Source organism: Bradyrhizobium sp. 190 (genome assembly GCF_023073415.1).
Classification (GTDB): Bacteria; Pseudomonadota; Alphaproteobacteria; order Rhizobiales; family Xanthobacteraceae; genus Bradyrhizobium.
Genome location: NZ_JADPJL010000008.1, coordinates 852,228 through 909,161, shown reverse-complemented (window position 1 = coordinate 909,161; position 56,934 = coordinate 852,228). Strand labels below are relative to the sequence as shown.

The following is a 56,934-nucleotide window of genomic DNA, read 5'->3' as shown; positions in this document are numbered from 1 at the left end:
CTCGGAGCGCTCAGTTCAGCCGCGCCGGCCGCTCGACCTCGGCATCATCAGGGGCGGGCGAAAACGGCGCCGCCGGAGTCGATGGCGCAGCCTCGCCCGTCACGTCCGATTGCACTGTGGCGGCCGCCTTGCGCTCATGGTCGCGATAGGACTTCCACCCCCAGGGCAGGCTCAGGAGATAGAGCACCGAGCCGATCGACAGGATGTGCCAGGGATAGCCGATCAGCAGGGCGACGAAGAACACCACCGAAACGAAGACCGGCAGCACCATTTCCGGCGGCACGCGCATCCGCACCGTCTTGCCGGAAAAGACCGGCAGGCGCGACACCATCAGGAACGCGATGAGAAGTATATAGCCCGCGGTCAGCATGGCCGGCGGCTTCGGGACGCCGAGAAACGCCAGATAGAACGGCAGCATCGCAAGAATGGCGCCGGCCGGCGCCGGCACACCGGTGAAGTAATTCGCCGCAAAGGCAGGCTTGTTCGGATCGTCGATTGAGGCGTTGAAACGCGCCAGCCGCAGGCCGCCCGCGATCGCAAACACCATCGCCGCGATCCAGCCGCCATTGTTCAGCTCTTGCAGCTGCCAGAAATACAGCATCAGGCCGGGCGCGACGCCGAAATTGACGAAATCCGCAAGGCTGTCGAGTTCGGCGCCGAATTTCGACTGGCCCTTGATCATGCGCGCGACACGGCCGTCGACCCCGTCGAGGACGGCTGCGAATACGATGGCGGCGACCGCGAGCTCCATCCGCCCTTCGATCGACAGGCGGATCGCCGTCAGCCCGGCGCAGATCGCGAGCAAGGTGATGACGTTGGGCACCAGCATCCGCACCGGGATCGGGCGAAAACGGCGGCGGCGCAGTTCAGGGTATTTGGGATCGGGGGTCAACATGCCTGCCATTATATAGCAAGCGCCGGTCCGGTTCACCATCGGCGCCGCCCGGCCATTTAGGTGGCCGAGAGGTGGTTAATCGGCCCGAAACGTCCGCCCCTGCTCGCTCGACCCGAAATCAGCCAAAATCGTCTCGCCGGCAACCGCGGTCTGGCCCTCGGAGACCAGCGATTTCGAACCTTCGGGCAAATAAACGTCCAGACGCGAGCCGAAACGGATCAGGCCGAACCGCTCGCCGGCACCGATCGACTGGCCTTCCCGCACGAATGAGACAATCCGCCGCGCCACCAGGCCGGCGATCTGGACCACGCCGATCCGTCCGTTCGTGGTCGAGATGACAAGCGAATTGCGCTCATTGTCTTCGCTGGCCTTGTCGAGTTCGGCGTTGATGAAGGCGCCGGGCCGGTAGGCGATGCGATCGATGCGGCCCGCCACCGGGCTGCGGTTCACGTGGCAGTTGAACACGCTCATGAAGATCGAAATGCGCGGCAGCGGCCGGTCGCCGAGACCTAGTTCGGCCGGCGGCAGCACCTGCGCGATCATGGAGACGCGGCCGTCGGCCGGCGACACCACGATGCCGTCGCGCACCGGCGTGACGCGAACGGGATCGCGGAAGAACAACGCGCACCAGACCGTCAAAAGCGTGCCGATCCAGCCGAGCGGAGTCCAGATCCAGAACAGGATCAGGCTGACCGCCGCAAAAGCGCCGATGAAGGGATAGCCCTCGGGATGGATCGGCGGGATCTGCGCGCGGATGGAATTCGCAATCGACATCGAGGCTCACTGTTATCTGGCCGACTTCCCGTTTCGGAAAGTAGCGCCGTATTTGGATTATTCCGCGGCGGTTGCCAAGGGATCTTTGGGGTTGGGCGGGTCTCTGGGCTGCTCGTTGAGCGGATCATCGACCGGCGGCGGGGCACGGTTCGGCGCCTCGTTGCCGTCGTCGATCTGGGCGAGTTTCTCCCGCGCCTCCTCGGCCTCGCGCTGCCTGTTCCACATGCTGGCATAGAGCCCGCCGGACGCCAAAAGCCTGACATGGGTGCCGCGTTCGGCGATGCGCCCTTGATCCAGCACGATAATTTCGTCGGCGCCGACGATGGTCGACAGCCGGTGCGCGATCACGAGCGACGTGCGGCCACGCGAGACGCGCTCCAGCGCTTCCTGGATTTCATGCTCGGTGTGGCTGTCGAGCGCGGAGGTCGCCTCATCCAGCACCAGGATCGGCGGCGCCTTCAGCACAGTGCGCGCAATCGCCACGCGTTGCTTCTCGCCGCCGGACAATTTCAGGCCGCGTTCGCCGACCTGGGTTTCGTAGCCCTTCGGCGACATCCGGATGAAGCTGTCGATCTGCGCCAGTTGTGCCGCCTGCTCCACCTCGGCATCGCCGGCGTCCCAGCGGCCGTAGCGGATGTTGTAGCGGATGGTGTCGTTGAACAGCACGGTGTCCTGCGGCACCATGCCGATCGAGGCGCGCAGGCTCGCCTGCGTGACGTTCCGGATGTCCTGCCCGTCGATCAGGATTTTTCCGCTGGAGACGTCATAGAGACGAAACAGCAATCGCGAAATCGTCGACTTGCCGGCGCCGGAGGGACCGACGATCGCCACCGTCTTGCCGGCGGGGACTTCGAAACTGAGGCCCTTGAGGATCGGCCGTTCCGGATCATAGGCGAAGCGCACGTCGTCGAAGCGCACATTTCCCGAGCTCACGATCAAGGGCGCAGCGCCCGCGATATCCTTGATCTCGGGATTCCGCTGCAGCACGTTGAACATCTTCTCGATGTCGATGATCGCCTGCTTGATCTCGCGATAGACCATGCCCATGAAATTCAGCGGCTGGTAGAGTTGGATCATCATGGCGTTGACCATGACGAAATCGCCGACCGTATTGGTGCCGTTGCGGACACCGAGCGCGCACATCAGCATGGTCGCGGTGAGGCCGATGGTGAAAATGATCGCCTGCCCGGTGTTGAGCACCGCCAGCGAGGTATAGGTCTTCACGCTGTTGTGCTCGTAGCGCTCCATCGAACGGTCGTAGCGTTCGGCCTCGCGCTGCTCCGAGCTGAAATATTTCACCGTCTCGTAATTGAGCAGCGAGTCGATTGCCTTGGTGTTCGCCTCGGTGTCGGAATCGTTCATCTTGCGGCGGATTTCGATCCGCCATTCGGTGGCGATATAGGTGTAGTACATGTAGATCACGACGGTGATCGCGGTGACCAGCACGTAGCGCCAATCGAACTGCCACAGCAGCACCGCCATCAAGAGCGACACCTCGACGATGGTCGGGATCAACTGCAGGATCACCATCCGCACGATCACTTCGATGCCGGTGCGGCCGCGCTCCAGCACGCGCGTCAAGCCGCCGGTCTTGCGCTCCAGATGGAAGCGCAGCGACAGCTCGTGCATGTGGACGAAGGTGATGTAGGCGAGTTTACGCACCGCATGCATCGCGACGCGCGCGAAGATGCCGTCGCGCCACTGCGTCAATACCGCCATCAGCACGCGCACCGCGCCGTAGCTCGCGGTCATCAGCAAGGGCGAGGCGATCAGCCACAGCATCCAGTTCGACGCTTCGACTGGTGCTGTGCCCGTGCCGTTGAGCGCATCGATCGCCCATTTGAAGGTGAACGGCACCGTCAGCGTCGCGAGCTTCGCCAGAAGCAGCAGCACCATCGACCAGACCACGCGCATCTTCAGGTCCGCGCGGTCGCCGGGCCAGATATAGGGCCACAGATGCACCAGCGTCCCGGTCAGGGTCGCTTTTTCTGGAGAGTCGCTGGCCAGAGGTTGGGCGGCACGGTCAAGCGAATCAGGGTCAGCCATCGATGTCGCGCCCAACGCAAGATGGCGCACCGGCCGCCGTCAGATGGTTTCTCGTGATCTGCATATGTCCGTCATATAGAGCGTTTAACTCCCCCGTACAGCCTTGAAAGATAAATCTTTCCCCCGTTTGGTTTGATTTCGGGCCTATTCGTGCTGCACCACCGAAATCAACCGGACTTGAGCTTTGCCGGGTGCAGTGCCACATCATCTCCATGGATCAAATCAAAACCGATCAAATCAAAACTGTCTGTGTCTATTGCGGCTCCGGCCCCGGTTCCAGCCCAAGCTTTGTCGAAGCTGCCCTCGCTTTGGGAAAAGCTTTTGCCGAAAATAATATCCGGCTTGTCTATGGCGGTGGATCGGTCGGGCTGATGGGCGCGGTCGCCAAATCCACGCTGGATCACGGCGGCCTGGTCACCGGCATCATCCCGGATTTTCTGAAGTCCCGCGAACATGCGCTGTCACGCGTTCAAGAAATGATCGTCACGCCCGACATGCACGAGCGCAAACGGCTGATGTTCGAACACTCCGACGCCTTCGTGGCCCTGCCCGGCGGCATCGGCACGCTGGAGGAACTGGTCGAACAGATGACCTGGCAGCAACTCGGGCGCCACTCCAAGCCGGTGCTGCTCGCCAATATCGACGGATTCTGGGAACCGCTGATCGCGCTGCTGGCGCATATGCGCGAAACCGAATTCATCCGCCCGGCGCTGGACATCGACATCCTCAAGGCTGAACGGGTCGAGGACATCGTGCCGCGCCTGCGCGCCGCCGCCGCCCGCGCGCCGGAAGGCAGCAAGGAAATGGCGCCGGAATTGGCGCGGAAGTTGTAGGCTTCACCCACTGGGAAACGTCACCGCCTCGATGCGATTGCCGTCGGGGTCGATGACGAAGGCGGCGTAATATTTGACGCGATCGTGCGGACGCATGCCCGGCGCGCCGTCGGAACGGCCGCCGGACTTCAGCGCCGCCGCGTGAAACGCATCGACATCATCAGTCGTTTTGGCACGAAGGCAGATGTGCGTTCCGCTCTCGGGCGGCACGGGCGTCATGCCGGCGCGGAGATTGATCCAGAATTCGGGATAGGTTTTTCCGAAACCGATGGTTGCGGGCCGCGTCACCAGACGAGACAAGCCGAGGGCTGCAAGCGTCGCTTCATAGAACCGCGCGGAGCGTTCGAGATTGCTGACGCCGACGGAGATGTGGTCGATCATGGAGTGGGCCCCTGCTCTCTCCCTGCGTCACTTGTAGCCCGGATGGAGCGCAGCGAAATCCGGGGCAGTCAAGCCACGTGCGAGAATCCCGGATTGCGCTGCGCTCCATCCGAGCTACAGGTTCAAACTCACGCCGGTGCGCCTGACTTCACCAGCTTGTAGACCACCGAATCCATCAGCGCCTGGAACGAGGCGGCGATGATATTGGGTGAGACGCCGATGGTGATCCAGCTATCGCCGTTCTCGTCCTCGCTCTCGATCAGGACCCGCGTCACCGCTTCCGTGCCGCCATTGAGGATACGCACGCGATAATCGATCAGCTTCAGGCCCTCGATGTATTTCTGGTACTTGCCGAGGTCCTTGCGCAAGGCGACGTCGAGCGCGTTGACGGGGCCGTTGCCTTCCGCCGCTGAGATCAGCCGTTCGCCGGCGACATCGACCTTCACCACGGCGAGCGCCACCGTGATGCGCTGGCCGTTGGCGTTGTAGCGCTGCTCGACATTGACGTCGAACTGCTCGACCTTGAAATATTCCGGCACCCGGCCGAGCGTGCGCCGCGCCAGAAGGTCGAACGAGGCGTTGGCGGATTCATAGGCGTAGCCCGCCGCTTCCCGCTCCTTCAACTCCTCGACCAGACGCGCCAGCTTCGGGTCGCTCTTCTCGTAGGTGATGCCGGCGCGGTCGAGTTCGGCCATCACGTTGGAGCGGCCGGCCTGATCGGAGACCAGCACCTTGCGGTGATTGCCGACTAATTCCGGCAATACGTGCTCGTAGGTCTGTGGATCCTTCATGACGGCCGAGGCATGAATGCCGGTCTTGGTCACGAAGGCGCTCTCGCCGACGTACGGCGCATGGCGGTTCGGCGCGCGGTTGAGCATGTCGTCCAGCGTTCGCGACACCTTCATCAGCGTCGTCAGCTTCTCGTCCGTGACGCCGATCTCGAACGCGTCGGAGAACTCTTTCTTCAGGCGCAGCGTCGGGATCAGCGAACAGAGATTGGCGTTGCCGCAGCGCTCGCCAAGCCCGTTCAGCGTGCCCTGGATCTGACGCGCGCCGGCGCGCACGGCGGCCAGCGAATTGGCCACCGCCTGCTCGGTGTCGTTATGGGCGTGGATGCCGATATGGCTGCCCGGAATGTGAGTGATGACGGCGCCTACGATGGTCTCGATCTCGTGCGGCATGGTGCCGCCATTGGTGTCGCACAGCACCACCCAGCGCGCGCCGGAATCATAGGCCGCCTTGGCGCAGGCGAGCGCGAAATCAGCGTTCTCCTTGTAGCCGTCGAAGAAGTGCTCGCAATCGACCATCACCTCGCGGCCGGCGGCCTTCGCCGCACTGACACTGTCGCGGATTGAGGCGAGGTTTTCCTCGTTGGTGGTCTCCAGCGCCACCCGCACCTGATAGGCGGAGGATTTCGCGACAAAGCAGATCGCGTCGGCTTTGGCTTCGATGAGTGCCGCAAGACCGGGATCGTTCGAAGCCGAACGGCCCGGACGGCGCGTCATGCCGAACGCCGTGAATTTGGCGCTCTCGAACTTTGGCTTGTCCGAAAAGAATTCAGTGTCGGTCGGGTTGGCGCCGGGATAGCCGCCCTCGACATAGTCGATACCGAGATCGTCCAGCATCTGCGCGATGATCTGCTTGTCATGCAGCGTGAAATCGACGCCGTTGGTCTGCGCGCCGTCGCGCAGCGTGGTGTCGAACAGATAGAGGCGTTCGCGGCTCATGTCGGAACTCCCGGCGCGGCGGTATCGGCCAGCGTCTTCTGCATCGTGGTGTTGGCGAGCCATTCGCCATTGAGGGTGACGGTGTTGCGCTGTTTGGCGGTATAGCCGCGCTTCTTGAAGAACGGTTCCGCGGTGTCGCTGGCATCGACCGTCAGGGATTTCGCACCGCGGGCGCCGGCCAGCTTTTCCAGCGCATCGACCAGCATCGACGCAACGCCCTGTCCGGCCACGCTCGGATGGACATAGAGCATATCGATGTGGTCGGCGCCCTTCAGAGAGGCAAAGCCAACCGGCGCATTCTGGATGGTCGCGATCAGCGTCAACTGCCCGGCGAGTTTCTCGCCGAGCGCTTCCTCGTCCTCGGCAGCCGCAGCCCAGGCTTCCTGCTGCGCCTCGCTGTAATCGTCGCCGGTCAACTCCTCGATGCTGGCAACGAAGATTGCCGCCAGCATCGGAACATCCGCCGGCAAAAACGGCCGCAAGCCAGGTTTGGGCAATGCCTGTCCCATCGCGTCAAAACACTCCGAACAGTCTCAAGGCGAGCACGACCGCACCGACGATCAGCGCCCATTTGATGAAGATGTAATAGCGCCAGTGCTTTGGGAAAGGCGTATCGGGTTCTTCCATCACGCGACCTCCCATGTAGTTACAGGTTTTCCGTCGGCATCCTTGCCGTCCTTGATGGCGACGCCCATCGCGGCCAGTTCGTCGCGGATGCGATCGGACTCATTGAAATCCTTTCGCGCGCGCGCCGCCGCGCGCTCCGCGATCAGGCGATCGACCTGTTGCGGATCGATGCCGCTCGCCTGCTGCTTGCGTCCCTTCCACGCCGCAGCACTGATCGAGAGGAATCCGAGCAGCCGAAGCGAGGCCGCGAACTGGCCGCGTTCGCGCGCGCCGCCAGACGCCGCCGCATTGCGCAGGCCGTGCAGGACAGCCATGGCCTGCGCCGTGTTGAGGTCGTCATAGAGCGCCTCGACCATGGCCTGCGACGGTTGACCACCCTCGGCGTCGGCTGCGACCGCGTACCAATCATCGAGCGTCCTGGCGCTCTCTTCCGCCCCCTTCAGGGTCCAGTCGAGCGGCGAGCGATAATGCGTCTTGAGCATGCCCAGACGCAGCACCTCGCCCGGCCAATCGGCCAGCAGTTCGCGGATCGTGAAGAAGTTGCCGAGCGACTTCGACATCTTCTCGCTTTCGAGCTGCAGGAAGCCGTTGTGCATCCAGACATTCGCCATGCGGTCGGAATGAAAAGCGCAGCAGGTCTGCGCAAGTTCGTTCTCATGGTGCGGAAACACCAGGTCGATGCCGCCGCCATGAATGTCAAATTTTTCGCCGAGATGCTTCCAGGCCATCGCCGAGCATTCGATATGCCAGCCGGGGCGGCCTTCCGCCTTGATCCCCGATGGCGACGGCCACGACGGCTCGCCCGGCTTCGACGGCTTCCACAGCACGAAGTCGGTATTGTCGCGCTTGTAGGGCGCGACGTCCACGCGGGCGCCCGCGATCATCTCGTCGAGCGAGCGTTTCGACAATGCGCCATAGCGCGGCATCACGGAATTGGCTTCGTTCATAGCCTGCGGCGAGAACAGCACATGGTCTTCGGCAACATAGGCAAAGCCGCCGGCCACGAGCTTCTCGATGATCGCCCGCATCTCCGGGATATGTTCGGTCGCGCGCGGCTGGACCGTCGGGGCCAAGCAGCCAAGCGCGGTGACGTCGTCCTGATACTGCCGATAGGTCTCTTCGGTGACCTTGCGGATCGCCTCGTTCAAGGGCACGCCGGGATAATCGCGCGCGGCGCGGACGTTGATCTTGTCGTCGACGTCGGTGATGTTGCGAACGTACTTCACGTGATCAGCGCCATAGCGATGACGCAGCACGCGGAACAGCACGTCGAACACGATTGCCGCGCGGCCGTTGCCGATATGGGCGAAGTCATAGACCGTCGGTCCGCAGGCATACATGCGGACGTTATCGGCAGCGAGCGGCGTGAACGGCCGCTTCTCCTTCGTCAACGTATCGTAGAGTCGCAGTTCCATGGAGAACCCATCCGTTGCGGCCGGGCGTCCAGTGATCTCAGTTTTTGAGAAAAGACGGCCTCAGCCAGCGAATCGCTAGCTAATAATCTCGCGGCAAATGCTGCAGATGGCGAGGAGACCGTTCATGGTTCCACCATTGCGGTATCGGGCGGACGTCGTCAAGGCCTTGCTTGTGCCCGATTTGGGGCCGATCAGGCCGTCGAACCCCGCCATTCGCTGCCGCCATTCGGGCTCATGGTTAATCATTATTAACCTTTTGGGCCTATCTGTGCGGGAGCGATCCCTCGTCCCCTGCCGGTGTCATCCATGCGACTTTCCTCAGCACTCATTGCCAGTACCTTGCTGGCAAGTGCCTTCCTGCTTGCCGCCTCTTCGGTCGCTTCCGCCGACAGTCGCGTCTTCATCGTGGCCAATCAGGCGGACGGTTACGGCGTCGACGAGTGCCTCGCCAGGGGCGACAAATGCGGCGCCCATGCCGCCCGCTCCTACTGTCACTCACGGGATTTTGCGCAAGCCACCGCCTATCGCCGCATCGATCCCGGCGAAGTCACCGGCGCGGTTCCGAGCGGCGGCGGCGATAAATGCTCTGGCCACGGCTGTGTCGAATACGTCGCCATCACCTGCCAGCGCTAGAGACGATTATCCCGAAGAATCAAGGGCCGGTTTGCCACATCTGCGCCCCGGAAACGACGTGACGCTGCCCCGAGAAGCAGGTATTGCATGCGGCCTTGGCCGCAGAACGCTGCCTTGGCCGCGCCATCAGGCTGACAAGCCGCGCGGATCAGCTCTCTCATGGCCGGATATGCTGAAAATTCGCAACGTTCCCCTTTCGCTTCGGATTTTGACCTGCGCCGTCCTGCTCGGTATCGCCAGCCCGGGCGCGCCCGCTTTGGCGCAGACGAACGACGACGCCATGGCGCAGATGAACCAGGACGCCGCGCCTCCGCAGCAGCAGGGCGCGCAGGCCAATCCGATCTGCATCCGGCTCGAAGGACAATTGGCGACCATCGACCGTGGCGCCGGCACCGGCGACCCCGCCAAGGATGAACAGATCCGCCGCTATCAGGAAGCCCAGGCCAAGCAACAGGCCGAACTCGATCGGGTCACGCTACAGGCCAAGCGGATGGGCTGCGAAAGCTCGGGCTTCTTCTCGCTATTCAATGGCCGCTCGGCGCAGTGCGGTCCAGTCAACAACCAGATTCAGCAGATGCGCGCCAATCTCGACCAGATCACCACCAGCCTGGAGCGGCTGCGCAGCGGCGGCATCGGCGGCGCCGACCGCGAAAACCAGCGCCGCTCGGTGCTGACGGCGCTCGGGCAGAACAATTGCGGCCCGCAATATGCCGCCGCCGCGCGCGGCCCCGGCAACTTCATCGACAGTCTGTTCGGCAACAACCAGACGCTGCCGCCGCCCAGTGCCGACCTCGGCGCGCCGTCCGGCACCTTCCGCACCGTCTGCGTCCGCACCTGCGACGGCGGTTATTTCCCGGTGTCGTTCGCCACCTACCAGGCGCGCTTTCAGGACGACGAGAGGACCTGCAAGGCACTTTGCCCGGCGACGGAAGCGACGCTGTTCACCTACCGCAATCCTGGCGAGGACATCAACCAGGCCGTCTCGATCAACGGCCAAGCTTATACGTCGCTGCCCAACGCATTCAAATTCCGCACCGAGTTCAACGCGTCCTGCGCCTGCAAGGCCGCAGGCCAGACCTGGTCGGAAGCGCTGAAGTCGGTCGACGACAGGGCCGGGGTCGAACAAGGCGACATCATCGTCACCGAGGAGAGCGCCAAGCGGATGCAGCAGCGCGCACAGCCGAAGGGCCCGCCCGCTCCCAAGAAAGGCACGGCGCCCGCGCCCTCCACCGCCGCGGCACCGCCGCCTGCCGATACGACCGCGACCGCCGGCGACAAGGACAAGATCCGCACCGTCGGCCCGACCTTCGTCGCGCCGAAGCAATAGACGCCCTGCCCCTCGAACGCTTCCGGCGGTCCTGGGCTCAAATCTCGCGGCTACTTCTAGCGTTCCCGGCTCCACGGGAAGAGATTGGCCGGGAAGTCCGCCGCGTAGCGGTGTCCCTTCCGCAGGCGGGGCTCTTCCTGTGGCGGATTGGGATCCGGCTCCACCACTTTCCGGTACAGATGCCAGGTGGCGTGGCCGAGCACCGGCAGAACGACGGCGAGACCGACGAACAACGGTATCGAACCGATCACCAGCAGCGCCGCGACAATCAGCCCCCACCCGGCCATCGGAATCGGATTCATCATCACAGCCCGCAGCGACGTCCGGATGGCGTCGATCGCCGTGGCATGCCGGTCGAGCATCAACGGAAACGACACGACACTGACGCACAGCGAAACGACCGCGAACAGGAAACCAACGCCGCAACCGATGATGATGAGCAACCATCCGTCCGCCGTCGTCAGGACGCGCGTTGCGAAGTCAGGGATACTCGCGGCCGGAGCGTGGCCAAAGATTTCGACGTAGATAGCGTTCGCTACGCCGATCCAAGCCCCGAACAGAACGAGCAGGAGAACGCCGAGTTCGATCATGCCGCCGAAAGCCGGAGCGCGCAGCACGTGAAGCGCATCCGACACGCTGACCTCCTCGCCGCGCTCGCGGCGGCGGCTGAGCTCATAGAGACCAATCGCGGCAAAGGGTCCAAGCAAGGCAAACCCGGCAGCCAGCGGAAACAGCAGCGGCAGCACCGAATAGCCAAGGACCATCCTGAACAGAGCAATACCGAGAACGGGATAAATCACGCACACGACCACCGCGTGACTTGGCATCGCCTTGAAGTCTTCCCAGCCCAGGCGCAACGCCTCGCCCAGGTCGGATAGTTCGATCTTGCGAATGGGATATGTGGCGGCGTCGCCGAAAACGTGACGTCCAACCTTTGCGATGTTGTCAGAATACGTGGTGGCCATAGACGCAACCTCCCGTGCTCGCAGAAGCGGCGGTCAAAACGACGCCGCAACCCGCGTGTCTCCGCATTGATGTGCGAGAGTCGCGGTCGAGCCGAGTACGGCAAACCCAAATTCATCGAAAAGGTCTTAGCCGGACGAAACCTGTCGCGACCTTGCACAACAAGTTTAGCGCGATTGGCTTCAAATAGCACTCGCGAAATAGCGCTTACGGTTGGGCGAATTGTGCACGCTGCCGGTCATTAGTTGCATTGCGTCATCATCAAACGCCGGCTCGCACTCGCCCGCCTGCTGCATCAGCGCAGCAGCCCGACGCTCAAGTGATCTATTGACGCCAGCCCCGACGCGTACCATCCTGACTTCCGACGCCCGGATCTGGTGAATTGCGGTCGTAACGTGTGCTCCGTGCCACGGTTAGATGTCGCGACCGCGGTCAAATGGGCGAGGCAAGACACATTGCGATGGCGCATGTGAAGTCGGCCATCAAGACAAGGTGTGTGCTCCGCCCTCTGATTCGACTCCGTTGCCTTTAATGGCAAGAAGGAGCGAGGGATGGTTGTCGCTATCGTACTGCTTCTGGTCGCAGTCGGCTCGGTGCTGTTTCACATCTACAGCCCGTGGTGGTGGACGCCGATCGCCACCAACTGGCGCTACATTGACGACACCATCAACATAACCTTCTGGATCACCGGGGCGGTTTTCTTCGCGGTGATCGCGTTCATGGCCTATTGCGTCTTCCGCTTCCATCACAAGGAAGGAAGGCAGGCAGCCTACAATCCCGAAAACAAAAAGCTCGAATGGTGGCTCACCATAGGCACCGCGATCGGCGTTGGCGCCATGTTGGCGCCCGGCCTGGTGGTCTGGCACCAGTACGTCACGGTTCCGGCCGACGCTACCGAGATCGAAGTCATGGGCCAGCAATGGAGCTGGAGCTTCCGCCTCCCCGGCAAGGACGGCCGGATGGGCACAACCGATGTTCGCTACGTCAGCTCCGACAACCCCATGGGCTTGAACCCCGACGATCAGCACGGGCAAGACGACGTTGTCATCGCAAGCGACGACTTGCACCTCCCCATCGGGAAGCCGGTCAAGGTTTTGCTTCGCTCCCTCGATGTCCTGCACGATTTCTATGTGCCCGAGTTCCGCGCCAAGATGGACATGGTCCCGGGCATGGTCACCTATTTCTGGATGACCCCGATCCGAACCGGCACGTTTGATGTTCTCTGCGCTGAGCTGTGCGGCGCGGCGCACGCGCAGATGCGCGCCAAGGTTTTCGTCGACGAAGAGAGCGACTATCGGGCCTGGCTGGAGAAGCAGAAGACGTTTGCGGAATTGTCAGGCCGAAGCGCCGTTAAGAGGGCGACGTACGAATCCGGCGGCAAATAAGAAATGCTGCCGCGAAGATGGATTGGGCGCGCAAGACCCGCTCATCGCGCCCTGATGGAAGAAACGACCGGGAGGTAATTCAATGGTCGATGTCCCGTATGACGCAATCGCGGACGCCCCGCCTGCAGAAGTGCCGGAGGTTGAGCTCTATCACCCCAAAAGCTGGTGGACGCAGTATGTCTTTTCGCAGGACGCCAAAGTCATCGCCATCCAGTACTCGCTGACGGCGACGGCAATCGGGCTGGTGGCCCTGGTGCTGTCGTGGATGATGCGGCTGCAACTGGGATTTCCCGGCACATTCTCCTTCATCGATGCAAATCAATATCTCCAGTTCATCACCATGCACGGCATGATCATGGTGATCTACCTGCTCACGGCATTGTTTCTGGGAGGCTTCGGCAACTACCTGATCCCGCTGATGGTCGGCGCTCGGGACATGGTGTTCCCTTACGTGAACATGCTGAGCTACTGGGTCTACCTGCTCGCAGTTGTGGTGCTGGCGTCGACCTTCTTCGTGCCCGGCGGGCCAACCGGTGCCGGCTGGACGCTATACCCGCCGCAGGCGATTCTCTCCGGCACCCCCGGGCAGGATTGGGGCATCGTTCTGATGCTGGCGTCGCTGATCCTGTTCATCATCGGCTTCACCATGGGCGGGCTGAACTACGTAGTGACCGTGCTGCAGGCGCGCACGCGCGGCATGACGTTGATGCGTTTGCCCCTCACCGTGTGGGGCATTTTCACAGCCACCGTGATGGCGCTGCTGGCTTTCCCGGCGCTGTTCGTCGCCTCTGTCATGATGCTGTTCGACCGCTTGCTGGGAACCAGCTTCTTCATGCCCGCACTCATCGAGATGGGCCAGCAGATGAAGTATGGCGGCGGCAGCCCGATCCTGTTCCAGCACCTGTTCTGGTTCTTCGGCCATCCTGAGGTCTATATCGTCGCCCTGCCCGCCTTCGGCATCGTCTCCGATCTGATCAGCACCCACGCGCGAAAGAACATCTTCGGCTATCGCATGATGGTCTGGGCGATCGTGGGAATCGGCGCGCTCAGTTTCGTCGTATGGGCGCACCACATGTATGTGAGCGGCATGCACCCGCATTTCGGGTTCTTCTTCGCCACGACGACACTCATCATCGCCATCCCAACCGCCATCAAGGTCTACAACTGGGTACTGACCCTGTGGCGCGGCGACATCCATCTCACGGTCCCGATGCTGTTCGCCCTCGGCTTCATCATAACATTCGTGAACGGCGGGCTCACCGGCCTCTTCCTCGGCAACGTCGTCGTCGATGTCCCGCTGTCGGATACCATGTTCGTCGTCGCGCATTTCCACATGGTGATGGGCGTGGCGCCGATCATGGTCGTGCTGGGCGCGATCTATCATTGGTACCCCAAGGTAACGGGGCGGATGCTGGATGACTGGATGGGCAAGTTTCATTTCTGGGTCACGTTCCTCGGCGCCTATCTGATCTTCTTCCCCATGCATTACCTCGGGCTGCAGGGAGTTCCGCGCCGGTATCACGACCTTGGCGAAGCGGCGTTCATCACGCCGAACGTCCATACGCTCAATGCCTTCATCACCGTGGTGGCCTTGATCGTGGGCTTCGCCCAGATGGTGTTCCTTTTCAATCTTGTCTGGAGCCTGTTCAAGGGTAAGGCTTCAGGCGGCAATCCATGGCGGGCGACAACACTGGAGTGGCAGACGCCGGAGACCCCGCCCGGACACGGCAACTGGGGCAAGGAGCTCCCGGTGGTCTATCGATGGGCGTATGACTACAGCGTGCCCGGTGCTGCGCAGGACTTCATTCCGCAGAACCAGCCACGCGCGACGCCGGCCCTTCAGGGAGCTGCGCCGTGAGCGCCATCATCCTGTTCATGGCTGTAATAGCGGTCATCGCCGGATGGTGGCTTTCGCAGCAACGGCTGATGGCCAAGCCCTGGCTGGAAGAAGGCGGGATTGGTGACTTTCCCGGCACCGGCGCGATGACCTGGCCCGCAGCGAAGATCGGGCTGGGAGTGTTTCTCGCTGTCGCCGGCTCGCTGTTCGCACTCTTCACCAGCGCTTACTCCATGCGCATGAACATGGTGGACTGGCGCGCGATGCCCGTGCCTGCGCTGCTGTGGTTCAACACCGGCGTCCTGGTCTTGAGCAGTGTCGCGCTGCAATGGGCGTACGTGGCCACACGCCGAGACAACATGAACGGTGTAATCGTCGGCCTATGCGCAGGGGGAGCATCCGCCGTTACATTCCTGGTGGGGCAATTGTTGGCGTGGCAACAGCTGAGGGCCGCGGGCTATTTCGTCGCGTCCAATCCAGCCAATTCCTTCTTCTACATGATCACCGCGGCGCACGGGCTGCACTTGATGGGCGGCCTGGTGGCGCTCGGCAGAACGACCGCCAAGGTGTGGCGTGGCGCCGAGATGGCCCAGCTGCGCCTGAGCGTGGAGCTCTGCACGATCTACTGGCATTTCCTGCTGTTGGTCTGGCTGGTCTTGCTTGGTCTGTTGACGGGCTGGACAGACGATTTCGTCGACATCTGTCGGCGGTTGCTCAGCTAGGAGAGACCAGATGGCAGAGACTGCGCTGACAAACCCGGAAGAATCGGCCGCGCGAGCTACCGGCTGGCAGGGCATTGCTGACGACTGGTCCTCGGATCAGCGCGCATTCAAGAATGTCTCCTGGGGGAAGGCCATGATGTGGATCTTCCTCCTGAGCGACACCTTTATCTTTAGCTGTTTTCTGCTGTCCTACATGACCGCGCGAATGTCCACGACCGTGCCGTGGCCGAATCCGAGTGAGGTATTCGCTCTCACGATTGGCGGGCATCATATCCCACTCATCCTGATCGCCATCATGACCTTCGTCCTGATCAGCAGCAGCGGGACGATGGCGATGGCCGTCAATTTCGGCTACCGCCGTGATCGCACCAAGACCGCGGTATTGATGCTGGTCACGGCGGCACTTGGTGCAACGTTCGTCGGAATGCAGGCCTTCGAATGGACCAAGCTGATCATGGAAGGCGTGCGGCCTTGGGAAAACCCCTGGGGTGCACCGCAGTTTGGCGCAAGCTTTTTCATGATCACCGGCTTCCACGGCACTCACGTGACGTTCGGCGTGATTTTCCTGGTCGCCATCGCGCGAAAGGTCTGGCGGGGAGACTTCGACGTCGAAAGGCGCGGCTTCTTCACGAGCAGAAAGGGACAGTACGAGATCGTCGAAATCATGGGCCTCTACTGGCACTTCGTCGATCTCGTGTGGGTGTTCATCTTTGCCTTCTTTTATCTTTGGTGAGGTCGGCGCATGACAAACGTGGCGGTACATTTGGAAGCACAACAACCTTCGCTGCAAACGCATGCGCATGATGCAATCGCAACTGGAGCCGTGCACGACAAGGGGCAGCAGCACCCGATCAAGCTCTATCTCGTGGTCTGGGGCTGGTTGTTCGTCCTCAGCGCCTGCTCCTATCTCGTCGACTACTTCCACCTCCAGGGCTATCTCAGATGGTCCCTGATCCTGTTGTTCATGATGTTGAAGGCGGGCCTGATCGTCGCCGTCTTCATGCATATGGCCTGGGAGCGGCTGGCCCTGGTCTACGCCATCCTGTTGCCGCCGGTGCTGGTGATGGTGTTCGTGGCGATCATGGTGTTCGAATCCGACTACACGCACCTCATCCGGGTCTTGTTCTTCGCGCCAGCGACGTAGGAAAAGCCGTCGCCGGGCGAGATCAGGGCGCGATGCCTGTTCGCAATTGATAGCGTTTATCCGTCAAATACGTCCGCCGATGCACGTCCAGCGCGGGCGACCAGTTTCTCGTCAGGCGCGGGCAACGCCCTGCCATTGTCACGGAAGCGGTTAGTGATGGGATAGCGGCGGTCGCGGCCAAAATTCTTTTCCGTGACCTTGACGCCAGGTGCGGCCTGCCGCCGCTTGTATTCGGCGACGTTGAGCAACCGGTCGATCCGCGTCACCACGTCAGCCGGGAAACCGGCCGCGATGATCGAGGCGAGCGGCTCCTCCCGCTCCACCAGCCGCTCCAGGATGGCATCGAGCACCTCATAGGGCGGCAGCGAATCCTGGTCGGTCTGGTTCTCGCGCAACTCCGCCGTCGGCGGCCGCACGATGATGTTGACCGGGATCACCTCGCCCAAAGGTCCCAGCGAGCCGTCCGGCTTCCATTCATTGCGCAGGCTCGACAGGCGGAACACTTCGGTCTTGTAGATGTCCTTGATCGGATTGAAGCCGCCGTTCATGTCGCCATACAGCGTGGCGTAACCGACCGACATTTCCGACTTGTTGCCGGTCGTCACCACCATCGCGCCGGTCTTGTTCGAAATCGCCATCAGCAACGTGCCGCGGGTACGCGCCTGCAAATTCTCCTCGGTGATGTCGCGCGGCAGGCCGGCGAACGGGCCGGACAGGATCTTTTCGAACCCGTTGACGGCGTCGGCGATCGGCAGCACGTCGTAGCGAATGCCGAGCGCTTTCGCGAGTTTTGCCGCATCGTCGAGCGAGACCTGCGCGGTGAACCGGAACGGCAGCATCACGCCGCGAACCTGGTCCGCCCCGAGCGCATCGACCGCGATCGCCGCGCACAGCGCGGAATCGATGCCGCCGGAAACGCCGAGCAATACGCCGGGAAATCCGTTCTTGCGGACATAATCGCGCAGGCCCAGCACGCAGGCGGCGTAATCGGCCTTGTCGCCCTCGACCAGCGGCACCACCGGCGCGGAGCAGCGCCAGCCGTCGACGCTCTTGGTCCAGCGCAGCGTGGTGATGTTCTCCTCGAACGCGGGCAACTGCGCCGCGACCGAAAGATCGGCGTTGAGCGCAAACGAGGCGCCATCGAACACCAGTTCGTCCTGCCCGCCGATCTGGTTGAGATAGACCAGCGGCAAGCCGCTCTCGGTGACGCGGGCGACCGCGATCGACAGCCGCAAATCGTTCTTGTCGCGCGCATAGGGCGAGCCGTTCGGCACGACCAGAATTTCGGCGCCGGTCTCGGCGAGGCATTCGACGATATTCTCGTATTCTTCGGACTCTTCGAGCCAGATGTCCTCGCAGATGGGAACGCCGACCCGGACGCCCTTGACCGTAACCGGCCCCGCGGCCGGACCGCGCGCGAACAGCCGCTTCTCATCGAACACGCCGTAATTCGGCAAGTTGGCCTTGTAACGAAGGGCTGCGATGCGGCCCTGATCGAGCAGCGCGCAGGCATTATAGAGCTTGCCATCCTCGACCCAGGGCGTGCCGATCAGCATCGCGGGGCCGCCGCCCTCGGTCTCGCGCGCCAGCTCTTCGATCGCCGCGCGGCAGGCCGTCTGGAAGGCGGGCTTCAGCACCAGGTCTTCCGGCGGGTAGCCGCAGATGAACAATTCGGGCAGCACCACGAGATCGGCGCCGTCAATTTTTGCCTTGTCGCGCGCGGCGCGCGCCTTGGCGGCGTTTCCTGTGACGTCGCCGACCGTCGGGTTCAACTGCGCCAGCGTGATCGTAAAGGTGGGTTCGGTCATGGGGCGATGGTGCCTCGCACAAGAACAAACTGCAAATGCTTGCTTCATAGCGTTTTCGAGCGAAGTGGATACCGGTTCGCGTGAAGAAAACGCCTTAAAACAATATCTTAGATATGCGGTTCCGACCCAGATCAGTACCGCATATCTAGAACGCGCCTATGCGTTCGGCGATGGCAAACAGCCAGAACGCCCCGGCCATCAACAGCGCGACGCCGACCGCCGCCGACCCCATGTCCTTGACCCGCCCGATCTGCGGATCGTGGTCGGTGGTGAGCCGGTCGGCGAGCTTCTCGATCGCGGTATTGAGGATCTCGACCACCAGAACGAAAGCCACCGCCGCGACCAGTTCAACCCGGCGCATCACGCTCGCGCCGACCAGCCAGGCCAGCGGCACCGACAGCGCAAGCGCGAGAAGTTCCTCGCGGACGGCCTGCTCCGAGCGGATCGCAAAGGCGAGGCCGTTACGGGTGTTGATCGTAGCCCGCCAGAGTCGCAGCAAGTCAAAGCCCCGCTGCGGCCGGCATCGGCTTTTCCTTGCCCGCCCGCTCCTGCTTGAGCAGTTCGGCGATCAGAAAGGCCATGTCGATCGATTGTTCGGCATTGAGACGGGGATCGCAGACCGTGTGATAGCGGTCGTTGAGGTCCTCGTCGGTGATGGCGCGGGCGCCGCCGATGCATTCGGTGACGTCCTGCCCGGTCATTTCCAAATGCACGCCACCGGCATGCGTCCCCTCCGCCGCATGGATGGCGAAGAACGACTTCACCTCCGACAACACGCGGTCGAACGGGCGGGTCTTGTAGCCCGAGTTCGAGGTGATGGTGTTGCCGTGCATGGGATCGCAGGACCAGACCACGACGCGCCCTTCCCGCTGCACGGCGCGGATCAGCGGCGCGAGATGGTCGCCGACCTTGTCGGAGCCGAAGCGGTTGATCAGCGTCAGCCGCCCGGGCTCGTTGTCGGGATTGAGGATGTCGATCAGCTTCAACAGCTCATCCGGCTTCAGCGACGGGCCGCATTTCAGGCCGATCGGGTTCTTGATGCCGCGGAAATACTCGACGTGGCCGTGGTCAAGTTGGCGGGTGCGGTCGCCGATCCAGATCATGTGGCCCGAGGTCGCGTACCAGTCGCCGGTGGTGGAATCGACCCGCGTAAAGGCCTGCTCGTACCCCAAAAGCAGCGCTTCGTGGCTGGTGTAGAAATCGGTGGCGCGCAGTTCGGGATGGCTTTCGAGATCCAGCCCACAGGCGCGCATGAAATTCAGCGCATCCGAGATACGGTCCGCCAGTTCCTTGTAACGGCGCGACTGCGGCGAATCCTTGAGGAAACCGAGCATCCACTGATGCACGCTGCCGAGATTGGCAAAACCGCCGGTCGCGAAGGCGCGGAGCAGATTGAGCGTCGCCGCCGATTGACGGTACGCCATCAATTGGCGCTGCGGATCCGGGATGCGCGACTCCGCCGTGAAGGCGATGTCGTTGATGATGTCGCCGCGATAGCTCGGTAGCTCGACGCCGTTGATCTTCTCGGTATTCGACGAGCGCGGCTTGGCGAATTGTCCGGCGATGCGCCCGACCTTCACGACCGGCAGCGCGCCGGCGTAGGTCAGGACGACCGCCATTTGCAGCAGCACGCGGAAAAAGTCGCGGATGTTGTTGGCGCCATGCTCGGCAAAGCTCTCGGCGCAATCGCCGCCCTGCAGCAGGAAGGCTTCGCCCGCAGCCACCCGGGCCAGCGCTTTCTTCAGGTTGCGGGCTTCGCCGGCAAACACCAGTGGCGGAAACGTGGCGAGCTGCGCCTCGACGTCGGCCAATGCCTTGGCATCGGGATAGTCGGGGACCTGCAGCACCGGCCTGGTGCGCCAGCTATCGGGCGTCCACCGCTCGGACATGACGTTAACTCCTGAGCAAAAACCGCTACTTACAAGCGATTGTGAAGGCCGCGTTATACACAGGCCTTTAGCCGACCGCCAGTTAGATTTCCAGTAATCCTGACAAGCCCTTGCGGCAAAAGCCGATTTCGCTTTTGCTGTGGCCGCTCGCAAAACTGGCAGGAGAACACGGTGGCCGAGCCGGGGCTGGACGACGTATTTAGCGACGATATCACGGTGCCTGCGACGGATGGATATCCCCTTGCCGCGACGCTGTTTCTGCCCCGCGGGGCCAAGCGTCACGCCGTCCTGATCAATTCGGCGACCGCGGTCCCCCGCAAGCTCTACCGGGGCTTTGCCGGCTATCTCGCCAAGCGCGGCTGCGCGGTTTTGACCTACGACTATCGCGGCACCGGCGATTCCAGGCAGCAGGCGCTGACCGGCAACAACCAGCCGAAATCGCTGGTCGGCTTCAAGGCCTCGATGTCGGACTGGGCTGCACAGGATATTACGGCGACGGTCGCCTGGATGCGCGAGCGCTACAAGGCGCTCCCCTTCGCCTATGTCGGACATTCGTTCGGCGGCCAAGCGCTCGGGCTGTTGCCGAACAATTCGGAGATTTCGCACGCGCTGTTCATTGCCGCCCAAGCCGGCTACTGGAAACTGATGACGGCGCCGGAGCGCTACCGCGTCTACGCCCTGCTGAATTTTGTAGGCCTCCCGCTCACCCGCGCGCTCGGCTATATGCCAGGCAAGGCCGGCCTCGGCATGGACCTGCCGAAGGACGCGTTCCTGCAATGGGTCGGCTGGGTGATGAGCCCGCGCTATCTGTTCGACGACGCCAGGCTCGAAGCCTTGCAGAACTTTCCGAACTACAAGGGCGCATTGCGCGCGCTCTGCATGACCGACGATCCCTGGGCGACGCGGCCCGCGGTCGAATTGCTGTGCTCGGGATTTACCTCGATCAAGCCCGAGATCGTCACGGTGACGCCGGCGGATACCGGCGCCGCCAAGATCGGGCATATGGGATTTTTCAGGTCCGAACATCGCGAAACGCTATGGCGCGGCGCGGCGGAGTGGATCGAGGCGGGAGAGTAGCTTCTTCCGATTCAATTTTCGAACAGCGGAAACGGGCGTGCGGTTCCTCCCGACGGGAACTGCAACAGAACCGTGGTTTCCCGGATAGACCACGCCGAATCAAGATTCGATAATGGCTCATTCCTCTCAATCGATCTTATTCCTCTCAATCGATATTATAGCTCGCCCGGCAGTTCGGATCGACTGTCGGGCTTTGCATTGCTGCATGCGGGGCGTCACCGATGCTTGGATCGTGCAGTTTCGTAGGGGCAAAGGCGCTCTGCGCCGTGCCCACATCTCGCGGCCATCGTGACTCTGTATGGTGTGCACGCTTCGCTTTGCCCACCCTACGCGCTCGCTGTATGTCCGCTACACGCGCCTGAATGCAATCGCGCGAGCGATCGATCGGGCTCGCGTGCGAACCGCGCCGCCATCGTTGCCGCTATGAACGATCCACTGGCCGTCAGGTGTTTGCCCGGTAATGATCCCGACGTGATGCGGCCAGACCACCACCACGCCGATTCCGGGGCCGCCGGCATTCATGCCTTCGTTCGCCCAAGAGCGCGCGAGCGCAAGGCGACGATCCGGTTTGCCAAGATATTTGCTTAAGTAACTGCCGCACCAGCCATGCGCCCGGTGACCGTGGTGCCGGTGTTGAGGACGCGCATTCGCTTCAACAGAAAAGACGAACAGGAGAACAGAAGCGACCGCGAAAGGTTTCAACATGGGGTTACTCCACAAACGTTGATGGCTGGAGGGACAAGCGCGCCGCCAACAGCGATCGATCCGGGATGGTTCCGGCATGACTGCCATTCGTCCGCCGCAGAATGAGCGCCACGGCGGCCTTGAGGCGCCATTGAAACCAGTTCTTGCTTACCGAATTAGCCCTTCCAGCAAGGTGAGAGGTCGTCCATGGAAGGCATTCGCGACGCGGCGCATCTGTGCATCGATATGCAGAACATCTTCGCCAAAGGCGGCGTTTGGGAAACGCCATGGATGGAAAGGGTAGTGCCGGTCATTTCGGACCTCTGCGCGCGCTACAGGGAGCGGACGGTATTCACACGCTTCATCACGCCCGAGCGGCCGCAGGACCGGCGCGGTCAATGGCAGGCCTATTTCACGAGATGGCAACGCGCGACGCGCAGCAATCTCGCACCCGGCGCCCTTGATATCGTGCCGGAGCTTGCGCGCTACTCGCCGCCGGCGCTCGTCGTCGACAAGCCCGCCTATTCGGCGTTCTTCGGCTCACGGCTCGGTCATTTGCTGGTGGAGCGGCACGTCGGGACGGTGGTGGTGTCGGGCGCGGAGACCGACGTCTGCGTGCTCTCCACCGTGCTCGGCGCGGTCGATCTCGGCTTCCGCGTCGTCATCGTGCAGGACGCGCTGTGCAGCTCTTCCGACACCGGGCACGATGCGCTGATGACCATGTACCGGACCAGGTTTCACGAACAGATCGATCTCGTCAGCGCTGAGGAGCTGTTCGAGATGTGGCATCCGGATTAGCCGCGCCGACGCCCGCTGGGAACTGCCGCTGTACGTCCGACGTTGACTTCGTTGCAGTCAACGCACGAGAGGATTCAGCCTATGGCGGAGCCGGATGTTCGCAAGGGAATGTCGCCCGTCAAATTGCCGCGCGAGGAATTCGAGAAGCGCTATCGCAGGCGCTTCGTCGATCCGGCCTTCCGTCCGCTGCAGCGCGAACTCGACGCTATCGTCGCGGCCGCGTGGGATGCCTATAGCCATTCGCGAAAGGCCCCGCTGACGCGCAAGGCCGGCCCCGGGTTCGCCGATCCGGAATATGAAATCTCGCTGGACTGGCTCGCCGCGCGTGAGGCCATTCTTGAAGCGCAGCGGCGCCACGACGATGCGGCCGCGCAGCCGCGCATGCTCATCATCAACGGCTCGGCGCGCAGCGAGCATACCTGTCCCGGCGAGATGTCGAAGAGCTGGCGGCTGGTCAAGCTCGCCGAACCGGTGTTGGGCGAAATGGGATTCGCGGTCGACATCCTCGACCTGTCGCGCCTGGCGTCGGAATACGGCCGGCAAATTCATCCCTGCAAATCCTGCGTCTCCACCGCGATGCCGCTCTGCCACTGGCCGTGCAGTTGCTATCCGAACTATTCGCTGAGCCAGACCGACGACTGGATGAACGCGATCTATCCGTTGTGGGTCGCAGCCCACGGCATCCTGATCGTGACGCCGGTGAACTGGTATCACGCGCCGACCGCGCTGAAGGCGATGATCGACCGGCTGGTCTGCGCCGATGGCGGCAATCCCGATCCGACGTCGACGCATGGCAAGCACGCCGACCAGGCCAAGGCGCTCGAACTGAAAGGCTGGCCCTATCCGCGTCACCTGGCCGGCCGACATTTCGGGCTCGTCGTGCACGGCGACAGCGCGGGCGCAGAGACGCTGCGCCGCTCCCTTTCGGACTGGCTGACCGACATGGCGCTGATCTCGGCGGGCAGGACCGGCGAAGCCGACGGCTATATTGGCTACATGGAGCCCTACGCCAATTCGCACCAAGCGCTCGATGAGGATCGGGAGTTTCAGGAGGAGACGATCAACGTCGCCCGCGCGCTCGGCAATGCGGTAACGCTGGCGCGCGCGGGCAAACTGGACAACCCCGCCGAGGGGCTTGTCGATCCCAATCCGAAATGACTGCGTAGGGTGGGCAAAGGCGCACCGCGCCGTGCCCACCATCTATCCACTTGTTACACTGAATGGTGGGCACGCTTCGCTTTGCCCACCCTACTTTCCGCCCCACTCACTTGCCGTAGCTATAAAACCCCTGCCCGGTCTTGCGGCCGAGATGGCCGGCGGCGACCATTTCCTTCAGCAGCGGCGCGGGGCGATATTTCGGATCGTTGAAGCCCTCATAAAAGACTTCCATCACCGACAGCATGGTGTCGAGACCGATCATGTCGGCCAGCGCCAGCGGGCCGATCGGGTGGTTGCAGCCGAGCTTCATGCCGGCGTCGAGGTCTTCCGCCGTGGCGATGCCTTCCTGAAGCGCAAAGATCGCTTCGTTGATCATCGGGCACAGGATGCGGTTGACGGCAAAGCCGGGGCTGTTCTTCGCCGTGATGGATACCTTGCCGATCCGTTTTGCAAAGGCCTCCGCCTTGCCATGCGTATCATCCGACGTCTGCAAGCCACGGATCAATTCCAGCAGCGCCATCAGCGGCACCGGATTGAAGAAGTGCAGGCCGATGAATCGGTCCGGTCGGTCGGTCGCGGCGGCGAGCTTGGTAATCGAGATCGAGGAGGTGTTGGTGGCCAGCAGCGCCCGCGGCTGCAGCTTTGTGCAGAGATCCTTCAGGATCTTGACCTTCAAATCCTCATTCTCGGTCGCCGCCTCGATGACGAGATCGCAGGTGGAAAACTTCGCGGTGTCCGTGCTCGTCGTGATCCGCGCCAGCGCGGCCTGCCGGTCGGCATCGGTCATCTTCTGCTTGTTGACGAGCCGCTCCAGGCTGTTTGAGACAACGGACATGCCGCGCGTCAGCGCAGCATCGGAGATGTCGGTCATGACGACGGGAAGGCCGGCGGCGGCGCACACCTGCGCTATGCCGTTGCCCATGGTTCCTGCGCCTACGATACCGATTTGCTCAATCATAGCGTACCTCTATTCTTGAATACTGGATTACGTCGTTATCAGAACGTGGCGGCTGTCGGTAGACCGCTGCCCGTAGGATGGGTGGAGCGAAGCGATACCCATCTATTGCGCGTCACCGCAGGTGATGGGTTTCGCAAAGAGCTCAACCCGCCCTATGAGCTGGACGTGATTTGATGGGTATCGCTTCGCTCCACCCATCCTACGGCCCCTACTCCGCTGCCTGCCTCACATACCGCGCCGTCGGCGTCCGCATCGTCACCAGCTCTTCGGCGGCTGTCGGATGCAGCGCGATCGTGGCGTCGAAATCGGCTTTGGTCGCCTTCATCTTCACCGCGATGGCAACCGCCTGGACGATTTCGGCGGCGGTGTCGCCGACGATGTGGCAGCCGAGCACGCGATCCGTCGTGCCGTCGACCACGAGCTTCATCAGCACGCGGGTGTCGCGGCCGGACATCGTCGCCTTGATCGGACGGAAATCGGCCTTGTAGATGTCGACATGGCTCACCTGCGCTCGCGCCTGCGCTTCTGTCAGGCCCACGGTGCCAACCTCGGGCTGCGAGAACACGGCCGTCGGGATGGTGGCGTGATCGACCTGGACGGGGCGCTTGCCGAACACGGTATCCGCGAAGGCATGGCCCTCGCGGATCGCCACCGGCGTCAAATTGAGGCGATGGGTGACGTCGCCGATCGCATAGATGCTGTCGACCGAGGTCTTCGACCAGTCATCGACGGCGATGCCGCCATTGGCCGGGTTGATGGCGACACCGGCCTTCTCGAGACCGAGATTGGCGACGTTCGGGTGCCGCCCGATCGCGAACATCACCTTGTCGGAGGCGATGCTCGAACCGCTAGACAAATGGGTGGTGAATTCGCTGCCGTGCTTGTCCACTTTATCGATGGTGCAGCCGGTGATGATCGTGATGCCCTGCTTTTCCATCTCGGCGCGCACGTGCTTGCGGACGTCCTCGTCAAAACCGCGCAAAATGTTGTCGCCGCGATAGATCACGGTCACGTCGGAACCGAAGCCGGCAAAGATGCCGGCGAATTCCAGCGCGATATAGCCGCCGCCCTGGATCACGATGCGCTTCGGCAGTTCGGTGAGATGAAACGCCTCGTTCGAGGAGATGACGTGTTCGATGCCGGGGATTTCGCGGCCGTGGTTGGGTGCGCCGCCGGTCGCGATCAGGATGTATTTCGCGGTGATCTTTTCGCCGGTCATCAGCCGCAGCGTGTGGGCGTCTTCCAGCACCGCGCGGGTCTTTGCGATGCACGCGCCTGATTTCTCGACATTGGCGGCGTAGATGCCTTCGAGCCTCGCGATCTCCTTGTCCTTGTTGGCGACCAGCGTCGGCCAGTCGAAGGAAACCTCGGGAATGGTCCAGCCGAAGCCTTTTGCGTCCTCGACCTCGTGCTTGACGTGCGAGCCGAGCACGAACAGCTTTTTCGGCACGCAGCCGCGGATCACGCAGGTGCCGCCCATCCGGTATTCTTCAGCGACCATGACCCTGGCGCCGTAGCCGGCGGCGATGCGCGCGGCGCGAACGCCGCCCGAACCACCGCCGATGACGAACAGATCGACGTCGAACTCAGCCATATCAACCCCGCCCGAAGCCGCTTCTCGTTTCTCTTTTAGTTTGACGCGTTTTCTTCACGCGAACCGGAAGTCCACCCTCGGATCAAGTCCGAGGGCATGCTTCGCTAAAGATCAGATTTCCTTGCCGCGCTTCCTCATCTCGGCCCGGAACTGGCCGTTGATGGTTTCGGCAAAGGCCTGCGCCCACTGGTTCATGTAGGACATGCTGAACTGGATGGCGCGGGGCTCGCTCGTGAGCAGCTTCTGGCCGAGCGGCGACTTGTAGAACGTCACGAGGTCCTTCAGCTCCTGCTCGGTGAACTCGTTGGCATAGACCTGCGCCATGCCCTCGCCGATTTCCTTCTCGCGGCCGGCGAGATTCTTGGCAACGATGATGGCGACCTCGTTGAGATCTTTCTGGTAGTTCAGATTGCTCTGCAGCAGTGTGTTCTTGGTCTGCTCGACGAGATTGGGAACGGCGTTGGCGTACATCGCCGCCGCGTTCTTCATCGCCAGGATTTCCTTGGCAGCGGCGATCGCCGCCGGCGAACCGGGCTTGAGTTGCGTCGTCGCGGCGGGCGCGTTCTTCTGCTGCGCGTCGGCCGGAACGGCAGCCAGGGCCAGTCCCACTGCAAGGCCGGCCGCCGACAAAATCCGTGAAAGGCTCTTCATTACCAATTCTCCTCGATTACCGGCGTTACCGCCGCTCAACTACGCGAATTCCCTGCGCACCTGCCAGGACGGCGGTGTTGGCCAAGCCAATGAACAACCCGTGTTCGACGACACCCGGGATCAGGCTCAACAGGCCCGCCAGACGCGGCGCATCCGTGATGCGCCCGAGGTGGGCATCGATAATCCAGTGGCCGCCATCGGTGACAAAAACGTGGCCGTCCTTGCCCTTGCGGAGCCCCATTTGCCCGGAAACGCCGCTTTGGGCAAATGCCGTGGCCATGGCCCGCCTGGTGGCGGCCAGCCCGAACGGAATCACCTCTACAGGTAGGGGGAAACGGCCGAGAACATCGACCCATTTGGTGTCGTCGGCAATCACGATCATGCGATCCGAGGCCGCCGCCACGATCTTCTCCCGCAACAGCGCGCCGCCGCCGCCCTTGATCAGGTTGAGCGCCGGGTCGAGCTCGTCAGCGCCATCGACGGTGAGATCGAGCCGGTCGACTTCATCGAGCGTGGTCAGCGGAATTTTGCATGCTTCGGCCTGGGCGCGGGTCGCTTCCGAGGTCGGCACGCCCACCACTTTCATCCCGCCCGCAACCTTCTGGCCGAGCAGCTCGACGAAATGCTTGGCGGTCGAGCCGGTGCCGAGCCCGAGCTTCATGCCGTCGCTGACGTGCTCCAGGGCTTTCGCCGCTGCCTGCCGCTTCAGTTGATCCATATCCACGTGCTGACGATGCCTCTCAAGAACCCGCCGGTGACGTTTCTCTAGCGTCGTTTTGGCCTTGGGAACAGCGCCTAAAGTCTTGCGTGAGAAGGATTATGGGGGTGAAACCCCGTCCATCGCGGCCAGAATCGCGGCAAAGCGCGCCTCAACCTCGGCCCGCATGCCCGGATGGGTGAAAATATAGAGCTCATCTTCCCGGATCGCGGTGAGCACGCGTTCGGCGACCGCGTCGGGCTCAAGCCCTGCGTCGATATTCCGGGCAATCTCGGCCACCATGGCCACCGCCGGACTGGCGGGATCGAGTGGCTGCGACTGGCCGTAGCGCTCGGGCCGGTTGCGCCCGCTCTCGCCGATACGCGTGCGCACGTAACTCGGACATAGAACGCTGACGCCAATGCCGTGCGGCTTGAGCCGAAGGCTAAGCCCCTCCGACATGCTGACAACAGCAAATTTGCTCGCCCCGTAGGGGCTGAATCCCAGGTCGCTCTGCATGCCCGCCATCGACGCGGTGTTGACGATATGGCCGCCTTCGCCGTGGGCGCGGATATGAGGCAGAAAGCTTTTGATGCCGTGGAGCACGCCCATCAGGTTGACATCGATGACCCATCGCCAATTGTCCAGCGAGATGTGGTCGATACCGCCGCCGGCAGCCACGCCTGCATTGTTGCACACGACATGCACGCGCCCGAAAGCATCGAAGGAGGACTTCGCCGCGCGTTCAACGCTTGCGGCGTCGGCGACATCGCAGAGGGTGCCGCTTATGTCGGGGGAGATTTCCTGCAGGCTTTTGACGGCGGCCTGCAGCGCATCCGCCTCGATATCGGCCAGCATCACCTTCATGCCGGATTGAGCAAACGCCCGGCCGAGTGCAAGTCCGATGCCTCCAGCGCCGCCGGTCACAAAAGCTGTCTTGCCGGCGAGGTCCCGCATGGTCTCATCTCCCGAGATTTGCAGTTCCCTACTTGCATGATGCCGCGCCTGCCGCTAGCGAATTCCCATGACCCTTCCCCGCACCGTTGTCTTCGACCTCGACGGCACGCTGGTCGACACCGCGCCCGACCTGATTGCCGCACTCAATTTCGTGCTCGACCGCGAAGGCATGCCGCCGGTCCCGCTGAAATCCGCGCGCAACATGATCGGCGCCGGCGCCCGCAAGCTGATCGAACGTGGCCTCGAGGTAGAAGGCCGCGCGATGAGCGTCGAGGACGTCAACCGCCTCACTAAGGATTTCATCGACTATTACGCCGCCCACATCGCCGACGCCTCGCGGCCGTTCGAGGGGCTGGAAGCCGCGCTCGACGAGCTTGCGGCACAGGGTTGCCGCTTTGCGGTGTGCACCAACAAGCTGGAATGGCTGTCGAAGCGGCTGCTCGACCAATTGGGCCTGAGCGGACGATTTTCTGCCATCTGCGGCGCCGATACGTTCGGCGTCTCCAAGCCCGATCCCGTCATTTTGCAGCAGACGGTGGCGCGGGCCGGCGGCGATCTGGCTACGACCATCATGGTTGGCGACGCCGGCCCCGACGTCGGCGTGGCGAGGCGGGCCGGCGTTCCCGTGATCGGGGTCGAGTTCGGCTACACGGATGTGCCAATCGCCGATTTGAAACCGGACCGGCTGATCGGCCATATGCGCGAGCTGCCGGCGGCGGTGGAAAGCCTCAGCAAGGTTTCGTCCCGGACATAACCATCTGATTTAATTTACGTATTTAAAGCGCTATTGCTCGGCGTTAGCCATTCTTTAACGAATTTTCCCGGCCTGGTTGCAGCTCTATTCTCGCACTCCTATGGTTCGCCAACCATCGCGATTGCCATCACCGGGGCGAGTCTCGCCGGGTGCTCGTCGTTTTCCCTTGATTCCTCCAAGCCGGCGCCGCCGCTGGTGAAGGTTGCGCCGGAATCAGCGCCGCCGGGAGCGGATGCAACGACCTCGCTCGGACCGGCCTGTAAAACCCCCTGCTCGATCGATGTGCCCGCGCCTGATGCCGGCTTCTCCGTCACTTTCGCCAGCCCCAAGTTCCAGCCGGTCACGGTTCCGGTGCAGGTGGTCCGCGATCCCGGCGATTTTGCTTCGCCGCCGATGACCATCATCGACCCGAGCCCGGTGTTCGCGGAACTCACGCCGGCCGTACCGCCGCCGAAGGCGCGCAACCCGATGCGCCCGGAGAACCCAAAGTCCAAGGCCGCCGCAGCGTCGAACCCGGCCCCCGTGCAGCCCGCGGCCCGCTGAATGCCGCCCCCCGCCGGACCTCGCAACTGCGCCCGCAAGCTTGCTGATTGTAGGCGCCTTACAACATGCCTACATTATGCTAGCGAGCTAACACGTGAAGACCCCGGTACAAGGCAGTTGCAAGGCAGCTTGAATGAGCGGATCTCCGTCACCCGATCAGTTGTTTCGTCCGATGGTCGATCCGTTCGGCCGGACCATCCGGTATCTGCGCGTGTCGGTGACCGATCGCTGCGACCTGCGCTGCTTCTACTGCATGTCCGAGGACATGACCTTCCTGCCGAAGAAGGACCTGCTGACGCTGGAAGAACTCGACCGGCTGTGCTCGGCCTTCATCGCCAAGGGCGTGCGCAAGATCCGCCTCACCGGCGGCGAGCCGCTGGTCCGGCGCAACGTGATGTCACTGGTGCGCTCGCTGTCGCGGCATCTTTCAAGCGGCGCGCTCGATGAGCTGACGCTGACCACCAACGCTTCGCAACTGGCGCGCTTCGCCGGCGAATTGCGCGACTGCGGCGTCCGCCGTGTCAACGTCTCGCTCGACACGCTCGATGCGCAGAAGTTCCGCGCCATCACGCGCTGGGGCGATCTCGACAAGGTCTTGACCGGCATCGAGGCCGCGCGCGACGCAGGCCTTGCGGTCAAGATCAACGCGGTGGCGCTGAAGAACATGAACGAGGAAGAAATCCCCTCGCTGATGGAATGGGCGCACGGCAAGGGCATGGCGCTGACGCTGATCGAAGTGATGCCGATGGGCGACATCGGCGAAGGCCGGATCGATCAGTACGTGCCGCTATCGTTGTTACGTGCGCGCCTCGCCCAGCACTACACGCTGACCGACCTCGACGACGATACAGGCGGCCCCGCTCGCTATGTCCGCGTTGCCGAGACCGGCGGCAAGCTCGGCTTCATCACGCCGATGACGCATAATTTCTGCGAGTCCTGTAACCGGGTGCGGATCACCTGCACCGGCACGCTGCACACCTGCCTCGGCCACGAGGATGCCTCCGATTTGCGCAAGCCGTTGCGGGCTTCCTCCGACGACGACCTGCTGTCGGCCGCGATCGATCGCGCCATCGGGCTGAAGCCGAAGGGCCACGACTTCATTATCGACCGCCGGCATAACCGTCCCAGTGTTAGCCGCCACATGAGCGTTACCGGCGGTTGAAATTTTCGGCGCCAGATTAAGGCTTTTCGCGCAACAAATCGATCCTGCGCGCCGATTTTCCATTCTCCCAATTGACGCCGTCCCGCCGCGCTGAAATGGTGCGGCTGCTTTCACGCCAGCACGGTCGCAACAGGCCGCTGCACCTTCAAGGTGCAGTCAAGACGGCGGTGGCACGAGATTGGGGGAGGACTATCGTTGCAATCGCTCCAGCGAATGAGCTGTGAATCGGCGCTTTTTTTTGCGCCGAAACGAACCCGCGCGCTTGCTGCGCGGCAGCAGCTCTGCGCGCCTGGCGCGTAGTGGCAATGCAATATCAATGAAAAATCCGGCGCGTCGATGACGTGTCCGAGGAGAGCATAATGCGCCCGTTGTTGGCACTGAGTAACTCTATCGATTGGCTCAACGAGAAACTAGGCGGCGTCTGCAACTGGCTCGTGCTCGCAGCCTGCGTGGTGAGCGCCGCCAACGCCATGATCCGCTACGCCTTCGGCTACAGCTCCAATGCCTGGCTCGAATTGCAATGGTACATGTTCGCCATCTTCGTAATGTTCGGCGCTTCCTATACGTTCAAGAAGAACGAGCATGTTCGGGTTGAAATCCTCTACCTGATGCTGTCGGAGCGCGGGCAGCTCTGGCTCGACCTGATCGGAACGCTGTGCTTCCTGATCCCGGCCTGCCTGCTGCTCAGCTATCTGTCGTGGCCGTTCTTCATGCAGGCCTACGCGGTCGGCGAGACCTCGAGCAATGCCGGCGGCCTGCTGCGCTGGCCGATCAAGCTCGTCGTTCCCGTTGGCTTCGTTTTCCTGGCGCTGCAAGGCGTCTCCGAGGTGATCAAGCGCATCGCTGCACTGAAGGGTTATGTCGTGATCGATGCGAAGTATGAGAGGCCTACCCAATGATCACGCTGGACATGATGCCGCCGCTGATGTTCGGCGGCTTGATTCTGGCCATGCTGATCGGCTTCCCGGTGGCCTTCACGCTGGCCGCGCTCGGGCTGTCGTTCGGGTTCCTGTCGATCTATCTCGGCTTCTTCGACATGAACTTCCTGCAGGCGATTCCCGGCCGTATTTTCGGCGGTGTGCTTTCCAACGAATTGCTGCTGGCGATTCCCTTCTTCACCTTCATGGGCTCTGTCCTCGAGCGGTGCGGTCTCGCCGAAGACATGCTGGATTCGATGGGTCAGCTGTTCGGCCCGGTCCGCGGCGGCCTCGGCTATTCCGTCATCATCGTCGGCTTCATCCTCGGCGCGATCACCGGCACGGTGGCGGCGCAGGTCATCGCTATGGCGCTGATCTCGATGCCGGTGATGCTCCGCTACGGCTATAACGTGCGCTACATCACCGGCGTGCTCGCCGCATCCGGCACCATCACCCAGTTGGTACCACCCTCGCTGGTGCTGATCGTGATGGCCGACCAGCTCGGCAAGTCGGTCGGCGACATGTATCTCGGCGCCTGGGGGCCGTCGCTCCTGCAGATCGCGCTGTTCGCCGGCTACACATTCGTTCTGAGTATCTTCCTGCCCCATCACGTCCCGGCCGTGCCCAGAGACGCGCTGACGCTGCGGGGCTGGCCGCTCTGGCGCAAATGCCTGATGGGCATCATTCCCTCCGCCGTGCTGATCTTCGTGGTGCTGGGCACCATGATGATGGGCCTGGCGACCCCGACGGAAGCCGGCGCGATGGGTGCCATCGGCGCGATCGTTCTCGCCGCAATCCACCACAAGGATCTGAGCAGCAAGGGGCACAAGATGCTCCTCGTCGGCATCGCCGCCACCGGCGTCGCCGTGATCGTCGGAATTCTCGTCGGCGAAGGCAAGCTGTTGAAACTGACGTTCGCGGTGCTCTATCTCGCCGTCGTCTGGCTCTGCCTCGAAGCCGTCCGCATTCCGGACCTGCGCGACCTGATCAAGCAGGGCTACCAATCGACCATGCGTCTCTCGACCATGGTGGTGTTCATCCTGATCGGCTCGACCTGCTTCTCGGTGGTATTCCTCGGCGTCAATGGCGGGGTCTGGCTCGAGCACCATCTGACTTCGATCCCCGGCGGCGTCTGGGGCTTCCTGATCTTCATCAACCTCTTCATCTTCTTCCTGGCGTTCTTCCTCGACTTCTTCGAGATCGCCTTCATCATTCTGCCGATGGTGGCGCCGATCGCGCAGAAGGTGCTGGCGCCGGTCGTCGGCCCCGATGCCGCGCTGATCTGGTTCGGCGTCATGCTTTGCGTCAATATGCAGACGTCGTTCCTGCATCCACCGTTCGGCTTCGCGCTGTTCTATCTGCGCGGCGTTGCGCCGAAGGAGGTCAAGAGCTCCGACATCTATTGGGGCGCCCTGCCCTGGATCGGCCTGCAGGCGATCATGGTGGCGATCGTGATCGCGTTCCCCGTCACGGTGACGGCTCTGCTCGACAAGCCGCTCGACGTCGATCTCAGCAAGGTAAAAATCGTGGTGCCGGAAATCGAGCTCCCGCCGCTGGATTTCGGCCCTCAAAAGCAATAGCGCAGCCCGGGCCCAGGTTGGCCGGGGCCGGGGGTGGACGACCCCGATCCACAGGGCTGATTCCCTTTCAATATCAACAAACTTCCAATTGACGGCTGCTTCGCCCGCTGGTTTGGTGCGATGGCTTCATGCTAGCCGGGCTGGATAGGCCGCAGTGCCCGACGGGTACCGTCAAGACTGCAGATGCGAATTGGGGAGGATTGCCGTTGCAAGCGCTCTTGAAATTGAGCCGTGGAATCGACGCGTTCACGCGGTGGACGGGTAAGCGCCTGGCGTGGCTGATTCTCGTTGCCGTGGTGATTTCGGCCGTCAACGCCATCATGCGCAAAACGTTCGACATTTCATCCAACTCATGGCTTGAGCTGCAATGGGTGCTCTTCAGCATCGTCTTTCTGCTTTGCTCGCCGTGGACTTTGCTCGACAACGAACACATCCGGATCGACATCGTCAGTAATGCGCTACCGAAGACCGCACGCAACGTGATCGATGTCGTTGGGCACACGCTCTTTCTGATGCCGCTGTGCGTCGTCATGATCATCACCGGCGGCCCGTTTTTTATGCGATCGTTCGAAGTCAACGAGCAATCGGGCAACGCAGGCGGGCTTCCGCAATGGCCCGCCAAATCGCTGGTTATCATCGGATTCGTGTTCTTGCTGGTTCAGGGCATTTCCGAGCTGATCAAGCGCATCGCCGTGATGCGCGGCCTTATTCCAGATCCACACGCATCACAAGTACCCGCGCTCGAGGCCGAGGTCGAACACCTCGTCGAGGCCATCGAAAAACGCTGATCGCGCACGCGGTGGCAGAGGACAAGAGATGACATCCTTCCTTATCGCCAACATGGCGCCGATCATGTTCACGGCGCTGGTGATCATGCTGCTGCTTGGCTATCCGGCGGCGTTTTCGCTCGGTGCGGTCGGCCTGCTTTTCGCTATCGTCGGCATCGAACTTGGAGAGTTCCGGCCGGACTTCCTGCAGGCTCTCCCCGAGCGTGTTTACGGCGTGATGAACAACGACACGCTGCTCGCGATCCCGTTCTTTACGTTCATGGGGTTGGTGCTGGAGCGATCCGGCATGGCCGAGGACTTGCTCGATACCATCGGACAATTGTTCGGCACCATCCGCGGCGGTCTCGCCTATGCCGTCGTGTTCGTTGGCGCCCTGCTCGCTGCTACGACCGGCGTCGTTGCCGCTTCCGTGATCTCGATGGGCCTGATCTCGCTGCCGATCATGTTGCGCTATGGCTACGACCGCCGGATGGCGACGGGAATCATCGCGGCCTCAGGCACGTTGGCGCAAATCATTCCGCCTTCGCTGGTTCTGATCGTGATGGCCGACCAGCTCGGCAAGTCGGTCGGCGACATGTACGAAGGCGCCTTCATCCCGGGCATGGTGCTTGCGGGCCTGTATGCCGGATATGCCTTTCTCGTGACGATGATCTTCCCGAAGGCGGCTCCGGGGCTGCCGGCGGAGGCCATTGGCTTCCGGGAAAAGGACGGCAGCCGCGGCCTGCTTTCGCTCGGCGTGCTCACGCTGGCCAGTGTGGTTTTCGGCTGGTTCATGATGCGGCACTCTGACACCCGCGGCGCCGATTTCGTCGTACTCAGCATGTTCTTCGGTATCCTGTTCGCATTTTTCGTGGCCGTCCTGAACTGGGTGATCGACAAGCTTACCGGGTTTCGCTTCCTGTCCGCGATGGCGCAGCAAACGACCTTCGTCATGGTGCCGCCGCTGTTCCTGATCTTCCTTGTGCTTGGTACGATCTTTATCGGCGTCGCAACCCCTACCGAGGGTGGCGCGATGGGCGCGGCTGGCGCGATCATTCTCGGCGCAGCCAAGCGACGGCTAAGCTGGGACCTGATCCGGCAAGCCACGGAATCGACCGCGAAACTTTCCGCCTTCGTCATATTCATTCTGATTGGTGCGCGGGTGTTCTCGCTGACTTTCTACGGCGTGAACGGCCACGTGTGGGTCGAGCATCTGCTGACTTCCCTCCCCGGCGGCCAAATCGGCTTCCTTATTTTCGTCAACGCGCTTGTCTTCGTTCTTGCCTTCTTCCTCGACTTCTTCGAACTCGCCTTCATCATCATCCCGCTGCTCGGGCCGGTGGCCGAAAAACTCGGCATCGACCTGATCTGGTTCGGCGTGATCCTCGGCGTCAACATGCAGACGTCATTCATGCATCCGCCGTTCGGGTTCGCATTGTTCTATTTACGTTCAGTAGCCCCAAAAGAATCCTACATCGATCGGGTTACAGGCAAGCGTATGGATCCCGTCACGACCGGTCAGATCTATTGGGGCGCCGTGCCGTTCGTGGTGATCCAGGTTATCATGGTGCTGCTGGTGATCGCGTTCCCGCAGATGGTGATGCACTATAAGGGCACGGCATCGACAGTCGACCCGAACACGATCAAGATCGAGGTACCGCAGATCGAGATGCCGCCGTTGGATTTTGGCGGACCGAAACAGTAGCGGCGCAGGCCCCACGTGAAAACCCCGGAGCTTTCGCTCCGGGGTTTTTTCTTTGTCGAGGGAGTTGCGAGGCGATCAACCCTGCGGATTGCGCGCCATAAAGCTGTCGTAACCCAGCTCCGCGACCTGGAACCACTGGTATCCATTGGATGTGAAAGCGTTCATCGATTCCAGCACTTTCTTGAAGTTCGGATTGGCCGCCGAGGTCTCGGCATACAATTCCTTTGTCGCCTTGAGGCTGGCCTGCATGATCGCCGGGGAAAAAGCATGGAGCTTGGTACCGCCGGCGAGCAATTTTTTCATCGCCGGCGGGTTGCCCTGATCGTATTTGGCCATCATCCAGCTATTGGCGGCCTGGCCCGCCTGCTCGATGACGCTTTGATAGTATTTCGGCAGCGAATTCCACTTATCCAAATTAACGAGCCCGAGCAGCATCGGGCCGCCTTCCCACCAGCCGGGATAGTAATAATGCGGCGCGACCTTGTAGAAGCCGAGCTTCTCGTCGTCATAGGGCCCTACCCATTCCGCCGCATCGATCGTGCCCTTTTCAAGCGCGGGATAGATGTCGCCGCCGGCGAGCTGCTGCGGCACGACGCCGAGTTTCTGCATCACGCGGCCGGCAAAGCCGCCGATGCGCATCTTGAGCCCCTTCAGATCGTCGACCGTGTTGATCTCCTTGCGGAACCAGCCGCCCATCTGGCAGCCGGTGTTGCCGGCCAGAAACGACGTGACGTTGTAGCTCTTGTAGAACTGGTTGAGCAGATCTCTGCCGCCGCCCAGCATGTACCAAGCCTGGTTAATGCGCTGGTTGGGCCCGAACGGCACCGCCGTGCCGAACGCAAATGTCGGATCTTTGCCGAAGTAATAGTAGGAGGCCGTATGTCCCATCTCGACGGTGCCGTTCTGCACGGCATCGAGGACCTGCAGCCCCGGCACGATTTCGCCGCCGGCAAAAGCCTGAACTTGAAACTTGTTGTCGGTGGCTTCGGCAACGAGCTTGACCATGTGCTCGACGCCGCCCCACAGCGTGTCGAGTGATTTTGGCCAGCTCGCCGCCAAACGCCATTTGAGTTCCGGCATCGACTGCGCGATGGCGGGAGCCGCCAAGGTTGCCGCGCCCGCGGCGCCAATGCCGGCAACTTTAAGAAAATCTCTTCTTTTCATTGAATCCATCCCTGTTGGTTGCGTGTGTCAGCCTTCTTGGCGAGGCCTTCGCAGCCAGCATGGAACATCCGGTTCCCGATTTCCATCCCGAACTATACGGGCAAACGAAAAAGCCCGGCCTTCTTGCGAAGGTCGGGCTTCCTTCTACGACTTAAGGCCTAATCAGCCGCGGGTACGCGAGCGGATCATGAAGCTGTCATAGGTGTATTCGGCAACCTGCCACCACAGATACTGGTCGGAGCGGTAAGCCTGCATCGCGTCAATCGACTTCTTGAAGTCGGCGTTCTTGCCGGAGATCTCGGCCCACAATTCGTTGGTGGCCTTCAGGCAGGCTTCCAGCACTTCATTGGTGAAGGGACGAAGCTGCGTGCCGCCGGCGACCAGACGCTTCAGCGCAGTCGGATTCTGCATGTCGTAACGCGCATTCATCCAGCTATTGGCGTTGGCGCAGGCATTGGTCAGGATCGCCTGGTAGTTCTTCGGCAACGCGTTCCACTTCTCGAGATTGCAGAAGGAGTGAACCGTCGGGCCGCCTTCCCAGAAACCCGGGTAATAGTAGTACTTCGCGACCTTGGCGAAGCCGAGCTTTTCGTCGTCGTAGGGACCGACCCACTCGGCCGCGTCAATGGTGCCCTTTTCGAGCGCGGGATAGATGTCGCCGCCGGCGAGCTGCTGCGGCACCACGCCGACCTTCTGCAGCACCTGACCGGCAATGCCGCCGATGCGCATCTTGAGGCCCGACAGGTCGGCAACCGTTTTGATCTCCTTGCGGAACCAGCCGCCCATCTGGGTGCCGGTGTTGCCGGTGGGGAAACCGATCACGCCGAACTTCTTGAAGAACTCGTTGCCGAGTGCCTCACCGCCGCCCTGATACCACCACGAGTTATTCTGACGGGCATTGAGGCCGAACGGGACCGAGGCGTAGATCGCAAAGGTCGGGTCCTTGCCGACGTAATAATAGGAGACGGTGTGGCACATCTCGACGGTGCCGTTGGAGGTGGCATCGAGCGCCTGCAGACCCGGTGCGAGTTCGCCGGCCGCGAACACCTGAATCTGGAACTTGTTATCGGTCATTTCGGCGACGTATTTCGACACCTGCTCAGCGCCGCCATAGATGGTGTCGAGCGATTTCGGAAAGCTCGACGTCAGGCGCCATTTGATCTCAGGCGCGGATTGCGCGATCGCCGGCGAGGCAACGGCTGTCGCGGCAGCACCGGCCGCTGAAACCTTCAAAAAATCACGACGCTTCATTCAAGTCTCCTTAAGACGGGGCGTTTCCCATATTCCTCGAGCATGTCCTCCGGCGGGCGAATTCCACGTCATCCGGGGCGCTCTGGCGGGGGCGCTTTAACACGGAAGTTCGCTAACGAAAACGCGACAAAGGCATGACTGCACTGATTAAACCAAAGTCTTAGGAGGGATGGATAAGGGCCTCAGGCCGCGGCGATGACGTCCTGAAGCTGGTCGCGAACCTTGGTCCCGATGGCGCGGTAAATCGCGGCATGTGGACCGTCCGGCTCGCTCGCCACCACCGGGTTACCGTCGTCGGAGGTGGTCCTGATCGACATGTGCAGCGGGATCTCGCCCAGGAACGGGACACCCAGCCGCTCCGCTTCATGCCGCGCACCGCCATGACCGAAAATGTCCGAGCGCGTGCCGCACTCGGGGCACTGGAAGTAGCTCATGTTCTCGACGATGCCGAGCACCGGCACGTTGACCTTCTTGAACATCGCGAGCCCTCGCCGCGCGTCGATCAGCGAGAGATCCTGCGGGGTCGAGATGATCACCGCTCCCTTCAGCGGCACATTCTGCGCCAGCGTCAATTGCGCATCGCCGGTGCCGGGCGGCATGTCGACGACCAGAATGTCGAGCGTGCCCCACGCCACGTCACGCAGCATCTGGGTGATCGCCGACATCACCATCGGCCCGCGCCAGATCATCGCGGTGTCTTCCTCGACCAGGAAGCCGATCGACATGATGGCAAGGCCGAAACGCGGAATCGGAATCATCTTCCGGTTGTCATCGAGTTGCGGCTTCTCATTGATGCCGGTCAGCCGCGGCACCGACGGGCCGTAAATGTCGGCATCGAGCAGGCCGACGCGCAGGCCGAGGTCGCGCAGACCCAGCGCCAGATTGAGCGCGGTGGTCGACTTGCCGACGCCGCCCTTGCCCGAGGCCACCGCGATGACGGCGGCAACGCCCGGGATTTCCGCCTGTTTCGACATCGGCGACGCCGCGCCTTGCGGCGGACGGTGCGCGGAAGCCGGTTGCACGCCGGGAGAATGTGAATGCGCATGCCGATGCGGCGCAGGCGCGGGTGGCGGAGAGCCGGGCTTGCGCTCGGCCGTCAGCGCGATCATCGCAGCAGTGACACCGGGGATCGCGCGCACGGCGGCTTCGGCCTGCGCACGCACGCTTTCCCAGGCGCGAGCTTCCGTGGCATCGACGTTGATGGAGAAGAACACCTTGCCGTCGGTGACCGAGATCTCCGACAGCACGTTGGCATTGATCAGGGGCACGCCACGCGGCGACGCCACCCGGCTGAGACAATCGAGAACCTGTTGCTGCGTAACGCTCACTCGCGCATCTCCTGAAGCCCTTTCGGTTCTGATTGAGAACCGGGCTCTACTCTCTTGTATTGACGCGCTTTCTTGACGCGACCCGATCCGCCTCGGAGCAAATCCGAAAAGCGGGGCCTCGTTGCAAAACGCCATGCCAGTCCGACGCGACCCATAGAGCGGTTCAGCGCAAAAGGCTACCTCGCTCCGACGTCGTCCCGCCGCTCGGCCGGCGCCGCGATACCCTGCTCCTTGGCAGCCTCGTAGTTCAACTCGATCATGACGCCGTTGGGGTCATTGACGAAGATCTGCCAGAGGTCGCCGCCCGGCACCTGCCGGGAGTCGTATGCCATGCCCTTCTGTTCCAGCCGCCGCTTCACGCCGTCAAAGCCGTAGCTCGCAAACGCGACATGGTGGACGACGCCGGAATCGGGCTTCTGGGGTTCCTCGGTCCTGGAGATATCGACGAGGTGCACCACCGCCTTGCCCTCGCTGTACATCCAGGCGCCGGGGAAGGCGAAGTTCGGCCGGGCGCCCTTTTCCAGGCCCAGAACGTCTTCATAGAACCGGACCGTGTCGGCAAGGTTGCGGGTCCGGATGTTGAAATGGTCGAGCACGCCCACGCTGACGCCCATGCGATGTCACTCCCTTTTTTGTAAGGTTCTTGAGGCTTCTATCCTAGCACAAATCCTGGCTTGCCCGCCAAACGAAGGCGTTGCCCTCCCCTGCGCAGTGGGTATGGTGCGGCTCCCTCCAAAACAACGTCCGGCCCGTCCAAGGTCGCCGGCGAACTCTAAGGTATTGCATATGGCTAAAGTCGCTTTTCTCGGTCTCGGCGTAATGGGTTTCCCCATGGCAGGACATCTGGTGAAAAAAGGCGGCCACGAGGTGACCGTGTACAACCGGACCGGCGCCAAGGCGAAGGATTGGGCGGACAAGTTCGGCGGGCGCTCCGCGCCGACGCCGAAGGCCGCGGCCGAGGGCCAGGACTTCGTGATGTGCTGCGTCGGCAACGACAATGATCTGCGCGCGGTCACGATCGGCACTGATGGCGCCTTCGCCGGCATGAAAAAGGGCGCCGTATTCGTCGACCACACTACCGCCTCCGCCGAGGTTGCCCGCGAGCTTGACGCCGCCGCCGCCAAGGCCGGCTTCAAGTTCATCGACGCGCCGGTGTCCGGCGGCCAGGCGGGTGCGGAAAACGGCGTCCTCACCGTGATGTGCGGCGGCAAGGAAGATGCCTATGCCGCGGCCGAGCCGATCATCGCCGGCGCTTACGCGCGGATGTGCAAACTGCTCGGGCCCGCCGGCGCCGGCCAGCTCACCAAGATGGTCAACCAGATCTGCATCGCAGGCCTGGTCCAGGGACTGTCCGAGGGCCTTCATTTCGCAAAGAAGTCGGGACTCGACGTTGCGGCCGTGGTCGAAACCATCTCCAAGGGCGCGGCGCAGTCGTGGCAGATGGAGAACCGCTACAAGGCCATGAACGAGGGCAAGTTCGATTTCGGCTTTGCGGTCGAATGGATGCGCAAGGACCTCTCGATCTGCATCGCCGAGGCCCGCCGCAATGGCGCCAACCTGCCGGTGACCGCCCTCGTCGATCAGTTCTACGCCGAGGTCGAGAAGATGGGCGGCAAGCGCTGGGATACGTCGAGCCTGATGGCCCGGCTGGAGCGGTGAGTTAAAAAAGCCGGTTAAGATCGCAGAACGGGCCCCGCTTCTTGTCTTGTTAGAAGCGGGGTTCCATCTGCCCGACAGGTTAATTTTAACTTCCCGTTAACGATTATTTTTAGCTCTTTAAGTCATCGCTTAATGATTTAGGGCCACAGATAGACAATGCAAAAGCCCGCGCGGTTCGTGGGCAGGATTTGTGTTGTTCGATGAGTAACCCCGCAGAAAAGCCTGAGGTTGTCCAGCTTCCGGCAGAAGCGCCGGTCACAGCGCCGGTCAACACCCGGCGCGTGGCGGCGCAGCGGGTGCGCGAGGCGCGGGACCGGTTAACGTCATCAAGCGGCACCCGCCCGGCGTTCGATACCGAACTGCTTCGGCAATACGCCCAGACCCGGGTATCAGCCTCCTTTGTCGTCATGCTGCTGGTGGTTGCGACCGGCGTGCTGTTCGGCCTCTGGAAGGCCGCCGTGCCGGCCGCGGTCTGGACCGCGGGCATGCTCTGCATCCATGCCGTCATCATTCGCAATTGCAGGCGCTTCCTCGGCGAGCAGCCCACGCTCGCCGCGACGCGCAAATGGCAAACCCGGTTCGTGCTGCTCGACCTGCTCTACGGCCTGTGCTGGACGGCGATCCTGCTGCATCCGGCCGGCGTCGACGTCGTCTCGAACACGATGATGATGTTCCTGATGCTGCTGGTGATCGCGGTGTCGAGCATGCTGGCGGCGCCCCTCCCCATTGCGGCGATGGCGGCGACCGCGCCGGTGACGGCGGCGATCGCGCTCAATTTGGTGATGGGCAGGACTTTCGACAATTACGCGCTCGCGCTGCTTGCGGTCGCCGCCGAAGCCTATTTCGCCCTGCTCGCCCATCAACTGCATTCGACGACGCTGGCGACGCTCGAAGCGCGCGCCGAAAAGGACGCGCTGATCGGCGAGCTCGAACAGGCCAAGGCGATCTCGGACGAAGCGCGGCACCGCGCCGAATCCGCCAACGTCGCCAAGTCGCGCTTTCTGGCGCAGATGAGCCATGAGCTGCGAACGCCGCTCAACGCGATCCTCGGCTTCTCCGAGGTGATGAAGAGCGAAATTTTCGGCGCGCATGCGGTGCCGGTGTACAAGGAATATTCCGCCGACATCCACAATTCGGGCGTTCACCTGCTCAACCTCATCAACGAGATTCTCGATCTGTCGCGGATCGAGGCCGGCCGCTACGAACTGAACGAAGAAGCGGTGTCGCTGGTTCACGTCGTTGCCGACTGCCACCATCTGTTGAAGCTGCGCGCGACCAGCCGCGGCATCACCATCCACGAGGTGTTCGAGCACGGCATGCCCAGGATCTGGGGCGACGAACGCGCCACGCGCCAGATCGTGCTCAATTTGTTGTCCAACTCGATCAAGTTCACACCGCAGGGCGGCGATATCTGGCTCAAGGTCGGCTGGACCGCTTCCGGCGGGCAATATCTCAGCGTCAAGGACACCGGCTCCGGCATTGCCGAGGATGAAATCCCGATCGTGCTGGCTTCCTTCGGCCAGGGCTCCAACTCGATCAAGTCGGCCGAACAGGGCGCGGGGCTGGGCCTTCCGATCGCAAAGAGCCTGATCGACATGCATGGCGGCACCTTCACGCTGAAATCGAAATTGCGCATCGGCACCGAAGTCATCGTCACCTTCCCGCCGGAGCGCGTGATGAGCGCGCTGGCGCCGATGGCCGAGGAGGCCCCGCCCCTGCAGCCGGACCCCACCGTCACAGCGATCGCCGACGACAAGCGGCGGGCGCGTCACAAACCGATCATGAGTGCAGGAACCGGCTTGTGACCGGGTTGTAGCTGGAGCGCTTGCGCAAGGGACGCAAACCATTTCACTATCGCTAAATGAGCAAAGAAACACCGTGTATCGCAGTCTGTATGATGGACCCCAAAACCAAACTCTGCTTCGGCTGCGGACGAACGTTGCCGGAGATCGCGCGCTGGCACCGCATGGAGACAGCGGAGCGATTGGCCGTGATGGAAGGGCTCGCTGCGCGCATGGCGGAGGCCGGCCTCGTGCAGATGCCGCCGCGCACCGAGCACGGCTGATCACCGAACGAACCGACGGAGGCGCGCTGTGATCCGCATCATGCTCGTTCTGGCGATGCTCGCCGCCACTGCCGGCGCCGTCGTCGCCTACGGCGATCCGGACCAGATCGCGCGCGCCAGCAACTCGGTGACGAAAATGCTGCGACAACGCAGTCTGGAGCCGGCACCCGCCGTGCAGATCGCGCGCGGCAAGGCCGGCGAATTCGCGCTGCATGCCAAGATCAACGGCGTCAAGGCGCCGATGGTGATCGACACCGGCGCGACTTCGGTGGTGCTGACCTGGGAGACGGCGAAGGCGATCGGCCTGCCGATCGAGATGCTCGAATACAATGTCGACGTCGAAACCGTCGGCGGCCACACCAAGGCGGCGCGGCTGACGCTCGATCGCCTCGCGGTAGGTCAGCTCGTCGAGAAATCGGTCCCGGCGCTGGTCGTACCGCGCGGGCAGATGAAGACCAACCTGCTCGGCATGAGCTTTCTGGATCGCCTGGAAAGCTGGGGCGTGCAAGCCGACAAAGTGATGCTGCACGGTTATCCCGACGTCGCAGGCCGGAGCAAGCGCCGCACGGCGGCGAACTAGAGCATCGTCGGTTCTGATCGAATCAGAACCGACAATGCTCTAGATTCTTATCTTGACGCGTTTTCTTCGTTGCTCGGATCGGTCAACGCACTTCGAAGATCATGTTGAACGGCGTCTCGGTCGCGCGGCGGAAGCGCTTGAAGCCCGCTTCAGTCGCCACCTGACGCAATCTGCTTTCACCCGCCTGGGCTCCGAGCCCCAAGCCCACTTCCTGAGAGAGTGATGCCGGCGTACAAATAAATGTCGAGGCGTGATAGAAGATGCATCCGACCGGGTTGAGATTGTCCTTGAGATTGTCATGAGCAAACGGCTCGACGATCAGCCACGACCCATCCTTGGCCAGCGTCTCCTTGACATGCTTGCCTGCACCCACGGGGTCGCCCATGTCATGCAGGCAATCAAAGAACGCCACCAGATCATAGTCTTTCGCCGGAAAATCCTTGGCACTGGCCTGCGCGAACGTGATGCGGTCCCCAACTCCCGCTTCCTGCGCCAGGACCTTCGCGCGTTCAATTGAAGGCTTGTGGTAATCGAACCCGAAGAACTCTGAATTGGGATAGGCCTGCGCCATCACAATCGTAGAGGCGCCGTGGCCGCATCCGACATCGGCCACCCTGGCGCCAGCTTTCAGTTTCGCTTCGACGCCTTCGAGCGTCGGAATCCAGTTCGAAACCAGATTGGCGTTATAGCCCGGCCTGAAGAAGCGTTCGGTGCCGGAGAAAAGACACTTCGAATGCTCGTGCCAACCAACGCCTTTCCCGGTTCGAAACGCTTCGGCGACTTTGGGTTCATCGAGATAGGTGGACTGCACGACATCGAATGCACCGGCAAAGAAAGCTGGCGACCCCTCTTCGGCGAACGCCATGGCTTGCTCCGCCGAGAGTGAGAACGCATTTTTTTCCGGGTGGTAGTCGATGTATCCAGAGGCAGCCTGCCCGGACAGCCATTCGCGCACATAACGCTCGTGCAGACCGGTCTTCTTGGCAAGCTCGGACGGAGTGAGCATAGCACCATCCGCCATCGCCTTGTAGAGCCCGAGGCGATCGCCGAGCAGTATGCTTGCGCCGCCCAGTGAGATGCCGAGGTCGCCGACCAGCTTTCCTACGAGTGCGTTCAACTTTTCAAGGTTTGGTTCACGCATTGCAGCTTCCTCCACTCTTTGAGAACAGCCCCAGCGTTAGTTAAACAAGCGTAGGACGATCGGCGGATTACAAGTGTGAAGGGGTTCACGGTTCCGCGAGTGGCAACGCGCTTCTCGGCAAGCGGCTTCGTCGAACGCCAGCCTTGCCTAGAAGCTTGACGTCTCCGCGAGCGTCCGCGGAGACGTCAGCCTTTTGACTTTGCCGCCTTGCGCGCCTTGTTCGCTTCCTCGATTTCAGGTTCGAGCGCCTTCAGGCTCTCATAGATCTCTGCCAGAATTGTCTTCAGGTCCGAAATGTTCTTCGACGGGAAATCGCGCACCGCAACCTCCTCGAAGCGGATGGCGATCGGGATCAACTCTTCGACCAGCGTCCGCCCCTTCGGCGTGAGGTTGATCGCAACGGTGCGGCCGTTGTCCTTCAGCCGTGCGCGCGTGACGAGGCCACGCCGTTTCATCTCCCCGACTAGCCGCGACAATGTCGATATCTCGATCGTCGTCATCGCAGCGAGATCGCCGAGCCGCTGGTCGCCGGTTTCCCAAAGCGCGGCCATCACGCGGTACATCGGCAGGGTCACGCCGTAGCCGGCAATGCGCCTGGAAAACAGCTCGCCCATCTGCACGCCGACGCGGTTGAGCAAATAGGGAAAGGAATTTGTCAGCCTGTACAAAGTCTTGCGTCCTGCCTTGGTGCAACTTTTGCAATCCTCCAATAGCCGGACACCGATTGCTTTTCAAGGCAATTGTTGCATTTGAAAATTTCTCTTGACCGATATTTGCGAATGCAACTATTGTTCGAGAAAGTTAAGCCGCCGGACAAGAGCGGATTTCAGTGGAGGAAACCATGTCGCTGGATTCGGCATCCGACGAATTGCGAGAAACGTTCAAGCGCGCGTTGCGGCGATTTCCCGCGGCGGTGTCGGTGATCACGTCATCAGACCAGAACCGCCGCCACGGCATGACGGCAACCGCAGTCACGTCGCTGTCGCTCGACCCGCCCTCGCTGATCGTCTGCGTCAACCAGCAAACGCTGCTGCACGACATCATGCTGCTGGCGCGCCGTTTCTGCGTCAACGTGCTGCGCCGTGATCAGGTCACGCTTTCATCCGCCTTCAGTGGCGCGCTCCCGGCCGAAGAACGGTTCGGGCTCGGCGACTGGATGACTTCGGCCGAGGGCGTCACTTACCTCGCCGACGCCCAGATCAACATTTTTTGCAAGAAGGCGGCCGCCGTGCCCTACGGCACGCACACGATTTTCATCGGCGAAGCCGAGACCGTGAACGTGCGCGATCCGATCGAGCCGCTGATCTACCAGGATGCGACCTACTGCTTCTCGGTGCCGCACGACAGCCAGGCTGCGTGAACTGCAGCCGGGCTGCGTGAACCGCGCCTGCCACCTGACCGCCTTTCAACCAATCGAAGACACGGAGCAAACCAATGGTATCAGTCGCCCAGTTGAAGGACGTGCCACCCGCGCCGGCGCCTCGCCCTGATATTGCCGAGTTGCGCAGCCGCGTGGCGCAGATCGCGCCGCAGATCAAGGCGCGCGCCCACACCACGGAAAAGGCCGGCCGCATTCCGGAAGAGAACATCATCGCCCTGCGCAACATCGGCTATTTTGACATCGTCAAGCCGGCAATGTTCGGCGGCTACGAGCACGATTTCGACGTGCTGGTCGAACTGAACATCGAGCTTGCGAAAAGCTGCGCCTCGACGGCATGGGTCGGCGGCCTGCTCGCGGCCCATCAATGGCTGATCGCGGGATTCCCGGAGGCGGCGCAGCGCGACGTTTGGGACAGCAATACCGACGCGGTGGCCTGCGGCTCCTACGCACCGGCCACCAAGGCGATCGAGGTTGACGGCGGCTATCGCCTCACCGGGCGCTGGTCGTTCGCCAGCGGCTGCGACAACGCGCAATGGTCGCTGTGTGCGGCGCTGTTGCCGTCGAAGACCGAGAGCGGCCAGTTTGCGCCGGCCTTCCTGCTGGTCCCCGCCTCCGACTACGTCATCGACGACACCTGGAATGTCGTCGGCCTAAGCGGCACCGGCAGCAAGACGCTGGTGCTGAATGACGTGTTCGTGCCGGCGCACCACCTGCTGTCGTTCGCCGACACCACATCGGGAACGACGCCGGGCGCCGCGCTCTATGCTGCCAACCCCACCTTCTCGATCCCGATGCTGTCGAATATTCCGTCCTGCCTTGCATCGGCCGCCGTTGGCGCCGCCGCAGGCGCGCTGGAGGATTATCTCGCCGTCACCTCCAGACGGATCACCCGCGGCGCGGTGGCCGGCCACAACAACCGCATGGCAGATTTCCCGACCATCCAGTTGCGCGTTGCGGAAGCGACCGCCTCGGTCGATGCGGCGCGCGAAGTGCTGCTACGGGACTTGCGGGATCGTGCGGCGACGATCCGCGACCACAGGCCGGTCTCGATCGATGATCGCATCGTCAGCCGCCGCGGTCAGGCCTTTTCGGTCTCACTGGCCATTCGCGCCACTGAAGCATTGAACGCCTCGACCGGCGGGCTCGGCCTCGACCTTTCCAACCCGGTGCAGCGCGCCTGGCGCGACGCCAATGCCGTCGGCCGCCACATCAGTATGAACTGGGATGCCGTCGGCACCATGTACGGCCAGCTCGCGCTCGGGCTGACCCCGCAAGGTCAATATTAAGGGCCAATACTAATCAACATCAGACATCAGCGAGGACGACATGCAGGGCAAGATCGCACTAGAGGAACATTTCGCCATTCCGGACACGCTGATGGATTCGGCGGGCTTCGTGCCGGACTCCTATTGGCCGGAGCTGAAGGATCGCCTGCTGGATATTCAGGACAAGCGGCTAGCGCAGATGGACCGGCACGGAGTCGAGATGATGATCCTGTCGCTGAACGCACCCGCGGTGCAGGCGATTCCCGATGTCGCCCGCGCCAACGAGATTGCGATCCGGGCCAATGATTTCCTCGCCGAGCAGGTCGCCAAGCGCCCGTCGCGCTTTCAGGCTTTTGCCGCGCTGCCGATGCAGGATCCGGATCTCGCGATCAAGGAACTGGAGCGCTGCATCAACACGCTCGGTTTCCGCGGCGCACTGGTCAATGGCTTCTCGCAGATCGACGGCAAGAAGCCACTCTATTACGACCTGCCGCAATACTGGCCGTTCTGGGCGGCGGTCGAGAAAGCCGGCCTGCCCTTCTACCTGCACCCGCGCAATCCGCTGCCGGAGGATTGCGCGATCTACGAAGGACATCCCTGGCTGATGGGCCCGACCTGGGCGTTCGGACAGGAGACGGCCGTTCATGCGTTGCGCCTGATGGGATCGGGCCTGTTCGATGCCCATCCAAAACTGAAGATCATCCTGGGTCACATGGGCGAAGGTCTGCCTTACAGCATGTGGCGCGTCGACCATCGCAACGGCTGGGTCAAGGCGCCGCCGAAGCACAAGGCGAAGAAGAAGATCTGCGACTACTTCAACGCCAATTTCTTCCTGACCACTTCAGGGAATTTCCGCACGCAAACGCTGATTGATTCCATCCTTGAAATCGGAGCGGACCGCATTCTGTTCTCGGTTGACTGGCCGTTCGAAAATGTCGATCACGCCTCCGACTGGTTCAACAGCGCCAGCATCAGCGAGAACGATCGCCTGAAGATCGGCCGGCGCAACGCCATCGATTTGTTCAAGCTCGACCTCGGCGAAGTCGCCAGGCACGGCATCAATCAAGCCGCGGAATAAGCGGTCTCACAACTTACGAACACCATCTTGGGAGGGGAACGACCATGAGCACGCAGGTAATCGATCTTCACGAGGAACTCGCCGAAGCAAAGGTGGGAAAGTTTCACTGGCGCCTCGGCGCCATGATGGGACTGCTCACGCTGTTTGACGGATATGACACGTTCAATCCGGCTTACGTCATCCATTACGTCGCAAAACCGTGGGGCCTTCAGGCCGGCCAGGCTGGACTACTGATCTCCAGCGGGCTGGTCGGATTCCTGATCGGCGCTGCGATCCACGGTATCATCGCCGATCGGCTCGGCCGCCGCGGCACCCTGCTCGGCGGCCTATGGATCACCAGCATCTTCACGCTGCTGACCGCGACGTCGGCGGATTCGTTTCTGTCGTTCTGCATCCTGCGCATCCTAACCGGCATCGGTCTCGGCGTGCTGCTGCCCTTGGCAACGACGTACATCAACGAACTGGCGCCGCGACGCGTTGCGAACACGTTCGCGCTGTGGGGCGTCGCGCTCGGCTGGGCGCTTGGCGGCACGCTTGCCGGTGTTGCGGGCGTGTTTGCGACGCCGGTGTTCGGCTGGACCTCGCTGTACTGGATCGGCTCACTGTCGTTCCTACTGCTGCCCTTCATGCACGTGATGCTGCCGGAATCACCGAAGTTTCTGGCCTTGCAGGGCCGCGTCGACGAAATCCGCGACATGCTCAGCAAGCTTCGGCCCGAGCGCGCCGCGGTCTACCAATCGGCCGAAATTCCAGTCGGGCAGTCCGAAAAGCCGGTCAATTCGGTGGCGGTACTGCTCCAGTCCAAGTATCGCCGGACCACGTTCGCGATCTGGGCGTCGGCGTTCCTCAGCCTGTTCTGCATCTTCGGCCTGTCGGGCTGGATTCCGACCGTGATGATGCAGCGTGGAGAAACCTTCGCGGCAAGCTTCGGCTTCGGTGCGCTGATGCAGATCATGTCGTTCGTCGGCGGTCTCGCGCTTGGGCATCTGGTCGACAAGTCCGGCAGCAGCCGCGGCCTGATCGCGACCTGGTGGGCGATCGGCGGCGTCGCGGTGCTCTCCCTCGTGGTGTTGAACGATCACATCGTCAACATCACCTCCGTCGCGGCCGCCGGCTTCTTCATCATCGGCGCGCAGTTCGTGCTGAACAACTTTACCGCGGCCTCCTATGAGACCGGCGTGCGCGCCACCGCGGTTGGAATGGAACTTGGGGTCGCGCGCGTCGGCGCCATTCTCGGTCCGTTCGTCGCCGGCGCGCTGCAACAGATCTACCAGAGCCCGACGCCGATGTTCCTGTCGATCGGCGTCTCGGCGATCGCGGCTGGAGGCATCATCCTGCTGGCTCGGCGGCCAGCAGGTGTCCCTGCGAGCGGCCTTGAAGAGACGGCCGGCTTGCGCAAGGTTGCACAGCCCGCCTCCTGAGGCGGGGTGTCGATGCGGAAAGTCCGCAAGGAGCGACCATGCAAGACTTCGTCTATCAGAGCGCGCCGATGCGGGTGGTGTTCGGCACCGGCACGCTGCGCCAACTACCCGACGAGTTGTCCCGCCTCGGCGTCGTCAGCGCCCTCGTGCTGGCCACCCCGCGACAGAAGGAGCTGGTCGCCAGCATCCGCGAGATGATCGGTGAACGCTTCGCCGGCGTCTTCACGGGCGCGGTGATGCACACACCCATCGACGTAACGGAACGGGCGATGGAAACCGTGCGCGATGTGCGGGCCGATTGCATCGTCTCGCTCGGCGGCGGCTCGACCACGGGCCTCGGCAAGGCGATCGCATTGCGCACCGACCTGCCGCAAATCGTGCTGCCGACCAGCTACGCCGGCTCCGAGATGACGCCGGTCGTCGGCCAGACCAGCGGCGGCATCAAGACCACGCAATCGAGTCCGAAAATTCTCCCCGAGATCGTGATCTATGATGTCGACCTTACCATGACGATGCCTCCGGGATTGTCCGCGACATCGGGCATCAACGCCATCGCGCATGCGGTCGAGGCGCTCTACGCGCGAGATCGCAACCCCGTGATATCGCTGATGGCGCAGGAGGGAATCCGCACGCTGGCGCATGCGCTGCCAATAATTTGCGCCCGGCCAGACGATAAGACCGCGCGCACCGAAGCGCTCTATGGCGCCTGGCTCTCTGGCATCTGCCTCGGCGCCGTCGGTATGGCCCTGCATCACAAGCTCTGCCATACGCTGGGCGGGTCGTTCAATCTGCCGCATGCGGAAACCCACACTGTCATCCTCCCGCACGCCCTCGCCTACAACGCGCCTGCCGCGCCCGACGCGATGGCGTGCATCGCCGCCGCGCTCGGCGTAGCCGATCCGGCGCTCGGCCTCCACGATCTGGCGCGAAAGCTTGCAGCACCGGCATCGCTGCGCGAGATCGGCATGCCCGAGAGCGGCATCGATCGGGCCGCCGACCTCGCCGTGAAGAACCCGTACTGGAATCCGCGCCCGATCGAGCGCGAGGTAATCCGCGAATTGATCGCGCGTGCCTGGCGCGGGGACGCTCCACAGACCTTCCCCGCGATTTCCTGAAGAGAACATCACCATGCGCAACTTTGACGAAGCCACCATCACCGACGCCGTCTTGCAGCGCGTCAGCGCCGCAAAGGACAATCGCGTCCGACAGGTCAGCGAGGCGCTCGTGCGTCACCTGCATGCGTTCGTCAGGGAGATCGAACCCACGCAAGCGGAATGGGAGGCCGGCATCGACTTCCTGACCCGTACCGGGCAGATGTGCGACGACAAGCGGCAGGAATTCATCCTGCTGTCCGATACGCTCGGCGTCTCCATGCTGGTCGATGCCATCAACCATCGGACGCCGGAGGGCACGACCGAGACGACCGTGCTCGGACCGTTTTACGTACAGCGCGCGCCCGAGCATCCGCCGGGCGCGGATATCTCCGGCGCCATGGAAGGCGCGCCGCTATTGGTCACCGGCACGGTATCGACGGCTGGCGGCAAGCCGCTCGCCGGCGCCGTGGTGGACGTCTGGCATTCGGACAATGATGGCTATTACGACGTTCAGCAGCTTGATGAAATTGGCGAACTGGCGATGCGCGCGCGGTTTCGCACCGATGAAAACGGCCGGTTCTGGTTCTGGTCAATCAGGCCCGCGGCCTATCCGATCCCCCATGACGGGCCGGTCGGCAAAATGCTCGAGGCGCAGGGCCGTCACCCCTGGCGCCCGGCCCACGTCCATTTCATGATTGCCGCGCCCGGACACCGGACGCTGGTGACGCATGTCTTCGCAGCCGGCGACCCATATCTGGACTCGGATGTCGTCTTCGGCGTCAAGGACAGCCTGATCCGGGAATTCGCCAGCATGCCCGCCGGAACGGCCGTGGATGGCCGCGAGATCGCGCAGCCTTATTATCATCTGAACTATGATTTCGGACTGAAAGCGAATTCGGAAGCGCGCCGTTCCGGAGAGCGCGCCGCCTAGCGCTTCACGCCGCGACCGCCTCCGCCGCGCGATCCTCGACCAGTGCGATCGCATCGCGCAGCACGTCGACGCCGGCGCCCGGCTTGACGCCCTTCTCCGCGAGATGACGGCGGAACGCGCGCGCGCCTGGCACGCCGTGAAACGCGCCGACGAAATGCCGCGTCATCGAATGCAGCCGTGCGCCCTGCGCCAACTGGTCTTCGATGTAGGGAAACATCGCTTCGAAGACGTCCTTCATGGTGGCGTATGGCGCCGCCTCGCCGAACAGCTCCGGATCGACGACAAGCAAACGCCATGGCTCCTGATAGGCCGCCCGCCCCAGCATAACGCCGTCAACGTGGTCGAGATGCCGCGCAGCCTCCGCAACGCTGCCGATGCCGCCATTGATGATGATGGGCATATCCGGAAGTGCGGCCTTGAGCCGGTAGACCCTGTCGTAGTCGAGCGGCGGGATGTCGCGGTTTTCCTTCGGCGACAATCCGTTCAGCCAAGCCTTGCGCGCATGCACGATGAGCGCGTCCGCGCCGGCCGCGACCACGCCGCGCGCCAGCACGTCGAGCGCGACTTCCGGATCCTGGTCATCGATGCCGATCCGGCATTTGATCGTGACGGGAATTTTGACCGCGCGCTTCATGGCCGCAACGCCATCCGCCACCAGCGCCGGCTCTGCCATCAGGCAAGCGCCGAAGCGGCCATCCTTCACCCGGTCGGACGGACAGCCGACATTGAGATTGATTTCGTCGTAACCGAAATCCTCGCCGATCCTGGCCGCAGTGGCGAGATCACCGGGATCGGAACCGCCGAGCTGAAGGGCCACCGGATGCTCGCTTGGATCGAAGCCGAGCAGCCGCCTGCGGTCGCCATGAATGATGGCGCCCGTCGTCAGCATCTCCGTGTAGAGCCGGCTCCGCCGCGTCATCAGACGGTGGAAGACGCGACAATGCCGGTCGGTCCAGTCCATCATGGGCGCCACAGAAAAACGGTGGTCTAAGGCGTTCATATCGCTAATCTTTCTATCCTAGACCGATCCTATAAGGGATTGGACCGACTGGCAAATTCGGCATTTAGCGAGTCTGTTTACCCCGGTTTTTCTAGGGCCATATCCGCTCCGATTGGAAGCCAAATCGCCACATTTTGCATTCTCCAAGCACACATGGTGCACACGAAAACCCGAGTGCACACGCATGACGACCTTCATCTAATTGCATTCCGATCCAGCACGCAGATTGTCGCTGAAAGCATTCTAGCGACACAGCTCGGACCGTTACGCAGGGGCCGTAATCCGCGCGTTATTTTGGACGGGGGCGTAGATGCATCGGTTGGCTTATCTGCAAGATCGCAATCGGTGGGGTCGGAACCGAGCTCGGTTACGCCCTTGGCAAGTTCGGCTCGGAACGAATTCTGGAAGTCGTCGTAGGTCGCGATGCTAGTGCGGATCGCGGCTCTCCAATGAGCGCCGCGGTCCCAGGCTTCCGTAAAGGCAGAAGCGAGATCAGCATGCAGAAGTTCACGCTGAGGGAGCGCGCGAAGCCTGTGAATTCCACCTAGCAGACCCAAAGGACCACGGGCAGGGTTCGAAATTTTACCAGTCATTGACATATTTGCGTCTGGCGAAATATCCTTCGGAATGCTCGGTCGATCCTAGGGCTGACCGACTTTCTTGCTGCAACACCACTCGTCAGAGATCGGAGAACGAAATGCCGTCCCGTATTCTCGCAAGGCTCGCCGTGGTGGCCGTGACGCTCGGCTTGCTCACTGGTGCTGCGACGGCGCAAGAAAAGTGGCCATCGAGGCCCGTGACTGTCATCGTGCCGTTCGCCGCGGGCGGCAACACGGACGTCATGGCGCGCATTTTTGCAGAGCAACTGACGAGGCGGCTCGGCCAGCAGTTCGTCGTCGAGAACAGGCCCGGTGCGGGCGGGGTCAATGGTCTGCACGCAACGACGCGCGCGGCGCCGGACGGCTACACCGTTGCGGTAGCAACCTCCGGTGGAATCGCCATCAATCCGGTACTGATCAAGGACAAGATCCCCTACGACGTCGAGAAAGACTTCACCTACCTCTATGGCATGGCAGCGCAGCCGAACATCTGGCTCGTCAACCCGTCCGTCCCCGCCAACACCATGGCGGAGCTGATCGTCTGGCTGAAGGCGAACCCGGAGACGCCGTATGCGACATCTGGCCCCGGCACGACGCAGCATATCTGCGGCGCGATGCTGGAGGACGCCGCGGGGCTCAAGATGACGGCCGTCACCTACCGCGCATCAAACCTCAGCATCCAGGATCTGATTGGTGGTCAGATCCGGCTCGCCTGCGACAACTTCGCCGTGGCATACGAGCAAGTGAAAGCCGGCAAGCTGCGTGCCGTCTCGATCACGTCGCCTGGGCCCTATCCGCTCGCCAAGGAGATCGAGCCGACAGCCGCGACCCTACCGGGCTTCGAACTGATGCCGGCATTCGGCTGGGTCGGACCCGCCAACATACCGCCCGACATCGTGAAGAAGCTCATTGAAGAGCTGGTCGCGGTCGGCAAGATCCCCGAAGTCCGCACCGCACTCGAAAAGTTTGGTGTACTCCAGACCGAACTGCAAGGTCCGGCCTACGCCGAGGCGCTTGCCAAGGAGCGTGCAGGGTACGCGCGTGTGATCGAGCGCGCCGGGATCAAGGTGCCCTGAGCGCCGAACAACCGCAGCTCTGGTAGCGGGAGGGCGCTACAGCCAGACACCCCACGCCACAGGGGGAACTCGCATGGTAGAGCGACTCGAACCCCGACATCAGCATTCTTCACCCTTACTCTGAACAGAAGCCCCCTACCCCACTGGCGACACGAAGGTAGGTCGGTTCGCTATGCCGACAAACGAGATCAGCTTCTCGGTCGCAGGTGGCTGCACCGCTCTCGTCAATTCGATCGCGTCGAGCCCGGCGTCTGCGTCACGCCTCGGAGCGACTGCTCAGATTTGCCGTCAATGGATTTTCTGGATCTCCCGGTGCACACGTCGTGCACACGCGGCCTTTTAACCAATCGAAAGACTTAAACTGATGCGCCGATCCATCGCCGCCTCGACTCCCTCTCGGTTGCCGGTAGTACCACGCTCGCCATAGACGCCGGCTGTCAGTCGGCTTTCGCCTTCACATATCGACCGGGTGCAGATTCGCCCGGAGGATAGAGGTTGCTGCCAAGTTGCGTGCGCGCCGGTAGTTGTTCTTCCGCCCGCGGCTTGAGCCAGGCAATCCAATCATTCCACCAGCTGCCGGGCTTTTCATCGGCGCCGGCCAGCCAGATCGCCGGGTCGTCGCACCGATTGGTCGACACCCAATAGCTTCGCTTGTTCTTCGACGCCGGATTGATCACACCGGCGATATGGCCGCTTGCGCCAAGGACAAAGCGAGTGTCGCCACCGAACAGGCCCGTTGTCCGATAGGCGGATCGCCACGGCACGATATGGTCCTCGACCGTCGCCAGAACATAGGCCGGCAGGTCGACCCGCCCCAGATCGACTGAAGTGTTGCACATCGTCAACCTGTTCGGTTCCCGGAGATTGTTCTCCAGGTACATGTTCCTGATATACCAGCAGTACATCGGTCCGGGCAGATTGGTGACGTCGGCATTCCAGAACAGGAGATCGAAACGCTCGGGCGATTTTCCTTTCAGATAATTATTGATCACGTTCGGCCATATCAGCTCTTTCGAACGCAGCGTCTGGAACACGAACCCCAGCTCGGCGCCGCGGTAGATGCCGCCATTTCCGATGGTCTGCTCACGCTGTCGCACGCTCTCCTCGTCCACGAATACGCCAAGATCACCCGGTTCGCGGAAATCGAGCATGGTCGTCAGCAGCGTCACGCTGGCGACCGATTCGTCGCCTCGGGTCCGAAGGATAGCAAGTGCAGACGACAGGATGGTTCCGCCGACGCACCAGCCGACGACGTTGACCTTGTCGGCGCCGGCGATCGACCGGGCGATCTCGATGGCGCGCATTGCGCCATGCTCGACGTAATCATCCCATCCAAAATGCCCGCAAGAGGCATCCGGGTTGCGCCAGGAAACGATGAAGACCGTCATGCCGTGCTCGACCGCAAACCGGACGAAGGAATTGGCCGGCTGGAGGTCAAGAATGTAGAACTTGTTGATGCAGGGCGGCACAATCAGCAGTGGCCGCACAGCCAC

Annotated in this window: 54 protein-coding genes (1 of these 54 cut by a window edge); 29 read left to right on the top strand and 25 right to left on the bottom strand. The window is 62.3% G+C overall.

The genetic code is table 11. From position 1 onward, the window contains the following. Window positions 1–10: 10 nt before the first annotated feature. From IVB22_RS08175 to IVB22_RS08165, 3 genes are all read right to left on the bottom strand, one after another. Entirely contained in the window at window positions 11–904 is an 894-nt protein-coding gene (locus tag IVB22_RS08175) for a phosphatidylcholine/phosphatidylserine synthase (protein ID WP_374207483.1), read from the bottom strand. A 66-nt stretch (window positions 905–970) separates the two neighbouring features. Further along, window positions 971–1,669 carry a phosphatidylserine decarboxylase gene (locus IVB22_RS08170; protein ID WP_247516777.1) on the bottom strand — a complete coding sequence of 233 codons (699 nt, stop codon included), beginning with the start codon at window positions 1,667–1,669 and terminating at the stop codon, window positions 971–973. A gap of 57 nt (window positions 1,670–1,726) precedes the next feature. Next, window positions 1,727–3,715, bottom strand: coding sequence for an ABC transporter ATP-binding protein/permease (locus IVB22_RS08165; RefSeq protein WP_247516776.1), 1,989 nt, complete (start codon window positions 3,713–3,715; stop codon window positions 1,727–1,729). A gap of 212 nt (window positions 3,716–3,927) precedes the next feature. On the opposite strand from IVB22_RS08165, the gene IVB22_RS08160 reads away from it, so the two are divergent. Further along, the gene (locus IVB22_RS08160; RefSeq protein WP_247516775.1) at window positions 3,928–4,548 is read left to right on the top strand and encodes a TIGR00730 family Rossman fold protein; all 621 of its coding nucleotides are present in this window, start codon (window positions 3,928–3,930) and stop codon (window positions 4,546–4,548) included. A gap of 3 nt (window positions 4,549–4,551) precedes the next feature. On the opposite strand, the gene IVB22_RS08155 is transcribed toward IVB22_RS08160, so the two are convergent. The 4 genes from IVB22_RS08155 to cysS form a co-directional block, all read right to left on the bottom strand. Beyond that, window positions 4,552–4,929 carry a VOC family protein gene (locus tag IVB22_RS08155; protein ID WP_247516774.1) on the bottom strand — a complete coding sequence of 126 codons (378 nt, stop codon included), beginning with the start codon at window positions 4,927–4,929 and terminating at the stop codon, window positions 4,552–4,554. 128 nt (window positions 4,930–5,057) lie between these two features. Next, window positions 5,058–6,656 carry a citramalate synthase gene (gene cimA, locus IVB22_RS08150; RefSeq protein ID WP_247516773.1) on the bottom strand — a complete coding sequence of 533 codons (1,599 nt, stop codon included), beginning with the start codon at window positions 6,654–6,656 and terminating at the stop codon, window positions 5,058–5,060. After that, window positions 6,653–7,165, bottom strand: coding sequence for a GNAT family N-acetyltransferase (locus IVB22_RS08145; protein ID WP_247516772.1), 513 nt, complete (start codon window positions 7,163–7,165; stop codon window positions 6,653–6,655). Before IVB22_RS08145 ends, cimA begins: the two co-directional genes overlap by 4 nt. A gap of 117 nt (window positions 7,166–7,282) precedes the next feature. Beyond that, window positions 7,283–8,698 carry a cysteine--tRNA ligase gene (cysS, locus tag IVB22_RS08140; RefSeq protein WP_247516771.1) on the bottom strand — a complete coding sequence of 472 codons (1,416 nt, stop codon included), beginning with the start codon at window positions 8,696–8,698 and terminating at the stop codon, window positions 7,283–7,285. 306 nt (window positions 8,699–9,004) lie between these two features. Here cysS and IVB22_RS08135 point away from each other — a divergent pair, with 306 nt between their 5' ends. Beyond that, on the top strand, window positions 9,005–9,331 hold the full coding sequence (locus IVB22_RS08135) for a hypothetical protein (protein WP_247516770.1): 327 nt from the start codon (window positions 9,005–9,007) through the stop codon (window positions 9,329–9,331). Between the two features lie 169 nt (window positions 9,332–9,500). Next, entirely contained in the window at window positions 9,501–10,658 is a 1,158-nt protein-coding gene (locus IVB22_RS08130; RefSeq protein ID WP_247516979.1) for a DUF2865 domain-containing protein, read from the top strand. 56 nt (window positions 10,659–10,714) lie between these two features. Here IVB22_RS08130 and IVB22_RS08125 read toward each other — a convergent pair whose 3' ends face one another. Continuing rightward, entirely contained in the window at window positions 10,715–11,623 is a 909-nt protein-coding gene (locus IVB22_RS08125) for a DUF2189 domain-containing protein (RefSeq protein ID WP_247516769.1), read from the bottom strand. A gap of 549 nt (window positions 11,624–12,172) precedes the next feature. Between IVB22_RS08125 and IVB22_RS08120 the strand changes: the two genes are divergently transcribed. From IVB22_RS08120 to IVB22_RS08100, 5 genes are all read left to right on the top strand, one after another. Continuing rightward, window positions 12,173–13,006 (top strand): cytochrome c oxidase subunit II, encoded by an 834-nt coding sequence (locus IVB22_RS08120; protein WP_247516768.1) that lies wholly within the window; start codon window positions 12,173–12,175, stop codon window positions 13,004–13,006. An 82-nt stretch (window positions 13,007–13,088) separates the two neighbouring features. Further along, a complete protein-coding gene (locus IVB22_RS08115; protein WP_247516767.1) occupies window positions 13,089–14,864 on the top strand; it encodes a cbb3-type cytochrome c oxidase subunit I in 1,776 nt (591 codons plus the stop codon). Next, window positions 14,861–15,565, top strand: coding sequence for a cytochrome c oxidase subunit 3 (locus tag IVB22_RS08110; RefSeq protein ID WP_247516766.1), 705 nt, complete (start codon window positions 14,861–14,863; stop codon window positions 15,563–15,565). The genes IVB22_RS08115 and IVB22_RS08110 overlap by 4 nt, the downstream gene beginning before the upstream one ends. A 10-nt stretch (window positions 15,566–15,575) precedes the next feature. After that, on the top strand, window positions 15,576–16,298 hold the full coding sequence (locus IVB22_RS08105; RefSeq protein ID WP_247516765.1) for a heme-copper oxidase subunit III family protein: 723 nt from the start codon (window positions 15,576–15,578) through the stop codon (window positions 16,296–16,298). A 9-nt stretch (window positions 16,299–16,307) separates the two neighbouring features. Further along, the gene (locus IVB22_RS08100) at window positions 16,308–16,709 is read left to right on the top strand and encodes a cytochrome C oxidase subunit IV family protein (protein WP_247516764.1); all 402 of its coding nucleotides are present in this window, start codon (window positions 16,308–16,310) and stop codon (window positions 16,707–16,709) included. A 56-nt stretch (window positions 16,710–16,765) separates the two neighbouring features. Here the strand turns inward: IVB22_RS08100 and IVB22_RS08095 are convergent, their stop codons facing one another. From IVB22_RS08095 to IVB22_RS08085, 3 genes are all read right to left on the bottom strand, one after another. Then, window positions 16,766–18,517 (bottom strand): NAD+ synthase, encoded by a 1,752-nt coding sequence (locus IVB22_RS08095; RefSeq protein WP_247516763.1) that lies wholly within the window; start codon window positions 18,515–18,517, stop codon window positions 16,766–16,768. 145 nt (window positions 18,518–18,662) lie between these two features. Further along, on the bottom strand, window positions 18,663–19,016 hold the full coding sequence (locus IVB22_RS08090) for a diacylglycerol kinase (protein WP_247516762.1): 354 nt from the start codon (window positions 19,014–19,016) through the stop codon (window positions 18,663–18,665). 1 nt (window position 19,017) lies between these two features. Further along, window positions 19,018–20,406, bottom strand: coding sequence for a class II 3-deoxy-7-phosphoheptulonate synthase (locus IVB22_RS08085; protein ID WP_214487071.1), 1,389 nt, complete (start codon window positions 20,404–20,406; stop codon window positions 19,018–19,020). Window positions 20,407–20,577: 171 nt separating this feature from the next. Between IVB22_RS08085 and IVB22_RS08080 the strand changes: the two genes are divergently transcribed. Then, on the top strand, window positions 20,578–21,483 hold the full coding sequence (locus IVB22_RS08080) for an alpha/beta fold hydrolase (protein ID WP_247516761.1): 906 nt from the start codon (window positions 20,578–20,580) through the stop codon (window positions 21,481–21,483). Window positions 21,484–21,831: 348 nt separating this feature from the next. Here IVB22_RS08080 and IVB22_RS08075 read toward each other — a convergent pair whose 3' ends face one another. After that, a complete protein-coding gene (locus tag IVB22_RS08075; protein ID WP_247516760.1) occupies window positions 21,832–22,275 on the bottom strand; it encodes a hypothetical protein in 444 nt (147 codons plus the stop codon). A gap of 99 nt (window positions 22,276–22,374) precedes the next feature. Here IVB22_RS08075 and IVB22_RS08070 point away from each other — a divergent pair, with 99 nt between their 5' ends. Beyond that, window positions 22,375–22,965 carry a cysteine hydrolase family protein gene (locus tag IVB22_RS08070; RefSeq protein WP_247516759.1) on the top strand — a complete coding sequence of 197 codons (591 nt, stop codon included), beginning with the start codon at window positions 22,375–22,377 and terminating at the stop codon, window positions 22,963–22,965. An 81-nt stretch (window positions 22,966–23,046) separates the two neighbouring features. Beyond that, window positions 23,047–24,123 (top strand): flavodoxin family protein, encoded by a 1,077-nt coding sequence (locus IVB22_RS08065; protein ID WP_247516758.1) that lies wholly within the window; start codon window positions 23,047–23,049, stop codon window positions 24,121–24,123. 106 nt (window positions 24,124–24,229) lie between these two features. Here the strand turns inward: IVB22_RS08065 and IVB22_RS08060 are convergent, their stop codons facing one another. The 5 genes from IVB22_RS08060 to IVB22_RS08040 form a co-directional block, all read right to left on the bottom strand. Further along, the gene (locus IVB22_RS08060; RefSeq protein ID WP_247516757.1) at window positions 24,230–25,081 is read right to left on the bottom strand and encodes a 3-hydroxybutyryl-CoA dehydrogenase; all 852 of its coding nucleotides are present in this window, start codon (window positions 25,079–25,081) and stop codon (window positions 24,230–24,232) included. Window positions 25,082–25,289: 208 nt separating this feature from the next. Beyond that, entirely contained in the window at window positions 25,290–26,675 is a 1,386-nt protein-coding gene (gene gor, locus IVB22_RS08055) for a glutathione-disulfide reductase (protein ID WP_247516756.1), read from the bottom strand. A 111-nt stretch (window positions 26,676–26,786) separates the two neighbouring features. Beyond that, window positions 26,787–27,326, bottom strand: coding sequence for a DUF2059 domain-containing protein (locus IVB22_RS08050; RefSeq protein WP_247516755.1), 540 nt, complete (start codon window positions 27,324–27,326; stop codon window positions 26,787–26,789). A gap of 25 nt (window positions 27,327–27,351) precedes the next feature. Beyond that, window positions 27,352–28,050, bottom strand: a complete 699-nt coding sequence (gene rpiA, locus IVB22_RS08045) for a ribose-5-phosphate isomerase RpiA (protein WP_247516754.1) — start codon at window positions 28,048–28,050, stop codon at window positions 27,352–27,354. Between the two features lie 93 nt (window positions 28,051–28,143). Continuing rightward, the gene (locus tag IVB22_RS08040; RefSeq protein WP_247516753.1) at window positions 28,144–28,980 is read right to left on the bottom strand and encodes an SDR family NAD(P)-dependent oxidoreductase; all 837 of its coding nucleotides are present in this window, start codon (window positions 28,978–28,980) and stop codon (window positions 28,144–28,146) included. Between the two features lie 67 nt (window positions 28,981–29,047). Between IVB22_RS08040 and gph the strand changes: the two genes are divergently transcribed. The 7 genes from gph to IVB22_RS08005 all read left to right on the top strand — a co-directional run bounded on the left by gph (window position 29,048) and on the right by IVB22_RS08005 (window position 36,408). Then, window positions 29,048–29,734 (top strand): phosphoglycolate phosphatase, encoded by a 687-nt coding sequence (gph, locus tag IVB22_RS08035; protein WP_247516752.1) that lies wholly within the window; start codon window positions 29,048–29,050, stop codon window positions 29,732–29,734. A 195-nt stretch (window positions 29,735–29,929) separates the two neighbouring features. Further along, complete coding sequence (locus IVB22_RS08030) at window positions 29,930–30,277, top strand: hypothetical protein (protein ID WP_308200363.1); 348 nt, start codon at window positions 29,930–29,932, stop codon at window positions 30,275–30,277. A gap of 133 nt (window positions 30,278–30,410) precedes the next feature. Continuing rightward, window positions 30,411–31,439, top strand: coding sequence for a GTP 3',8-cyclase MoaA (moaA, locus tag IVB22_RS08025; protein ID WP_247516751.1), 1,029 nt, complete (start codon window positions 30,411–30,413; stop codon window positions 31,437–31,439). 359 nt (window positions 31,440–31,798) lie between these two features. After that, window positions 31,799–32,338 (top strand): TRAP transporter small permease subunit, encoded by a 540-nt coding sequence (locus IVB22_RS08020; RefSeq protein WP_247516750.1) that lies wholly within the window; start codon window positions 31,799–31,801, stop codon window positions 32,336–32,338. After that, on the top strand, window positions 32,335–33,936 hold the full coding sequence (locus IVB22_RS08015; RefSeq protein WP_247516749.1) for a TRAP transporter large permease subunit: 1,602 nt from the start codon (window positions 32,335–32,337) through the stop codon (window positions 33,934–33,936). Before IVB22_RS08020 ends, IVB22_RS08015 begins: the two co-directional genes overlap by 4 nt. 206 nt (window positions 33,937–34,142) lie before the next feature. Then, window positions 34,143–34,724, top strand: coding sequence for a TRAP transporter small permease subunit (locus tag IVB22_RS08010; protein ID WP_247516977.1), 582 nt, complete (start codon window positions 34,143–34,145; stop codon window positions 34,722–34,724). Between the two features lie 28 nt (window positions 34,725–34,752). Continuing rightward, complete coding sequence (locus IVB22_RS08005) at window positions 34,753–36,408, top strand: TRAP transporter large permease subunit (protein ID WP_247516748.1); 1,656 nt, start codon at window positions 34,753–34,755, stop codon at window positions 36,406–36,408. A 75-nt stretch (window positions 36,409–36,483) separates the two neighbouring features. Here IVB22_RS08005 and IVB22_RS08000 read toward each other — a convergent pair whose 3' ends face one another. The 4 genes from IVB22_RS08000 to IVB22_RS07985 form a co-directional block, all read right to left on the bottom strand. After that, entirely contained in the window at window positions 36,484–37,572 is a 1,089-nt protein-coding gene (locus IVB22_RS08000; protein WP_247516747.1) for a TRAP transporter substrate-binding protein, read from the bottom strand. Window positions 37,573–37,734: 162 nt separating this feature from the next. Then, window positions 37,735–38,823, bottom strand: a complete 1,089-nt coding sequence (locus IVB22_RS07995; protein ID WP_247516746.1) for a TRAP transporter substrate-binding protein — start codon at window positions 38,821–38,823, stop codon at window positions 37,735–37,737. 182 nt (window positions 38,824–39,005) lie between these two features. Further along, entirely contained in the window at window positions 39,006–40,151 is a 1,146-nt protein-coding gene (locus tag IVB22_RS07990) for an Mrp/NBP35 family ATP-binding protein (protein ID WP_247516745.1), read from the bottom strand. Between the two features lie 176 nt (window positions 40,152–40,327). Beyond that, window positions 40,328–40,765, bottom strand: a complete 438-nt coding sequence (locus IVB22_RS07985; RefSeq protein WP_247516744.1) for a VOC family protein — start codon at window positions 40,763–40,765, stop codon at window positions 40,328–40,330. A gap of 172 nt (window positions 40,766–40,937) precedes the next feature. Between IVB22_RS07985 and IVB22_RS07980 the strand changes: the two genes are divergently transcribed. The 4 genes from IVB22_RS07980 (at window position 40,938) to IVB22_RS07965 (ending at window position 44,455) form a co-directional block, all read left to right on the top strand. Next, complete coding sequence (locus tag IVB22_RS07980; RefSeq protein ID WP_247516743.1) at window positions 40,938–41,810, top strand: NAD(P)-dependent oxidoreductase; 873 nt, start codon at window positions 40,938–40,940, stop codon at window positions 41,808–41,810. Between the two features lie 200 nt (window positions 41,811–42,010). Beyond that, a complete protein-coding gene (locus IVB22_RS07975; RefSeq protein WP_247516742.1) occupies window positions 42,011–43,615 on the top strand; it encodes a HAMP domain-containing sensor histidine kinase in 1,605 nt (534 codons plus the stop codon). Window positions 43,616–43,671: 56 nt separating this feature from the next. Continuing rightward, window positions 43,672–43,875 carry a DUF1289 domain-containing protein gene (locus IVB22_RS07970; RefSeq protein ID WP_247516741.1) on the top strand — a complete coding sequence of 68 codons (204 nt, stop codon included), beginning with the start codon at window positions 43,672–43,674 and terminating at the stop codon, window positions 43,873–43,875. Between the two features lie 28 nt (window positions 43,876–43,903). Further along, the gene (locus IVB22_RS07965) at window positions 43,904–44,455 is read left to right on the top strand and encodes a TIGR02281 family clan AA aspartic protease (RefSeq protein ID WP_247516740.1); all 552 of its coding nucleotides are present in this window, start codon (window positions 43,904–43,906) and stop codon (window positions 44,453–44,455) included. A gap of 82 nt (window positions 44,456–44,537) precedes the next feature. Here the strand turns inward: IVB22_RS07965 and IVB22_RS07960 are convergent, their stop codons facing one another. Continuing rightward, window positions 44,538–45,596, bottom strand: coding sequence for a class I SAM-dependent methyltransferase (locus tag IVB22_RS07960; RefSeq protein ID WP_247516739.1), 1,059 nt, complete (start codon window positions 45,594–45,596; stop codon window positions 44,538–44,540). A gap of 185 nt (window positions 45,597–45,781) precedes the next feature. Continuing rightward, window positions 45,782–46,264 carry a MarR family winged helix-turn-helix transcriptional regulator gene (locus IVB22_RS07955; protein WP_247516738.1) on the bottom strand — a complete coding sequence of 161 codons (483 nt, stop codon included), beginning with the start codon at window positions 46,262–46,264 and terminating at the stop codon, window positions 45,782–45,784. A 173-nt stretch (window positions 46,265–46,437) separates the two neighbouring features. On the opposite strand from IVB22_RS07955, the gene IVB22_RS07950 reads away from it, so the two are divergent. From IVB22_RS07950 to IVB22_RS07925, 6 genes are all read left to right on the top strand, one after another. Then, window positions 46,438–46,956: a flavin reductase family protein gene (locus IVB22_RS07950; protein ID WP_161855370.1), complete on the top strand. Its 519-nt coding sequence runs from the start codon at window positions 46,438–46,440 to the stop codon at window positions 46,954–46,956. A gap of 74 nt (window positions 46,957–47,030) precedes the next feature. Continuing rightward, window positions 47,031–48,263 (top strand): acyl-CoA dehydrogenase family protein, encoded by a 1,233-nt coding sequence (locus tag IVB22_RS07945; RefSeq protein ID WP_247516737.1) that lies wholly within the window; start codon window positions 47,031–47,033, stop codon window positions 48,261–48,263. Between the two features lie 40 nt (window positions 48,264–48,303). Beyond that, the gene (locus IVB22_RS07940; RefSeq protein ID WP_247516736.1) at window positions 48,304–49,320 is read left to right on the top strand and encodes an amidohydrolase family protein; all 1,017 of its coding nucleotides are present in this window, start codon (window positions 48,304–48,306) and stop codon (window positions 49,318–49,320) included. Window positions 49,321–49,364: 44 nt separating this feature from the next. Next, a complete protein-coding gene (locus tag IVB22_RS07935) occupies window positions 49,365–50,741 on the top strand; it encodes an MFS transporter (RefSeq protein WP_247516735.1) in 1,377 nt (458 codons plus the stop codon). A gap of 38 nt (window positions 50,742–50,779) precedes the next feature. Further along, window positions 50,780–51,856, top strand: a complete 1,077-nt coding sequence (locus IVB22_RS07930; protein WP_247516734.1) for a maleylacetate reductase — start codon at window positions 50,780–50,782, stop codon at window positions 51,854–51,856. A gap of 13 nt (window positions 51,857–51,869) precedes the next feature. Further along, entirely contained in the window at window positions 51,870–52,766 is an 897-nt protein-coding gene (locus IVB22_RS07925; protein WP_247516733.1) for an intradiol ring-cleavage dioxygenase, read from the top strand. A 4-nt stretch (window positions 52,767–52,770) separates the two neighbouring features. Here IVB22_RS07925 and dusA read toward each other — a convergent pair whose 3' ends face one another. Next, a complete protein-coding gene (gene dusA, locus IVB22_RS07920) occupies window positions 52,771–53,766 on the bottom strand; it encodes a tRNA dihydrouridine(20/20a) synthase DusA (RefSeq protein ID WP_247516732.1) in 996 nt (331 codons plus the stop codon). A 796-nt stretch (window positions 53,767–54,562) separates the two neighbouring features. Between dusA and IVB22_RS07915 the strand changes: the two genes are divergently transcribed. Beyond that, window positions 54,563–55,441, top strand: a complete 879-nt coding sequence (locus IVB22_RS07915; RefSeq protein ID WP_247516731.1) for a tripartite tricarboxylate transporter substrate binding protein — start codon at window positions 54,563–54,565, stop codon at window positions 55,439–55,441. A 437-nt stretch (window positions 55,442–55,878) separates the two neighbouring features. Here the strand turns inward: IVB22_RS07915 and phaC are convergent, their stop codons facing one another. Continuing rightward, window positions 55,879–56,934, bottom strand: partial view of a class I poly(R)-hydroxyalkanoic acid synthase gene (phaC, locus tag IVB22_RS07910; RefSeq protein WP_247516730.1) — the 3' portion only. Its footprint extends 663 nt past the window's final position; the window shows 1,056 of its 1,719 coding nt (coding positions 664–1,719); the start codon falls outside the window, past its right edge; the stop codon is at window positions 55,879–55,881.

What these genes read in the sequence shown, in the direction of transcription:
- IVB22_RS08155 (WP_247516774.1), bottom strand. Translation starts at nt 4,929, where the DNA reads ATGATCGACCACATCTCCGTCGGCGTCAGCAATCTCGAACGCTCCGCG.
- IVB22_RS08100 (WP_247516764.1), top strand. Translation starts at nt 16,308, where the DNA reads ATGACAAACGTGGCGGTACATTTGGAAGCACAACAACCTTCGCTGCAA.
- IVB22_RS07940 (WP_247516736.1), top strand. Translation starts at nt 48,304, where the DNA reads ATGCAGGGCAAGATCGCACTAGAGGAACATTTCGCCATTCCGGACACG.
- IVB22_RS07970 (WP_247516741.1), top strand. Translation starts at nt 43,672, where the DNA reads ATGAGCAAAGAAACACCGTGTATCGCAGTCTGTATGATGGACCCCAAA.
- IVB22_RS07945 (WP_247516737.1), top strand. Translation starts at nt 47,031, where the DNA reads ATGGTATCAGTCGCCCAGTTGAAGGACGTGCCACCCGCGCCGGCGCCT.
- IVB22_RS07950 (WP_161855370.1), top strand. Translation starts at nt 46,438, where the DNA reads ATGTCGCTGGATTCGGCATCCGACGAATTGCGAGAAACGTTCAAGCGC.
- IVB22_RS08065 (WP_247516758.1), top strand. Translation starts at nt 23,047, where the DNA reads ATGGCGGAGCCGGATGTTCGCAAGGGAATGTCGCCCGTCAAATTGCCG.
- IVB22_RS08050 (WP_247516755.1), bottom strand. Translation starts at nt 27,326, where the DNA reads ATGAAGAGCCTTTCACGGATTTTGTCGGCGGCCGGCCTTGCAGTGGGA.
- IVB22_RS07975 (WP_247516742.1), top strand. Translation starts at nt 42,011, where the DNA reads ATGAGTAACCCCGCAGAAAAGCCTGAGGTTGTCCAGCTTCCGGCAGAA.
- IVB22_RS08105 (WP_247516765.1), top strand. Translation starts at nt 15,576, where the DNA reads ATGGCAGAGACTGCGCTGACAAACCCGGAAGAATCGGCCGCGCGAGCT.
- IVB22_RS08120 (WP_247516768.1), top strand. Translation starts at nt 12,173, where the DNA reads ATGGTTGTCGCTATCGTACTGCTTCTGGTCGCAGTCGGCTCGGTGCTG.
- IVB22_RS07925 (WP_247516733.1), top strand. Translation starts at nt 51,870, where the DNA reads ATGCGCAACTTTGACGAAGCCACCATCACCGACGCCGTCTTGCAGCGC.
- IVB22_RS08060 (WP_247516757.1), bottom strand. Translation starts at nt 25,081, where the DNA reads ATGATTGAGCAAATCGGTATCGTAGGCGCAGGAACCATGGGCAACGGC.
- gor (WP_247516756.1), bottom strand. Translation starts at nt 26,675, where the DNA reads ATGGCTGAGTTCGACGTCGATCTGTTCGTCATCGGCGGTGGTTCGGGC.
- IVB22_RS08160 (WP_247516775.1), top strand. Translation starts at nt 3,928, where the DNA reads ATGGATCAAATCAAAACCGATCAAATCAAAACTGTCTGTGTCTATTGC.
- IVB22_RS08005 (WP_247516748.1), top strand. Translation starts at nt 34,753, where the DNA reads ATGACATCCTTCCTTATCGCCAACATGGCGCCGATCATGTTCACGGCG.
- IVB22_RS07960 (WP_247516739.1), bottom strand. Translation starts at nt 45,596, where the DNA reads ATGCGTGAACCAAACCTTGAAAAGTTGAACGCACTCGTAGGAAAGCTG.
- IVB22_RS08075 (WP_247516760.1), bottom strand. Translation starts at nt 22,275, where the DNA reads ATGGCAGTCATGCCGGAACCATCCCGGATCGATCGCTGTTGGCGGCGC.
- IVB22_RS08175 (WP_374207483.1), bottom strand. Translation starts at nt 904, where the DNA reads ATGGCAGGCATGTTGACCCCCGATCCCAAATACCCTGAACTGCGCCGC.
- IVB22_RS08040 (WP_247516753.1), bottom strand. Translation starts at nt 28,980, where the DNA reads ATGCGGGACCTCGCCGGCAAGACAGCTTTTGTGACCGGCGGCGCTGGA.
- IVB22_RS08125 (WP_247516769.1), bottom strand. Translation starts at nt 11,623, where the DNA reads ATGGCCACCACGTATTCTGACAACATCGCAAAGGTTGGACGTCACGTT.
- IVB22_RS08165 (WP_247516776.1), bottom strand. Translation starts at nt 3,715, where the DNA reads ATGGCTGACCCTGATTCGCTTGACCGTGCCGCCCAACCTCTGGCCAGC.
- IVB22_RS08020 (WP_247516750.1), top strand. Translation starts at nt 31,799, where the DNA reads ATGCGCCCGTTGTTGGCACTGAGTAACTCTATCGATTGGCTCAACGAG.
- IVB22_RS08070 (WP_247516759.1), top strand. Translation starts at nt 22,375, where the DNA reads ATGGAAGGCATTCGCGACGCGGCGCATCTGTGCATCGATATGCAGAAC.
- gph (WP_247516752.1), top strand. Translation starts at nt 29,048, where the DNA reads ATGACCCTTCCCCGCACCGTTGTCTTCGACCTCGACGGCACGCTGGTC.
- IVB22_RS08130 (WP_247516979.1), top strand. Translation starts at nt 9,501, where the DNA reads ATGCTGAAAATTCGCAACGTTCCCCTTTCGCTTCGGATTTTGACCTGC.
- IVB22_RS07935 (WP_247516735.1), top strand. Translation starts at nt 49,365, where the DNA reads ATGAGCACGCAGGTAATCGATCTTCACGAGGAACTCGCCGAAGCAAAG.
- IVB22_RS08115 (WP_247516767.1), top strand. Translation starts at nt 13,089, where the DNA reads ATGGTCGATGTCCCGTATGACGCAATCGCGGACGCCCCGCCTGCAGAA.
- IVB22_RS08085 (WP_214487071.1), bottom strand. Translation starts at nt 20,406, where the DNA reads ATGTCCGAGCGGTGGACGCCCGATAGCTGGCGCACCAGGCCGGTGCTG.
- cimA (WP_247516773.1), bottom strand. Translation starts at nt 6,656, where the DNA reads ATGAGCCGCGAACGCCTCTATCTGTTCGACACCACGCTGCGCGACGGC.
- dusA (WP_247516732.1), bottom strand. Translation starts at nt 53,766, where the DNA reads ATGAACGCCTTAGACCACCGTTTTTCTGTGGCGCCCATGATGGACTGG.
- IVB22_RS08015 (WP_247516749.1), top strand. Translation starts at nt 32,335, where the DNA reads ATGATCACGCTGGACATGATGCCGCCGCTGATGTTCGGCGGCTTGATT.
- moaA (WP_247516751.1), top strand. Translation starts at nt 30,411, where the DNA reads ATGAGCGGATCTCCGTCACCCGATCAGTTGTTTCGTCCGATGGTCGAT.
- cysS (WP_247516771.1), bottom strand. Translation starts at nt 8,698, where the DNA reads ATGGAACTGCGACTCTACGATACGTTGACGAAGGAGAAGCGGCCGTTC.
- IVB22_RS08135 (WP_247516770.1), top strand. Translation starts at nt 9,005, where the DNA reads ATGCGACTTTCCTCAGCACTCATTGCCAGTACCTTGCTGGCAAGTGCC.
- IVB22_RS07930 (WP_247516734.1), top strand. Translation starts at nt 50,780, where the DNA reads ATGCAAGACTTCGTCTATCAGAGCGCGCCGATGCGGGTGGTGTTCGGC.
- IVB22_RS07985 (WP_247516744.1), bottom strand. Translation starts at nt 40,765, where the DNA reads ATGGGCGTCAGCGTGGGCGTGCTCGACCATTTCAACATCCGGACCCGC.
- IVB22_RS08095 (WP_247516763.1), bottom strand. Translation starts at nt 18,517, where the DNA reads ATGACCGAACCCACCTTTACGATCACGCTGGCGCAGTTGAACCCGACG.
- IVB22_RS07995 (WP_247516746.1), bottom strand. Translation starts at nt 38,823, where the DNA reads ATGAAGCGTCGTGATTTTTTGAAGGTTTCAGCGGCCGGTGCTGCCGCG.
- IVB22_RS08170 (WP_247516777.1), bottom strand. Translation starts at nt 1,669, where the DNA reads ATGTCGATTGCGAATTCCATCCGCGCGCAGATCCCGCCGATCCATCCC.
- IVB22_RS07980 (WP_247516743.1), top strand. Translation starts at nt 40,938, where the DNA reads ATGGCTAAAGTCGCTTTTCTCGGTCTCGGCGTAATGGGTTTCCCCATG.
- IVB22_RS08000 (WP_247516747.1), bottom strand. Translation starts at nt 37,572, where the DNA reads ATGAAAAGAAGAGATTTTCTTAAAGTTGCCGGCATTGGCGCCGCGGGC.
- IVB22_RS08145 (WP_247516772.1), bottom strand. Translation starts at nt 7,165, where the DNA reads ATGGGACAGGCATTGCCCAAACCTGGCTTGCGGCCGTTTTTGCCGGCG.